General features: G+C 40.1%; 55 protein-coding genes (2 of these 55 only partly in view). 18 read left to right on the forward strand and 37 right to left on the reverse strand.

Annotation, left to right across the window (positions count from 1 at the left end; translation table 11 throughout):
- A protein-coding gene (locus tag HL290_RS09625) for an aldose epimerase family protein (protein WP_198496311.1) crosses the window boundary here: on the forward strand, nt 1-846 show its 3' portion. Its footprint begins 300 nt before the window's first position; only the last 846 of its 1,146 coding nucleotides appear in the window; its start codon lies beyond the left edge, outside the window; the stop codon is at nt 844-846.
- Between the two features lie 152 nt (nt 847-998).
- Here HL290_RS09625 and HL290_RS09630 read toward each other — a convergent pair whose 3' ends face one another.
- Together HL290_RS09630 and HL290_RS09635 are read right to left on the reverse strand one after the other, a co-directional pair.
- The gene (locus HL290_RS09630; protein WP_198496312.1) at nt 999-2,222 is read right to left on the reverse strand and encodes a hypothetical protein; all 1,224 of its coding nucleotides are present in this window, start codon (nt 2,220-2,222) and stop codon (nt 999-1,001) included.
- A gap of 279 nt (nt 2,223-2,501) precedes the next feature.
- Complete coding sequence (locus HL290_RS09635) at nt 2,502-3,722, reverse strand: MFS transporter (RefSeq protein WP_198496313.1); 1,221 nt, start codon at nt 3,720-3,722, stop codon at nt 2,502-2,504.
- Between the two features lie 105 nt (nt 3,723-3,827).
- Between HL290_RS09635 and HL290_RS09640 the strand changes: the two genes are divergently transcribed.
- A complete protein-coding gene (locus HL290_RS09640; protein ID WP_005042304.1) occupies nt 3,828-4,616 on the forward strand; it encodes an AraC family transcriptional regulator in 789 nt (262 codons plus the stop codon).
- On the opposite strand, the gene HL290_RS09645 is transcribed toward HL290_RS09640, so the two are convergent.
- Both HL290_RS09645 and def read right to left on the reverse strand, forming a co-directional pair.
- On the reverse strand, nt 4,583-5,905 hold the full coding sequence (locus tag HL290_RS09645) for a glutaminase (protein WP_004641747.1): 1,323 nt from the start codon (nt 5,903-5,905) through the stop codon (nt 4,583-4,585). The genes HL290_RS09640 and HL290_RS09645 overlap by 34 nt on opposite strands.
- A 177-nt stretch (nt 5,906-6,082) precedes the next feature.
- Nucleotides 6,083-6,565: a peptide deformylase gene (def, locus tag HL290_RS09650; protein ID WP_003653096.1), complete on the reverse strand. Its 483-nt coding sequence runs from the start codon at nt 6,563-6,565 to the stop codon at nt 6,083-6,085.
- Nucleotides 6,566-6,803: 238 nt separating this feature from the next.
- Between def and HL290_RS09655 the strand changes: the two genes are divergently transcribed.
- On the forward strand, nt 6,804-8,102 hold the full coding sequence (locus HL290_RS09655) for an MFS transporter (protein WP_198496314.1): 1,299 nt from the start codon (nt 6,804-6,806) through the stop codon (nt 8,100-8,102).
- Between the two features lie 57 nt (nt 8,103-8,159).
- Here HL290_RS09655 and HL290_RS09660 read toward each other — a convergent pair whose 3' ends face one another.
- From HL290_RS09660 to HL290_RS09725, 14 genes are all read right to left on the reverse strand, one after another.
- On the reverse strand, nt 8,160-9,356 hold the full coding sequence (locus tag HL290_RS09660) for a hypothetical protein (protein ID WP_198496315.1): 1,197 nt from the start codon (nt 9,354-9,356) through the stop codon (nt 8,160-8,162).
- Between the two features lie 155 nt (nt 9,357-9,511).
- Nucleotides 9,512-11,152: a thiamine pyrophosphate-binding protein gene (locus tag HL290_RS09665; protein WP_198496316.1), complete on the reverse strand. Its 1,641-nt coding sequence runs from the start codon at nt 11,150-11,152 to the stop codon at nt 9,512-9,514.
- Between the two features lie 39 nt (nt 11,153-11,191).
- Nucleotides 11,192-12,658 (reverse strand): aldehyde dehydrogenase, encoded by a 1,467-nt coding sequence (locus HL290_RS09670; RefSeq protein WP_198496317.1) that lies wholly within the window; start codon nt 12,656-12,658, stop codon nt 11,192-11,194.
- 13 nt (nt 12,659-12,671) lie between these two features.
- A complete protein-coding gene (locus HL290_RS09675) occupies nt 12,672-13,463 on the reverse strand; it encodes an aspartate dehydrogenase (protein WP_003653106.1) in 792 nt (263 codons plus the stop codon).
- A gap of 15 nt (nt 13,464-13,478) precedes the next feature.
- Complete coding sequence (locus HL290_RS09680; RefSeq protein WP_198496318.1) at nt 13,479-14,273, reverse strand: SDR family oxidoreductase; 795 nt, start codon at nt 14,271-14,273, stop codon at nt 13,479-13,481.
- A 15-nt stretch (nt 14,274-14,288) separates the two neighbouring features.
- A complete protein-coding gene (locus HL290_RS09685; RefSeq protein WP_198496319.1) occupies nt 14,289-15,113 on the reverse strand; it encodes an alpha/beta fold hydrolase in 825 nt (274 codons plus the stop codon).
- A gap of 36 nt (nt 15,114-15,149) precedes the next feature.
- Complete coding sequence (locus tag HL290_RS09690) at nt 15,150-15,671, reverse strand: cupin domain-containing protein (protein ID WP_017391724.1); 522 nt, start codon at nt 15,669-15,671, stop codon at nt 15,150-15,152.
- Nucleotides 15,672-15,694: 23 nt separating this feature from the next.
- Nucleotides 15,695-16,918 carry an MFS transporter gene (locus HL290_RS09695; RefSeq protein WP_005042319.1) on the reverse strand — a complete coding sequence of 408 codons (1,224 nt, stop codon included), beginning with the start codon at nt 16,916-16,918 and terminating at the stop codon, nt 15,695-15,697.
- A 42-nt stretch (nt 16,919-16,960) separates the two neighbouring features.
- Nucleotides 16,961-18,172 (reverse strand): NAD(P)/FAD-dependent oxidoreductase, encoded by a 1,212-nt coding sequence (locus tag HL290_RS09700; RefSeq protein WP_045434647.1) that lies wholly within the window; start codon nt 18,170-18,172, stop codon nt 16,961-16,963.
- A 28-nt stretch (nt 18,173-18,200) separates the two neighbouring features.
- The gene (locus tag HL290_RS09705) at nt 18,201-19,130 is read right to left on the reverse strand and encodes a VOC family protein (RefSeq protein WP_198496320.1); all 930 of its coding nucleotides are present in this window, start codon (nt 19,128-19,130) and stop codon (nt 18,201-18,203) included.
- A gap of 11 nt (nt 19,131-19,141) precedes the next feature.
- On the reverse strand, nt 19,142-19,906 hold the full coding sequence (locus tag HL290_RS09710) for an SDR family oxidoreductase (RefSeq protein WP_198496321.1): 765 nt from the start codon (nt 19,904-19,906) through the stop codon (nt 19,142-19,144).
- A complete protein-coding gene (locus tag HL290_RS09715) occupies nt 19,899-20,966 on the reverse strand; it encodes an aromatic ring-hydroxylating oxygenase subunit alpha (RefSeq protein ID WP_004641722.1) in 1,068 nt (355 codons plus the stop codon). The genes HL290_RS09710 and HL290_RS09715 overlap by 8 nt, the downstream gene beginning before the upstream one ends.
- 16 nt (nt 20,967-20,982) lie before the next feature.
- Nucleotides 20,983-21,282, reverse strand: coding sequence for a recombinase-like helix-turn-helix domain-containing protein (locus HL290_RS09720; RefSeq protein WP_003653124.1), 300 nt, complete (start codon nt 21,280-21,282; stop codon nt 20,983-20,985).
- Between the two features lie 27 nt (nt 21,283-21,309).
- Complete coding sequence (locus tag HL290_RS09725; protein ID WP_003653126.1) at nt 21,310-21,615, reverse strand: non-heme iron oxygenase ferredoxin subunit; 306 nt, start codon at nt 21,613-21,615, stop codon at nt 21,310-21,312.
- Nucleotides 21,616-21,888: 273 nt separating this feature from the next.
- On the opposite strand from HL290_RS09725, the gene HL290_RS09730 reads away from it, so the two are divergent.
- Nucleotides 21,889-22,701: an IclR family transcriptional regulator gene (locus tag HL290_RS09730; protein ID WP_003653128.1), complete on the forward strand. Its 813-nt coding sequence runs from the start codon at nt 21,889-21,891 to the stop codon at nt 22,699-22,701.
- A gap of 47 nt (nt 22,702-22,748) precedes the next feature.
- Here the strand turns inward: HL290_RS09730 and HL290_RS09735 are convergent, their stop codons facing one another.
- Together HL290_RS09735 and pnuC are read right to left on the reverse strand one after the other, a co-directional pair.
- Nucleotides 22,749-23,048, reverse strand: a complete 300-nt coding sequence (locus HL290_RS09735) for a hypothetical protein (RefSeq protein WP_198496322.1) — start codon at nt 23,046-23,048, stop codon at nt 22,749-22,751.
- A gap of 14 nt (nt 23,049-23,062) precedes the next feature.
- Nucleotides 23,063-23,644, reverse strand: coding sequence for a nicotinamide riboside transporter PnuC (gene pnuC / locus HL290_RS09740; RefSeq protein WP_198496323.1), 582 nt, complete (start codon nt 23,642-23,644; stop codon nt 23,063-23,065).
- Nucleotides 23,645-24,046: 402 nt separating this feature from the next.
- Between pnuC and HL290_RS09745 the strand changes: the two genes are divergently transcribed.
- The 4 genes from HL290_RS09745 (at nt 24,047) to HL290_RS09760 (ending at nt 27,477) form a co-directional block, all read left to right on the forward strand.
- Nucleotides 24,047-24,991: a DMT family transporter gene (locus tag HL290_RS09745; protein WP_198496324.1), complete on the forward strand. Its 945-nt coding sequence runs from the start codon at nt 24,047-24,049 to the stop codon at nt 24,989-24,991.
- Between the two features lie 194 nt (nt 24,992-25,185).
- Nucleotides 25,186-25,974, forward strand: a complete 789-nt coding sequence (locus HL290_RS09750) for a crotonase/enoyl-CoA hydratase family protein (RefSeq protein ID WP_198496325.1) — start codon at nt 25,186-25,188, stop codon at nt 25,972-25,974.
- A 35-nt stretch (nt 25,975-26,009) separates the two neighbouring features.
- A complete protein-coding gene (locus HL290_RS09755; RefSeq protein WP_198496326.1) occupies nt 26,010-26,894 on the forward strand; it encodes an alpha/beta fold hydrolase in 885 nt (294 codons plus the stop codon).
- Nucleotides 26,895-26,916: 22 nt separating this feature from the next.
- A complete protein-coding gene (locus tag HL290_RS09760) occupies nt 26,917-27,477 on the forward strand; it encodes a TetR/AcrR family transcriptional regulator (RefSeq protein ID WP_198496327.1) in 561 nt (186 codons plus the stop codon).
- Between the two features lie 44 nt (nt 27,478-27,521).
- Here HL290_RS09760 and pgaD read toward each other — a convergent pair whose 3' ends face one another.
- The 5 genes from pgaD to HL290_RS09785 all read right to left on the reverse strand — a co-directional run bounded on the left by pgaD (nt 27,522) and on the right by HL290_RS09785 (nt 32,493).
- A complete protein-coding gene (gene pgaD / locus HL290_RS09765; protein WP_005042345.1) occupies nt 27,522-27,941 on the reverse strand; it encodes a poly-beta-1,6-N-acetyl-D-glucosamine biosynthesis protein PgaD in 420 nt (139 codons plus the stop codon).
- Nucleotides 27,942-28,028: 87 nt separating this feature from the next.
- On the reverse strand, nt 28,029-29,285 hold the full coding sequence (gene pgaC, locus HL290_RS09770) for a poly-beta-1,6-N-acetyl-D-glucosamine synthase (protein ID WP_151743984.1): 1,257 nt from the start codon (nt 29,283-29,285) through the stop codon (nt 28,029-28,031).
- 13 nt (nt 29,286-29,298) lie between these two features.
- On the reverse strand, nt 29,299-31,293 hold the full coding sequence (gene pgaB / locus HL290_RS09775; protein ID WP_198496328.1) for a poly-beta-1,6-N-acetyl-D-glucosamine N-deacetylase PgaB: 1,995 nt from the start codon (nt 31,291-31,293) through the stop codon (nt 29,299-29,301).
- 244 nt (nt 31,294-31,537) lie between these two features.
- A complete protein-coding gene (locus tag HL290_RS09780) occupies nt 31,538-31,876 on the reverse strand; it encodes an FKBP-type peptidyl-prolyl cis-trans isomerase (RefSeq protein ID WP_002117532.1) in 339 nt (112 codons plus the stop codon).
- Nucleotides 31,877-31,962: 86 nt separating this feature from the next.
- On the reverse strand, nt 31,963-32,493 hold the full coding sequence (locus HL290_RS09785; RefSeq protein ID WP_198496329.1) for a YaeQ family protein: 531 nt from the start codon (nt 32,491-32,493) through the stop codon (nt 31,963-31,965).
- Between the two features lie 187 nt (nt 32,494-32,680).
- Between HL290_RS09785 and dctA the strand changes: the two genes are divergently transcribed.
- Nucleotides 32,681-33,943, forward strand: coding sequence for a C4-dicarboxylate transporter DctA (dctA, locus tag HL290_RS09790; RefSeq protein ID WP_151743986.1), 1,263 nt, complete (start codon nt 32,681-32,683; stop codon nt 33,941-33,943).
- 43 nt (nt 33,944-33,986) lie between these two features.
- On the opposite strand, the gene HL290_RS09795 is transcribed toward dctA, so the two are convergent.
- Nucleotides 33,987-34,985: a CobW family GTP-binding protein gene (locus HL290_RS09795; RefSeq protein ID WP_198496330.1), complete on the reverse strand. Its 999-nt coding sequence runs from the start codon at nt 34,983-34,985 to the stop codon at nt 33,987-33,989.
- Nucleotides 34,986-35,480: 495 nt separating this feature from the next.
- Here HL290_RS09795 and HL290_RS09800 point away from each other — a divergent pair, with 495 nt between their 5' ends.
- A complete protein-coding gene (locus HL290_RS09800) occupies nt 35,481-35,681 on the forward strand; it encodes a hypothetical protein (protein WP_016138977.1) in 201 nt (66 codons plus the stop codon).
- Nucleotides 35,682-35,795: 114 nt separating this feature from the next.
- On the opposite strand, the gene HL290_RS09805 is transcribed toward HL290_RS09800, so the two are convergent.
- The 4 genes from HL290_RS09805 to HL290_RS09820 all read right to left on the reverse strand — a co-directional run bounded on the left by HL290_RS09805 (nt 35,796) and on the right by HL290_RS09820 (nt 41,000).
- On the reverse strand, nt 35,796-36,311 hold the full coding sequence (locus tag HL290_RS09805; RefSeq protein WP_003653152.1) for an acyl-CoA thioesterase: 516 nt from the start codon (nt 36,309-36,311) through the stop codon (nt 35,796-35,798).
- A gap of 252 nt (nt 36,312-36,563) precedes the next feature.
- A complete protein-coding gene (locus tag HL290_RS09810; RefSeq protein ID WP_003653161.1) occupies nt 36,564-37,178 on the reverse strand; it encodes a MarC family protein in 615 nt (204 codons plus the stop codon).
- An 11-nt stretch (nt 37,179-37,189) separates the two neighbouring features.
- Nucleotides 37,190-39,256 carry a choline transporter gene (locus HL290_RS09815; RefSeq protein ID WP_092707651.1) on the reverse strand — a complete coding sequence of 689 codons (2,067 nt, stop codon included), beginning with the start codon at nt 39,254-39,256 and terminating at the stop codon, nt 37,190-37,192.
- Between the two features lie 121 nt (nt 39,257-39,377).
- Nucleotides 39,378-41,000: a BCCT family transporter gene (locus HL290_RS09820; RefSeq protein ID WP_198496331.1), complete on the reverse strand. Its 1,623-nt coding sequence runs from the start codon at nt 40,998-41,000 to the stop codon at nt 39,378-39,380.
- Nucleotides 41,001-41,265: 265 nt separating this feature from the next.
- Between HL290_RS09820 and betI the strand changes: the two genes are divergently transcribed.
- From betI to HL290_RS09855, 7 genes are all read left to right on the forward strand, one after another.
- Nucleotides 41,266-41,889 carry a transcriptional regulator BetI gene (gene betI / locus HL290_RS09825; protein WP_003653164.1) on the forward strand — a complete coding sequence of 208 codons (624 nt, stop codon included), beginning with the start codon at nt 41,266-41,268 and terminating at the stop codon, nt 41,887-41,889.
- Entirely contained in the window at nt 41,882-43,354 is a 1,473-nt protein-coding gene (gene betB, locus HL290_RS09830; protein WP_198496332.1) for a betaine-aldehyde dehydrogenase, read from the forward strand. Before betI ends, betB begins: the two co-directional genes overlap by 8 nt.
- 94 nt (nt 43,355-43,448) lie before the next feature.
- The gene (gene betA / locus HL290_RS09835) at nt 43,449-45,107 is read left to right on the forward strand and encodes a choline dehydrogenase (protein ID WP_198496333.1); all 1,659 of its coding nucleotides are present in this window, start codon (nt 43,449-43,451) and stop codon (nt 45,105-45,107) included.
- A gap of 507 nt (nt 45,108-45,614) precedes the next feature.
- Entirely contained in the window at nt 45,615-47,255 is a 1,641-nt protein-coding gene (gene mqo / locus HL290_RS09840; protein ID WP_004641704.1) for a malate dehydrogenase (quinone), read from the forward strand.
- 91 nt (nt 47,256-47,346) lie between these two features.
- On the forward strand, nt 47,347-47,817 hold the full coding sequence (locus HL290_RS09845) for a hypothetical protein (RefSeq protein WP_198496334.1): 471 nt from the start codon (nt 47,347-47,349) through the stop codon (nt 47,815-47,817).
- 216 nt (nt 47,818-48,033) lie between these two features.
- Nucleotides 48,034-48,912: a homocysteine S-methyltransferase family protein gene (locus HL290_RS09850; protein ID WP_198078942.1), complete on the forward strand. Its 879-nt coding sequence runs from the start codon at nt 48,034-48,036 to the stop codon at nt 48,910-48,912.
- A 5-nt stretch (nt 48,913-48,917) separates the two neighbouring features.
- The gene (locus HL290_RS09855) at nt 48,918-50,252 is read left to right on the forward strand and encodes a basic amino acid/polyamine antiporter (RefSeq protein ID WP_045434690.1); all 1,335 of its coding nucleotides are present in this window, start codon (nt 48,918-48,920) and stop codon (nt 50,250-50,252) included.
- A 54-nt stretch (nt 50,253-50,306) separates the two neighbouring features.
- Here the strand turns inward: HL290_RS09855 and HL290_RS09860 are convergent, their stop codons facing one another.
- Together HL290_RS09860 and HL290_RS09865 are read right to left on the reverse strand one after the other, a co-directional pair.
- The gene (locus HL290_RS09860; protein WP_198496335.1) at nt 50,307-52,220 is read right to left on the reverse strand and encodes an esterase/lipase family protein; all 1,914 of its coding nucleotides are present in this window, start codon (nt 52,218-52,220) and stop codon (nt 50,307-50,309) included.
- A 149-nt stretch (nt 52,221-52,369) separates the two neighbouring features.
- The gene (locus HL290_RS09865) at nt 52,370-53,077 is read right to left on the reverse strand and encodes a YoaK family protein (protein WP_198496336.1); all 708 of its coding nucleotides are present in this window, start codon (nt 53,075-53,077) and stop codon (nt 52,370-52,372) included.
- Nucleotides 53,078-53,398: 321 nt separating this feature from the next.
- Here HL290_RS09865 and HL290_RS09870 point away from each other — a divergent pair, with 321 nt between their 5' ends.
- Nucleotides 53,399-53,674: a hypothetical protein gene (locus tag HL290_RS09870; protein WP_198496337.1), complete on the forward strand. Its 276-nt coding sequence runs from the start codon at nt 53,399-53,401 to the stop codon at nt 53,672-53,674.
- A 4-nt stretch (nt 53,675-53,678) separates the two neighbouring features.
- Here the strand turns inward: HL290_RS09870 and HL290_RS09875 are convergent, their stop codons facing one another.
- The 5 genes from HL290_RS09875 to HL290_RS09895 form a co-directional block, all read right to left on the reverse strand.
- Nucleotides 53,679-54,119 carry a YbaN family protein gene (locus HL290_RS09875; RefSeq protein ID WP_198496338.1) on the reverse strand — a complete coding sequence of 147 codons (441 nt, stop codon included), beginning with the start codon at nt 54,117-54,119 and terminating at the stop codon, nt 53,679-53,681.
- A gap of 28 nt (nt 54,120-54,147) precedes the next feature.
- A complete protein-coding gene (locus HL290_RS09880) occupies nt 54,148-54,747 on the reverse strand; it encodes a biliverdin-producing heme oxygenase (RefSeq protein ID WP_198496339.1) in 600 nt (199 codons plus the stop codon).
- 32 nt (nt 54,748-54,779) lie between these two features.
- Nucleotides 54,780-55,703: an energy transducer TonB gene (locus HL290_RS09885; RefSeq protein ID WP_198496340.1), complete on the reverse strand. Its 924-nt coding sequence runs from the start codon at nt 55,701-55,703 to the stop codon at nt 54,780-54,782.
- 10 nt (nt 55,704-55,713) lie between these two features.
- Nucleotides 55,714-57,180, reverse strand: a complete 1,467-nt coding sequence (locus tag HL290_RS09890; protein ID WP_198496415.1) for a porin family protein — start codon at nt 57,178-57,180, stop codon at nt 55,714-55,716.
- A 103-nt stretch (nt 57,181-57,283) separates the two neighbouring features.
- Nucleotides 57,284-57,671, reverse strand: partial view of a Slam-dependent surface lipoprotein gene (locus tag HL290_RS09895; RefSeq protein ID WP_198496341.1) — the final stretch only. It continues 404 nt past the right edge of the window; only the last 388 of its 792 coding nucleotides appear in the window; the start codon falls outside the window, past its right edge; it ends in the stop codon at nt 57,284-57,286.

Genomic DNA, 57,671 nt, shown 5'->3' on the forward strand with positions numbered 1-57,671 from the left:
CGTTATGCGAACCGGATTGGTAATGCTAAATTTAGCTTAGATGGAAAAACTTATAATCTTGAAAAAAATAATGGACCGAATTCATTACATAGCGGTAATCCTGGTTTTGATAAACGTATTTGGCAAGTTAAGCCCCTCGTTTCCAAAGGTGAAACCGTCAAAGCTTCTCTTAAGTTAACCAGTCCAAATGGTGATCAAGGTTTTCCCGGGAAATTAGATGTGGAGGTGATATACAGTCTTTCAGACCAAAATGAATTCCAGATTAAATATAAGGCCAAAACTGATCAACCGACAGTCGTCAATCTCACCAATCACAGTTATTTCAACTTGTCAGGAGCTGGGAACAATCCGTATGGCGTACTCGATCATGTGGTACAGCTCAATGCAGACCGTATATTGGTAACCGATCAAAATTCGTTACCAACAGGTGAAATTGCTTCAGTTGCAGGTACACCTTTTGATTTTCGGACTCCTAAAGCAATTGTAAAAGATATTCGAGCGAATCATCAGCAATTGGCGTATGGATATGGCTATGACCAAACTTGGGTGATTAACCAAAAGTCTCAAGGGAAATTAAATCTTGCGGCTAATGTTGTTGATCCAAAATCTAAACGGACTATGCAGGTCCTAACCACTGAACCAAGCGTTCAAATGTATACGGCGAATCATTTATTAGGAAATGTTGCTGGTGCAAACGGCGTACTTTATCGACAAGCAGATGCTCTAGCATTAGAGACACAGCATTTTCCAGACAGCCCCAATCAACCGACTTTCCCTTCTACACGTTTGAACCCAAATCAAACGTATAACAGTGTCACCGTATTTAAATTTGGTATTCAAAAATAGTCTTTTGAATTGGAACTATATTTATCTAAAAAAGACTCTCAGTTTAATATGACTGAGAGTCTTTTCATTTATTTAACTTTTGTGTTCGTAAAATGCCGAATATTAACCGTCACCTCACTCCTATCTAAATAGTCCAAGGTGAAATGAATCACTTAATGAATATTTGTTCGAATTGAACCAGTCACACTCACATCACCCAGCTTTGTACCCTTCAGTTGGATATAAGAACCATCTTTAGAGATCAATACATTTTTACAATCACTTAAAGTACAAGAATAGCCATTTATCTGAATATTCACAGGATTTTGACCTTGAACAGTGATATAACCATGCCCAGTAGTAGATGTAATAAAGTAAGTTATTTCTTTATTAGAGAGTTCATAAGCATAAACCTCGTTTGTATCAATTTTTCCTACATTTGAGATATCAATTTTGGCGTAACTATTGATTAAAGTAATATTTCCTGAGGCTATTTTAGAGTTAGATCCAGTTTTTGAATTAAAGTAAACGTTATTAAATTCTACATTTACTCGATCGTTATCTAGTTTTTTTAATGTTCCCATAGCCGCCGCACTAGAGAGAATCTCTTCTCCTGTATAATAAGTGTTAACCAGCCCTGATGATTTACCTGTAAGCAAATATAAGCTCTCACCATTCGTAAATTGAACAACAAGCTGAGTATCCCTCATATAGGCTCGAAGAATATCCATTTTCTTACCATTAACAGTAATTTCACCATTATGGGTCTTTTCAAAATCTGTAAATTCTAAAGGTTTACTACTAATACTCCCTTTTACCGTACCATTCAATGTAACTAAATACGTTACCTTTTCATTATTCGAGTAATATGAATCTTCAAATTTTTTATTATTAAATAATAGTGTTGAATCACCAGTACGATCATCATAAATCACACTAATTCCTTCACAACCTTCAGGAGTCCATTTATCATCCCTACAAGTTAAGGAAGATTTCTCCGTATCAATTCTTGCACTTACCACCTTACCAGAAAGCTTATCATATTCAACCCTAACAAATTGATTTCTATCTAATTTATAATAAAATGAAAGCCCTGAATTCCCATAAGTTCTTACACTATAACTAGGTTCAATCACACTTTTACTAGATCCATTACTTGGAACAAGCTGGGTTGATATGCCATTATTTTTTTCATTAATTATAGTGAGATTTTGCTCAAAAGTTGTAGTGTAATTAATCAATGGAGTGGATGATAAAGTCGGGATTTCATTAGGATTTGACTTTGAAGATGTAGAAGAACCGTCCGTAGAACTTCCTCCACCACCCCCACCACATGCAACTAAAGTTAATGTAGAAACGAGAAAAACACTTAATGATAATTGCTTAATAGCGAACACTTCATACCACCCATAATAAATTTTATTTTATATAATAAATTCAATAAATTCAATAAATTAAGAAATTATTACTATTTCTACAATATTATCAATTTATGTCTTGATATATTGCCTTGCGATTTTAAACAATTTTTTTCATAGGACAAGATAGCCTATTGAATTAACTTTATTATTTTTAATTAAAATAAATTTATCACCCTAATATATAGTTCTCTTTTCTAATAAAAAATCCCCCAACCTTTTTAAGACTGGAGGATTTAAAACAACGGAGTGATGGTTTTATTTAACCTTTGTATTTGGTAAAAATGCGGTTGCGAAACCTAATAATGGTAACAATGAACACAATCCAAATACCCATTCAATGCCGTTAACATCAGCCAAATGCCCTAGCCCTGCTGCGGCAATACCACTTACCCCAAACATAAGACCAAACATTAAACCAGCAATCATCCCCACACGGCCCGGAACAGCTTCTTGTGCATAAACCACCATTGCAGCAAAAGCAGACGACAACACCAAACCAGTAATAATTGATAAGACTGTTGTCCAAAACAAGTTTGCATACGGCATCATTAATGCAAATGGAGCCATACCCACAAATGAAACCCAGATAACAGCTTTACGACCAATCTTGTCACCAATTGGGCCACCTGCAAATGTACCTAAAGCAACAGCTGCCAAAAACGCAAACAAATGCAACTGGGCGGTCTGGATGCTGATATGGAACTTTTGAATTAAGTAAAAAGTGAAGTAGTTGCTAATGCTGGCAATGTAGGTAAATTTAGCGAACATCAACACACTAATGGTGCTCAAGGCAATAATGAGCTTACGACCATGTAATTTACTCTGTGATTGGTTTACACGTGTAGCTACCTGATTTTTTGCATGACCAATCGTCCAACGGCTTACACCAAATAAAACCCAAATAGCTAAAAGTGCAAATATAACTAAACCTGCAACTGCATGCTGTCCAAACGGTACGATAAGTAAAGCTGCTAACAATGGGCCAATGGCAGTACCTGTATTTCCACCCACCTGAAAAGTCGATTGAGCCGTACCAAAACGTCCACCCGATGCCATTCGCGCCACCCGCGAAGCTTCTGGATGAAAGGTTGCAGACCCAACCCCAATAAGGGCAGATGCACACAACAACACAGCAAAACTTGGTGAAAATGCCAACAAAATAATGCCGCAGAATGTGACGACCATTCCGAGTGGGAGAAGATACGGTTTTGGATGTTTATCGGTATAAAGTCCAATCCAAGGCTGTAGCAGTGAACCTGTAATTTGGTATACAAATGAAATCAGGCCAACTTGAGCAAAACTCAGCGAAAAGTTTGCTTTGAGCATTGGATAAATAGCTGGTAGCACTGCTTGAATCAAATCATTCAGTAAATGTGCAACCGCCACAGCACCTACAATTTTAATAATCATTCCTTGAGGCTGATCATTTGCAACGGTATTGGCAATACCATCTTTCAATTGTATTGAAGACGTCATACCTGAAAAACTCCAATATTTTAAGTAAGGTGCTTATTGTAAATTGTCGCTTATAAAGTTATCTTCCAATAATCATCGTATAAGTGACAATTTTTAGGATAGATTATGTCCGATTCTCTTATTCAGTCTGATTTGTCTGAACTTGTGATTGGGCTATCTTCCGAGCATGCCTACCGAGAAATCACGCCGACTCATACGCATACTCGCGCTCAGTTTTTATATGCGTCTACAGGAAACATTCAGGTGTTTACACCGAATAATGTCTGGATTGTGCCGCCCATGTGTGCGTTATGGATTCCTGCCCATGTCGAGCACAGTGTAATTTCACTGAGTCACGTTAAGTTAAATACGGCGTTAGTTGAAGTAAATGCAGCTGCTTTAATGGGGCAACATTGCTTTATTATTCGGGTGAGCAACCTGTTGCATGAGCTTTTGATTCGTTTGAATGAAATTGAACAAGAGGAGACTCCAAATATTGTCACCTCTCAAGAGCTTTCTCGTTCTTTACAAATTTTGATTTTTGAAGAAATTCATCGAGCCAATTTGCTGCCTATCCAGATTCCTTGGCCAAAAGACAAACGATTATTAAAAATTTGCCAAGCGTTATTACACGCGCCTAATCACTCAAAAGATTTAACAGATTGGGCTGATGATATTGGTGCGAGTTCGAGAACCTTAATGCGTATGTTCCAAAAAGAAACTGGACTGTCTTATCGGGCATGGGTACAGCAAATGCATATCGCACTTGCCTTGAGTAAAATCGCGAATGGTGAATCGATTGCTCAAATTTCTGAATCACTGGGATATAATAATCCCAGTGCATTCAGTGCGATGTTTAAACGACATCTCGGAAAAACACCTCAGCAATTTAGAAGTGCCGCGATGTCGTTATAAGTCTTTTTTTTTGCAGGTAGGTCATGCTTTTCGAGCAAATCATCGAAATCATGATAGACATGGAGTTCTCGATCTTTACCGGTTCTCGCATGATCTAAACGCTGTTCTGGATCAACCAAAACGAGTGTATGACCATCATCAATCAGACGATCTACACCTTCTAAGAACATACGTTTACCCACATCATGGATAAGCGAAATCTGGGTCAAATCAATCACGATTGTGCTTTGATCAGTTGTCTCGTCTTGTAAAATACGCAACAACATTTCAGCTTCGGTAAATTTCAATACACCTCGAAGCACATACACACTTAATGACGCATCTTTTCCTGTACGGTAATGGCTTTGTACAATGGTTTGTGCAGAAGGTGTACCTTCCATGAGATGTAATCCCATGTCACGAGATAATCGTTCTAAAATATCGATACCTCGAATACTATGACCATGCTCATCTAGTCGAGGTGAAAAAGCAGCAATACTGACCTGACCCGGCAACACCCCCAAAATACCGCCAGCTACACCACTTTTAGCAGGAATACCTACAGTTGAAAGCCAGTCACCCGCGGCATCATACATACCACAGCTCATCATGACACTGAGTACTTGTCTCACTACAGATCGGTTCAATAAGCGTTTTCCGGTTTTAGGGTCGACCCCACCATTGGCAAGTACACTGCCCATACGTACCAGATCTTTAACTGTAACCATGATTGCACATTGACGAATGTAACCATTCACAATATCGACTGGATCAGTTTCTAAAATTCCGACAGTTCGCAACATATAACCGATCGAAAGATTACGATAGGCTGTTTTGACTTCCGAATCGTAAACAGACTCATCAAAACTTAATTCGCGACCAGCAAGCTCGCTCATAAAACGGCGTAGAATTTCTGCACTATGTAGACCATGTTTGACCTGAATCAATGAATGTACAGTAATTGCGCCAGAGTTGATCATTGGGTTTTTCGGACGGCCATCTTTACCCAATGAAATTTCATTGAAAGCTTCCCCTGAAGGCTCCACCCCTACTTTAGCGAGTACCGCATCAATGCCAAGCTGTTGTAAAACATAAGCATATACAAACGGTTTAGAAATTGACTGTATGGTGAATTCAGTATCATCATCGCCGATCGAATAAATTTCACCATCTACCGTAGACATTGCCAAAGCCAATCGGTCTGGATTTGCATTTGCCAACTCTGGAATATAGTCAGCTAGATGCCCGCTATTATCTACCTCACAGGCTTCTATCACATTTGCCAAATAATCTGGGAGAGGGGTTTTCATGGTCCGTAACCTTAAATGAGGAGATTTGCGCTTTAGAGCAATTTTTCAGCACAACCTGCTGATAATATTAAAATTATACTTTTTGAATGAATTAAAAATCACGCTATAAGTATTGTAATTCCGTTGACTTCTTTATTTCAAGCTCATTATACGTTTTTCAAAACTTTAAACAGAAGATTAGATTATTCTTTCTACAAATAACACTCCATTTAAATGATCGACTTCATGTTGAACAATACGAGCAGGAAAACCGTGAAAAATCGTTTCAACGAATTCACCCTGAAGTGTTGAATATTTAACCTTTACCATTTCTGCGCGTTCAACTTGTCCACGTTCATCTGGCACGCTTAAGCAACCTTCTTCACCTAAGAGAGTTTCACTCGAAAACTCTAAAATTTCAGGATTCACCATCACCACCGCATCCATTTCAGGTGCATCGGGATAGCGCGGGTTTGGTCGAGAAGCCACAATAATGACTCGTTTAGAGATATAGACTTGAGGTGCAGCAATTCCTACACCATTACGTTCAAGCATAGTGGCATGCATGGCGGCTGCAAGCCCATAAAGCCAATCACTGTTCAGCTCACTAGATGAGACAGGTGCAGCAATCAGTTTTAAAATGTCTTCACCGCGCTTAGCTACAGGTAAAACTACACTCATCCCTTGAATCTCTCATTAAACTAGCTATGACAAGTTTTATTGTGTCGCTGAACGGCTCAAAAGAAAAGCCATTCCTACATCTGTTTTTGTTTAATCTAAAGCGTTTTTAGTTTTAAACCGTTTTGTCTTTTCTTGGTTAACCCAATCTACACTCATCTATAGCACAAATTTCCTCCATTTACTTTTAATTCACTTTTCCATTAATATCCAAGCTTCGATTACAACAATTAAGTAAAAAATGGATCAAGAATTAACGTTGCAGGATGCGAACTATCTGAATAAAGAAGATAAACGAACCCTCGCCCTTTCTTCACTCGGTGGCGCTTTAGAGTTTTACGATTTTGTGATTTATGTGTTCTACGCCAAAATCATTTCCGACCTCTTTTTCCCAAGTACGCTTAGTCCTTTCTGGGCCATGCTCAATACTTACGGTATTTTTGCAGCAGGTTACTTTTTTAGGCCTTTAGGCGGGGTTGTAATGGCCCATTTTGGCGATCTAGTCGGGCGTAAAAAACTATTTTCGCTTTCTATTTTACTGATGGCTCTGCCTACTCTGTTTATCGGGATATTGCCCACTTTTGAAAATATTGGTTATTTGGCACCGCTACTTTTATTGCTCATGCGTGTGGTGCAAGGTATTGCTATTGGAGGTGAAATTCCTGCCGCGTGGACATTTGTGTCGGAACACGTTCCCGAAAGAAAAATTGGAATGGCAAATGGTTTATTAACTGCCGGACTGTCTTTAGGAATTTTACTAGGCGCGCTGATGTCTTTATGGATTTCACTGAATTTTAGTGAAGGACAAATCCATGACTGGGCATGGCGTATTCCTTTCATTGCAGGTGGTATTTTTGGTCTAGTCGCACTTTATTTACGGACCTATTTAAAAGAAACACCTGTGTTTAAGGCAATGCAGGCACGTAAAGAAATTTCAAAAGAAATGCCGGTTAAACAAGTGTTAAAAACACATAAAACAGCCGTTGTTATTGGAATGTTATTTACATGGTTTTTGACAGGCTGTGTGGTGGTGGTGATTTTAGCCATGCCAAATTTATTGATTGGTTCATTTGGTTTTGAGCGTGCACAGACTTTTGAAATGCAAAGCGCAGCCATTGTCATGCAAATGGTTGGCTGTATTTTGGCAGGCTATTTTGCTGACCGTTTTGGCTGTGGCAAAGTGATGATGGTTGGTGCACTTGCCGTGGCACTTACAGCAGCAGTTTTTTATAACAGTTTAGGTCACACCGCACATTCAACCATTTTTGGCTTATATATGTTGCTAGGTCTTTGCTCAGGTACTGTTGGTATGGTGTCGAGCAGCATGGTTAAAATGTTCCCTGCACCCGTTCGCTTCTCGGGCATTTCATTTTCTTATAATTTATCTTATGCAATTGTTGGTGGTATGACACTGCCTTTAGTCCATTGGCTTAGTCAATATAGTGATATCGGTGCGATGTATTATATTTTTGCGCTCACTATTTTGGCCTTTGTGACTGCTTTTGTATTTTGGAATAAGTTTGAGAAATCTAGATATTAAAAATATTAACTCATTAAAAAACCACGCCAGTTGCGTGGTTTTTTAATGCTGTTCACTTTAGAAAGTAAAACCGATATTAAAGTTAATACGGTATAACCATTTGTCGCTGTTTGGCGAACTAGCCGAGGTATAACCCGTTGAGTTGGTCGCCCCACCAATAATATTTGAGTTTTTGCCCCACGTGTAATCTGCCCAAACCATAAATGGTGAAGCTATAAACATCATGCCTGTAGTGTTCATTTGCGAATCTGACCAATCATCACGTTTTTTATCGAGATAGCTATAGTCATTATAAAACTTAATGGCTTTTAGCTTGCCCATATTCGTGACAGGCAAAGTATAGGCAAGGTTTAAACTGGCAATCGTTCCTTCCGAAGCGATGAAATAGGCAGGTGTAAAACCGTTATTGCCCATTAAAGTCATATCACTATTTACACCATCCGGATTTTTAGCGTCGTATTGATAGTGAATGACTGAACTTTGTAAGTTAAAGCGCTTGTAGTTGTTGTCGGTATGCAAACCAACCGCATAATACTTGCCATCTTTATCGGTGACTTTATTATGTAACTGGGCAATCGCACCAGACACACCAACCTCTTGTTTACCAAAATCAGTTTCTAACTTACGCACAATGCGGGTATTAAACTGATGGCGCTTTTCATTCTGGTAGGCTTTTTGAGATGGAAATGCATTTTCTTCCAGGTCATCATAAGTTGCACTTTCAGGCGAATAGCGCAAGTTGGTCTCTAGCATTTGCGGGTAATAACCGAGCTTTACATCCCAATCTTTGTCGTGATAATTCCAGTTAAGTCCCGGTGCAATATTGTTGCCATAACCTAAAAAGAACGGAATGTGATAGGTCCAGCCATTTTGCGGATATGGATAAATCGTAAATGGCTTATAGACCAAACCTGCTTCAATACTGTTATTGGCATCTAAGTTATAACCGACATATGCTTTTTCAATGGAGGTTTTCTGTTGGTCTTGGAACAGATAGCTCGCATTGATATATGCATCATCAAACTTACCTTTTAGGTCTACCCTGAAAATATCAAAATAAAGCTTACCAAAACCACGGTTTGGCCCTTCCCAATCTTCATAGCGCTGATTTAACCGAACCACCCCACCTAACTTTAAAGAGTCAGTTCCATCATCACTTTTCCATTCAAGTAATGAGTCTTTTGCAAACGCACTTGCACTCATCCCCATAGCGAGTGGTGCAATGAATGCCATGATCAATGAAGTCTTTTTCATCTCTACATCCTTGATTGAGTTCCAGCATCCTGCTGGAACTTTATTTGTTTTACCTGTAAAACTTCGTTTTTATTGTTTTTTAGATAAAAAAATATATCTAAAAAAAGGATGGCTTAGCAGCTCCCATCGCATATGTACTAAACCATCCAAACTGGTTAATACAGTTTCTTTTGCGGTGGACCCGCAAAGTTTAATGGTCCAATCGAGTTCATATCGAGCTCAATTACCGTTGGTCCTTCAAATGCAACCGCCTCTTGAATGACAGTTTTAAACTCATCTGCACTACCGACTTTCCAGCTCTTCACACCCATTGATTCGCCAAGAAGTTTGTAGTCTGGTGTATGCAATTCATTGAAATACTGACGACCACCAAAGTAGTTATTTTGAATGCCACGCATTACGCCATAACCACCGTCATTCATAATCATTAAGACCATGTTGGTGTTTTCTTGCACCATGGTCGCAATTTCGCCAATGCCAAGCATTAAGCCACCATCGCCTACCAAACCAATCACTTTTTTGTCAGGGTTAGCAACCGAAGCACCGATTGCAGTTGCAAGACCTAAACCAATTGCACCCGCGAGTGAGTGAATGTTTTGGTTTGGTGCTTGTACAGGGAATAAACGGCTACCCCATGTGCTACCTGACATGGTGATGTCACGTACAAAAATGCCGTCTTGAGGTAAAGCTGCACGCAAGTGATCACAAATTAAAGCGTATTGGTCGATTTGCTTACGCAGTGCATCAATTGCAGCTTGTTTTGCAGCAACTACAGCCGCATCGTAATCGGCATCAACTTTTGAAGTACCTTGAAGCTGTTCCAACACACGTGTTAAGACATCTTTGGCATCACCACAAATGAAGTTGCGAATTTTGTAATTACGTTGCTGAGCCATTGGGTTAGCATCAACCTGAATAATATTTTCAGGAAATTCAACCGAATAAGTTTTGGTTTCATTACTACGTAAACGAGAACCCAATACAACCATTAAGTCAGCATCTTTTAATAACTGCTCAACCGCTGCCGAGTTGTGGAATGCACCCAAACTACGTGGATGATCGTCTGCCAATACGCCACGACCATGCGTAGATGACACAACAGGAATACCTAAATCTGCAATTGCTTTAACTTCAGCAACACTATTTAAAGTCCCACCGCCAATCCAAAAAATCGGACGTTTTGCTTTTTTGATTTCACTCACAAGAAGATCAATTTCAGCTTGATCTGCTTGTGGCAATTGCAATGCTTTGACTGGCCCAAGGTTAAGTGGCAAATCAATTTCTGCCGCTTGTACATCAATTGGCAACTCAACACTTACCGGCCCCATTGGAACAGTTGTTGCCACACGGATGGCTTCACGAATTACGCCCACTGCATTGTCTGGACTTGTAATACGAAATGCTGCTTTGCTTGATGCGCGTAAAAACGTAAGTTGGTCTTTGGTTTCGTGAATGAAACTTGCATCACGGTCAAGATATTCACGCTCAACCTGACCTGTTAAATGCAATACAGGGCTACCCGCATTCATCGCTTCAATCAGTGAACCTACCGCATTGCCAGCCCCAGCACCAGTACTGGTCAGTGCTACACCTAAGCCTTTAAAGCGTGAATGTGCATCTGCCATGGTTACCGCACCAGCTTCACCACGAGCAGCAACAAAACGCATTTTTTCACGGCGCCCTACTGCGTCGGCAATAGGTAAATTGTGGATGGAAATAACACCATAAATACTATCAACTTGGTGCGCTTCTAAAACTCTTGCGATTGCTTCGCCTACATTTACACGTTCAGTCATGTCTATTCCTCAAAATTTGTTTTTCAATCCTTGAATCTATTAATCGCACCAAGGGTTAGGCTGTTCATTCAGCCCCATATAAATACTCTTTTGCTGCATATACGATAAAATGCCCAAACGGCCTTTTTCGCGCCCGATACCACTGTCTTTAAAGCCACCAAACGGCGCACTAATCGAGAACTTTTTGTAGGTATTAATCCACACGGTTCCCACTTCTAACACACGTGCAATACGCCAAGCTTTACGGTAACTTTCAGTCCAGATGCCAGCTGCAAGACCAAAACAACTGTCATTGGCTTGAGCAATCAAATCTTGTTCGTTGTCATATTTCATGACGACTAAAACAGGACCAAAAATTTCTTCCTGACAGGTTTGGGCGCTATTACTTAAACCTGTAATAATAGTGGGTAAGTAATAACTGCCTTTGGCATAGTCACCAGTTGTCAATGCTTCGCCACCAACCAAAACTTGACCACCTTCGCTTTTAGCAAGCTGCACATAGCGATCAACCGACTGCAAATGTTTGTCATTTACGAGTGGCCCTAAATGCACACCAGCCTGTTCAGGATGGCCCACGCGTAAGCCTTTGGTAATATCAACCAGACGCGTTAAAAACTGATCGTAAAGACTGCTATGAATAAACAAGCGAGAACCTGCGATACACGCTTGGCCTGCCGAACTAAAAATACCGTACGCTACGCCTTTAGCAGCAAGTTCTACATCAGCATCTGGCAGAACGATTGTTGGTGACTTACCACCTAGCTCAAGCGAAGTGGTAATGAGTTTTTCCGCTGCAATATGAGCTAAATGACGACCCGTGGTTGTTCCTCCTGTAAAAGAGATTTTACGAACCAACGGGTGCTGAGCAATTGCATCACCAATAACCGAACCACGACCAACTAACACACTGAGTAAGCCTTTTGGTAAACCTGCCTCTTCAAAAATTTTGGCAAGTTCTAAAGCAATCAGCGACGTTGCTTCTGCTGGTTTTAACACCACTGCATTTCCTGCTGCTAAAGCTGGGGCAAGCTTTTGAACTTCACTCGCAATTGGAGAGTTCCAAGGTGTAATTGCTGCCACAACGCCTACAGGTTCATGCACGCTCATGGTCATAAAGTCTGGAGCACGTTGAGTGGTTAGCTCATCATTCAGCGTTTCACAAGCCGCTGCAACATAACGTGCAGTCGCCGCAGCACTCATCACCAAACCACGTGTTTCGGTTAAAGGCTTACCATTATCGCGTGTTTGTAGTTTTGCCAATTCATCGACACGCGCTTCAATAATGTCTGCAACTTTGTAGAGAATACGTGCACGCTCATGCGGCAAACTGTTTCTCCAGCTTGGTTGACGCCAAGCCTGATCAGCCTTTTCAATCGCTTCATTCACATCTTCAAGCGTTGCAGTCGAAATTTCTGCATTGACAGACTGATCTGCCGGAAAAAGGCTTTGGATGACCGCACCGCGGCCCAAACGCCATTCACCTGCAATATAAATTTCCTTTGCCATGATCAAATCCTTCTTAAATCTGTATTGCTTCTACACTGTTGCGACAAGCACGAATCACGCTAAGCGCAGCCAAAGTTGATGTTTTCGGGTTACTTGCTAACGGCACGCCAACCAGTTCAATGGTCATTTGCCCAAAGCCACCTTCTGCCACAATGGTGTGTTTGTTTTTGTTGATTGTTGGATCAACGGTTAACTCGACCATGGTTTCATCCATTCCAAGCCCAGCAAGTGCAATCGTTGCAGCGACGTTGGCATTTGCTGGAAATTTCATGGCAGCTTCGCGAGCAGTTCCGGTAAAAAAGACCGTAGCTTCAGTCACATGGTCTAAATCGACCAATTGTTCTGCATAACTACCCTTCCAGCTTTTTGGGCTTTTACAGCCTTTATAAGTGACTTTTTGCAAGCCACCTTCTTTGGCTGCTGAAATACCGTCAATGCCAGCAATGGCACCTGCGAGTAAATGCAGATGGGCATTATTTTCTTCAGCTGTTTGTTTGAGCTGAATCAGAAAATCACTATCAGCTAAAGTTCCAACCGAAATCAGGCCTATGGTCCAACCTTTAGCCAGAACCTTTTGAGCATGCTCTTTCACTGCTGCTTGACCTGCCACCTCAATGACATAGTCTGGCGCGCCATCACATTGCTCAATATCTGAAATCACCTGAATCTCTGAAGACACTTGTGATTGAACTTTTTCAACGCTACGAGACGGCACGACAATCCATTTCAGTTGCAAATCTTGAGGCAAGTGAGCATGCACTTCTGCTGCCATTGCGCCAAAACCAATCATCATCAACTTTTTCATGACAGCACCTGATATTTATAAATGTTTATTAAAACCACCTGAGACATCGAGTGCCGCACCTGTGGTGTACGATGCCAATGGAGATGCCAAGAAAACTAAAGCACGGGCTGGTTCTTCAGGACGGCCTAAACGCTGCATTGGAATACCGCGGTTTTTAGCAATATTGCCTGTCCATTCTTCCCATGACTGGTTTAAGTCTGAGCGAGTTTCATAACGGCGCTTCCACTGCGCGGATTCGACCATTCCCAGTAAAATCGAGTTCACACGAACACCATACTGAGTAAACTCGTGAGCCAAAGAATGTGTCAGATTCAACAACGCAGCTCGTGCTGATGAAGTGGCAATCATGTGTGGCTCTGGTTGCAATGCCAGTAACGAGTTCACATTGGTAATCGATGCATTTACAGAGTGTTTTAAATCTTCAAGAAAAGCCCGAACCGGATGTAAAACACTGAAATACTTCAGCTCAATTTCTTTCATCCAGTCTTCATCTTGCGTATTTTCAAAGTTTGAAACGCGGCCTTGTCCAGCATTGTTAATGAGCATATCAACATTGCCCAAATTGAGTTTTACGTCTTTGGCAAATTGTTGAACTTCTTCTTTTTTCAACACATTACATGCTTTGGTAAAAATATTGGCATGTGGATATTTCTCTAAAATATAGAGTTTTGAAGCATTCAAGCGCTCTTCATCGCGACCACACCAAGCTACTTTTGCACCCTCTGCAACCAGTATTTCAACAGCAGCCAGCCCAATCCCAGAGGAGCCACCCGTAACAACTGCAACTTTTCCTTCAACTTGGAAGCTCATAATCCTTAATCTCTCTTACGATTGTTCCTGAATCGTCAACATAATTTGGTTAAATGCTTGCGGTTGGTCGACATAACTTAGATGTCCTGCATCTTGGATGATGTAGTGCTGTTCCAACTGCAATTCCTGAGCAAGCTCTTGTATACTTAACGCAGGAGTGATTTGATCTTGCTGCCCTGCAATCACTGTGCATGGGACTTGTAAATCTGTTAAATAATTACGTATTTCGTCATAGGCAAGTAAGTACGATGCATGTGTGAATCCCTGTAGGGTCAACTGTTGCATCACCTCTGAAACTAAAGCTAAGGCTTGTGGTTCTTGTTTATAAATCAAATGAGGCCCACGGCTTTCAGCCATTCCTTTAGCGCCTAACTCTTTCAACATTTTTGGTCTTTTTTCAAAAACCTGAATTTGTGTTTGTTCATCGTGGCGTTGGTAGCCTTGAGCCAAATTGGCGATCACCAAATGCTCTACTCGTTCTGGATAAAGTGCAGCAAATGCACTCGCTTGTAAGGCACCTAATGAGTGGCCAACAACAATTGCTTTTTCAATTTTTAAAACTTCAAACAGCGCTGCCAAACGCTTTGCATAATCTGTAGCATTCGGCTGATCAGTTAAAAGTTCATCTGACAAGCCATAGCCCGGTGCGTCCCAGGCAATGACATGAAAATGATGAGACAGCACTTCAAGTTGGTTCACCCAAGAAGCAGAACCTGAACTAATGCCATGTAACAGCACGAGGTATTCGCCCTGACCGGCTTCTCGATATGCTTGTTGCTGGCCTTGAACAGTCACCGTTTTAACCGGAAATTCTGCTAACTTTTCAATGAGTGTCATCATTTTTATTCCTTTCCCTTAACTCACATCATCAAACACTTAACGTTTGATTTGAGACAATGGATGCTCTGGTGGATAGTTTGGAATCGTCGGTTTGCCTGTTCCCAACATCACACACATCAAGGCATCTTCTTGACCTGGGTTAAATAGACCACGGTAGATTCCTGGTGGAATTGAAATCAGGTCACGCTCTTTTAAACGGGTCTCGAATTTCTCGCCGTTGTGTTCAATGAACAAATCAATTTCGCCGCGAAGCATAAAGAAAACTTCTTCAACATCGTGGTGAATGTGCAAAGGACCTTCACACTGTGGTGGCAACACCATGGTCGAAAACGTAAAGTTTTCTGCTGGTACAGTGTTACCGTCATTTGCAACACCTGTTGCACCTGTACCCATATAACGCATTTGAGCACGGCGATATTTCGGGTCGTAATCGGCTTGGAACTTCAAAGCATCAAAGTCATATTTACGTGTCTCAAAGCGAGCAATACGTGTGTTTAACCAATCTTCTAAAGAAGAATTTTCTGGTTGTGCCCACGATTCGAATTGTTGTGTAGTCATTTTTTAAACTCCTATACAGTGAATTAATATCGTTTTAAAAGAGGAACCAAGAAAAATGACCCGATGACAGCGACAGCAGCCAAGAAGGTAATTCCCAAATTAAAACTATGTGTTTGCATCACGATGTAACCGATAAGTACAGGTGCAATTGCACTTGCAAAATTACCCAAACCGTTAAATATTCCGCCCGCAGTCGCCCCTACATTTGAGGTCGTTACTTTTGCAAGCAGAGCAAATACAGCAGCTACTCCAAAACCCCAAGCCATCGCACTTAAAGACATCGCTGCAATAATCAATAATGGCTCGGTCATGATGACCATCACATACATGAAAATGCCTGCGAGTAATAAGCCGCTAAATACTTGAATTGCACGGCGACCCAACTTGTCAGATAAAAACGCACCGATGATTTCGCCAATTAACATGGCAATGAATGGAAAGCTTGAATACATTCCAAATTCTTTGAGGTTGAAGCCTTTGTCTTGCATTAAGTAAGAAGGAACCCAGCTGTTTAAGCCCCACAAATAAGTCATCAATGCAATGTTGAAGAGACATACCAGCCAGAATGCTCTATTGCTCAAAAGTATTTTGGTATTAGCAATATGGCCTTTGAAATTGGTACGTTTGCTCTCGCCTTCAATTTCGACGGTTTTCTTAAGTTGCAAATTACGCAAACCGAAAACAATACTGAAAATAGCGATTAGCGTTAACCCAGCCATCACAAAAAAAGTGGTATGCCAGTCATGGTGTGCTAAAACATTTGCCGTGATTGGGAACCCAAGGAATGCACCAATTGGTGTTCCAAGTAAGAACATGGTTGAAGCACGTGCTTGCTGACGGTCTGTATATGTCTGTTTTACAATGGTATAAGCCAAGGCAAACAACGGACCTTCGGCCAAACCTAACAGCACGCGTAAAATCAACATGCCTGAATAACTAGTGGTGAACCCCATGCAAAACATGAGTAGGCCCCATGAAGTTACACTCCAAAACAGCATTTTCTTTGGGTTAAAAATGTCACCCAAAAAGCTTAGAAAAACTGATGAAAAACCATAAGCAAGTAAGAAACTTGTCATGAGCCATCCCAGCTTGGCCTTATCTTCAGCAATTCCCATTGCACTTTGGAAATGAGGATCTGAAAATAAAACCGCAATACTAATCTTGTCGAAAAATGCCAGTACCACACACACCATAAGGACAAAAGCAGGTACCCAATGCTTTAATCCACTTTTTTCTTCATTACTCATGTGTCATTCCTTCGATTTGGTAATGAGAACCAGATTTAATGTTTACGGTTTTAACTTCATGACATTAAATTCAGAATCTTCTAACAGTTTTGGGTCTAAAACAGTGTTGGCTTGCATCCAACGTTTTGCCAGTTTGACCAGTTTAGAATCATTAATGGCAATCATGTTGAGCAAACGATTTTCATGGTCCAGATATAAATAACTCACCTGATCTTCACCGCCTTGGCGAATCACTAACTCTTTCGTTTTTTCAGGTTGATACGTACCTAATATCTGGATATTAAAGTGGTATTGATCAGACCAGAGCCAAGGAATATCGGTATATTCAGTTTCAATACCCAGCATCGACTTCGCTGCGGCAATTGCCTGATTTTGTGCATTTGCCCAAGACTGAATGCAATAGCCCAAACCCGGATGAATCGCGACATCGCCTGCGGCATAAATGTGTTGATCTGAAGTTTGTCCAAAGCAGTTCACCACAATGCCATCTTTCACATCGAGGCCAGCGTGTACACCTAACTCTTTGGCAATCTCGGCACCCGCGCCCACCACAACACAGTCAAATAACTGACTATTTTGAGGATGGTTTACCACTTCAACTTTCTGATGAGGTGCTTCAACCAGATGAAGGCTCTTGCTGTCTAAATGAATTTTTGTGCCTTGGGTTTCATGCATATTTTTTAAAAATGCAGAGACTTCAGGACTCACACTTCTTGCACATAAACGATCGCCATATTCAAAAATATGAACGTCTTTACCTTGCTTACGCGCAGTTGCCGCAATTTCAAGACCAATCCAACCACCGCCAATCACAGCGACATTCTTTGCATGCTTTAAAATTTCAGCCAAACGTTCACAGTCATGCACATTACGTAAGGTCACAACATTTGGAATGAACTGCCATGTATTGACTGGTACACGTGCACGGCTTCCTGTTGCAATCAGTAATTTGTCATAGGGCAAAACCTGACCACTTTCTAAATGAACCTGTTTTTGTTCACGATCGACTTTTGTTGCAATTTCCGGTTTGTGCCATTGAACGTTGAACTCTTGAACCTGCTCATTAGAAAACAGATTCAAACTTTCATAAGTCGCCTCTTTTGAAAGTACTTGCTTAGACAGTGGCGGACGCTCATAAAACACTTGATCTTCATTTGAAACCACATGAATTTCGCCCACATAACCATTTTGACGTAAGGTACTTACTGCCCAACCCGCTGCCTGTCCGGCACCTACAATTACGATCTTTTCCATAGCCATCTTCCTTGTAAAGCAATACCTGTTAAACAGGCTTCACCTGACGGCGGGTTGTGTCATCAAGACCACCCTCAATCGCCCACTCGGTGAAAAGCTCTAGACGATGTTCTTCTACACGTGGCTGCCATTCTTCTGTCAAATAATCATCGTTGGTGTAATATTCAAATGCACCGCCTAATGGTGAGTTGACGTACCAAAAATAAGCTGAAGAAATTGGGTGACGTCCCGGTCCAATAAAGGTTGACCATTCCGAACGATTCATATTTAAACCGCCCCCAATCACCTCATGGATATCACGTACGACAAACGCAACGTGATTTAAGCCAGCAGGTTTATTTGGAACACTGAGCAAGAATAAATCATGGTGATAACCTTTACCTCGACAACGTAAGAATGCACCGCGATTTTTATAAGCATCCGATAAATGAAAGCCTACTTTTTCAATATAGAAATTTTCAGTTGTTGCCAAATCTGGTGTAAAGAACACCACGTGTCCAATCGCAACAGGTTGACCTTTTTCATAGACAGGACTTGCCGCATTCACACGTTGAATATTGCCGTATTGGTTAATGCCTTCCGTTTTAAGTTCTTGAACATCTTTAACAAAACTTTGTTCAAAACGAATAGTCATACCATTTGGGTCAAGGCACTGAACTGTATTTTCAGAACGCTTAAAACCATTTACATCAGCTAGGCGGCCTGCCAAGTCTTCAAGGTCTTGAGCATGATCAACACCCCAAGTGACTTCACGTAAAGTTGAACCTTGTTCAATCGCAGGTGGCAAACGGTCATCATCACAATTAAATAGATAAATCTTGCTACCATTTTGAGTCTGATATAAATCAGTGCCTTCAATATCAGAAGCACTTTGGTTTAAACCAAAATCTGCTAAAAACTTGTTTGAAGCGGCTCTATCTTCAACTCCAAACTTTAAAATCTCGATCCCTGTAATCATTTGACTACTCCTTAGTTAAAGACAAAACCGCCATTGACCGGAATATTTTGACCTGTCACAAAAGAGGACAAATCCGACAGTAGATACAATGCTGTTCCATTTAAATCTTGTGGAAGTTGCTGACGCTGAATCGCTCTTCCGTTGACATATAAATCGTGACGTTCCTGCGGTACATATTCAGTTGCTTCAACCAAAGTCAGACCTGGAGACAATGTGTTGACGCAGATATTGAACGGCCCCAACTCTCTTGCCATTGAACGTGTCATGGCAAAAATTGCACCTTTACTTGCCACATAAGCCATCAGGTTCGGTGCACCCCATAAAGCAGTATCTGATGCAACATTAATAATTTTGCCAGCAGCCGACTGCTTTAGGTGTGGAACGCATGCCTTACTGATTAGCCATGTGCCTTTTACATTAATATTCATGACCCGATCCCAAAGTTCAGGATCATAATCAATCATATTTTTTCCACCTACATTGGTTGCAAGCGCTGCACAGTTCACAAGGCCATCTAACCCTTTTAACAGCTCAACACTTTTTGCTACCGCATTTTCAATCGAGGTCGCATCGGCAAGGTCAACGGTGACCGCATGAACATGAAATCCTTGTTTCTGTAACTCTTGTGCTTCTTGCTGAACTAGCTCAGACAAAATATCTGCCATTACAACCTCAGCACCAGCTTCAGCAATCGCTTGAGCGAAATCTCGCCCTAAACCACGTGCAGCACCAGTCACTAAAACTTTTTTGCCTTGCAGCAACGCTACATTAGCCATGAGCTTCTTCCTGCATCTCAATACGGTTTGATGCATTTAGTGCAGCAATTTTCTTTAATTGCTTCTCAGCTTCTTTCTTCATTAAACGGCGTAAACGTGCAAGACCCACATCGTGTTGATAGAGGAACTCTTTTTCACGCGCATTTGGTGCAAGGTTTTCTAAAATAATGCGGTCTTGCTCCAACACATCCCAATGCAACTGTTCTAAGTGATTGCGATATAAGAAACGCCATACATTGCGTTGCCAGCCACTTACTTTACGGCAGCGCCAGAAAAATACGCGGGTATTGTTGGCATCAATTGGCGTTGCATAACCCACGATCCAGAACTCGCCACCCGGACCAAATTGTTTACGGTACGGAATTGAAAGACGTAACCAACTTGCACCTGTAGAGCCGTATTCAACCCAGTCGAAGTTCACACCCGTTTGGCCTTCTTTTTCAAAAACAAAACCATTATCAGTCGTACGGTGCTTCATCTCTGCGGTACGTTCACCATCTGCCATCGAATGTGATGTCGCGTGTAAATATGTACCGTGCATTGGGTCCATCACGTTATCAATCGCATATTGATGGTTTACTTTCCAGTCGGCTTGGCAAAGGAATGCACTCCACTCTTCGCTTGCAAGTTGTTCTGGGAACTCAAGCGGTTTTGGCTGTTCATTTGCGTCGATACCAAACCAAATAAAAATTGCACCATGCTGTTCACTCACTGGATAGCTTTTTAAGCATTTGGTTCCTGTCATTGGACATTCGTGAACGGCTGGTACATCTGCAACCACACCATCAGCACGAACTTCAACACCGTGATACCAACAAGCAACTCGATCACCTAAGTTCCAGCCTAACGAAAGACGAGCACCACGGTGCGGACAGCGGTCTTCAAGTGCATGTACCTGACCTTCGGCATCACGCCAAACCACAATGTTTTCACCCAAACGGGTAATTCCGACCGGATTGGCAGCCACTTCCCAACTTGCTAAAACTGGATGCCATTGATCACGTAAACCGAGTTCTAAATATTCTTCAGCGCTTTGTGAAGCTGATACGATTGCGTTCATTTTATTCTTCCTTGAATTAATAACCTAAACGTTGCATTTCTTCTGTAAAGCTCGCAGAAGTCCATTCATCACCAGATTCACAGCGGAAACCCTGCTGATTAAGTGCAGAAACAACGTCATCTAATGCTGTTGCGCCCGCAGAAAATGCCTGAATCAAGTTCTTTACAAAGTCTTGTTCGTAGACAGTTGGTTCTTTATAACGTGTTTGCCAAACCAACAATTCAGATTGACCAGGAATTTGAATATTGTTGATACCTGCATCGGTTGCCGGCGTTGCATGAATCCAGCTAGCCAACTTTTCATTAAATGTCTTCATTGTTCTGCTTCCTTGTACCTGTGAGGACTAGAGTTGAATTTGAATATCTTGTCCTTCAACACGAACTGGGTACGTACATAGGTTTCTACATCCCGGTCCACTTTTTAGCTCACCTGTCTGAATGTCAAAAATTGCTTCGTGCAATGGACATTCGACAGTTTGATCTTCGATAAATCCTTCAGTTAATAAGGCATATGCATGAGGGCAAACATTTTCAATCGCAAAGTAATTTTCATCGACGAAAAATACGCCAATTTTCTTCCCTTCAATTTCGATGGCTTTCGGCTCATCTTCGCTAACGTCACCCTGCTGACAAATTGAGATCCAACTCATACCTTGCGCCCTCATTTTGTTTTATATACAAAACATAATTTGATTTTCAAAACATGAGCTAAGCATAATACCCTTGATCATTTTTTGTCAAAGTAAAAATAAATAGATAATTCATTGGTTTAATAAATTTTAAATATTTTGTTACGTTTCAAACAAGAAACAAAGTTTTAAATATAAAAATTGTTTTATGCATTTTTAACAATTACAATAGTTCTAAAATAAAGCAGCATGCCCCAAATTGAACCTTGTTTTATTTATAGGAAAACGACACGAATGAGCCTAACTATTGAAGAAGATTCGCAAGAATCAGAAACAACAAAAAATGATGATCGATATTTAGTACCCGGCCTTGTACGGGGTTTAGCCATCTTGCAAGCATTTAACCAACAAGCACAAGAAATGACGATTACAGAAATCGCTGAAATTTTAGAAGTGAACCGTTCTAGTGCATTTCGTCTAATCTATACACTCGAATCTTGTGGCTATTTAAGAAAAGCTTCTCAAAAAACTTATGCACTTGATTCAAAAGTCATGGAATTAGGTTTTAACAGTTTATCTAAACTTTCATTGCTCGATTTATCGACGCCTTTAATGAAAGAATTACGTGATCAAACCAAACTTGCCGTGCACCTTTCTATTTTAGAAGGCACACATATTGTCTTTGTAAATAATATTCAGTCGATGGGAACCTTCACGAGCAACATTAGCTTAGGTACTCGCTGGCCTGCCCATGCAACCGTAATTGGTCAAATGCTATTGTCTGATTTACCTGAAACTGAAGTACGTCAGCGTTACCGTAACTTTGATGATTGGGATAGTTTTTCTGAACTGACTCCAACCAATTTAAAAACCTTATTGCAAAGATTAGTTTATGTAAAAACACAAAAAACGATGGTGAGCTGGGGTCATTATAATCATGATATGGCAGCCTGCGCGGCACCTATCTTTAAACAGTCAAATGGTAAAATGGTCGCTGTTATTTCAGTGAGTTGCCCAATTACAACCTATGATGAAAGAACGTTTAAAGAAGATATCGCAAGCCTAGTCGTTGAAACAGCAAACAAAATTTCAAAATTTATTTATTAAAAAAAGCGACGTTAAGTCGCTTTTTTTTTGAAATTTTATTTCACAAATTAAAAATTACGCTTAAATACGTTCCCATTCATATCTTGAAAAATAACTGTCAAATGGTTTTCTTTAATATCAAACTTTAAATACTGCTGTTTAAATTGTACAACGGCATAAAACTCTTCAGCACCGTCATCTAACCCTGTAGCAGACACCTGAGTGCCTTGTGGAAAGTCCTTGAGCCATTCAGCATTATAGAAATCTGACACTGAATTAAATTCACAATATTTTGCAGGCTCTGCCATTATTTTTGCGGCAATTTGATCAAACTGTTGCTGTTTATAACCATCTAAGCTCAACAACATGACCATTCTCCAAACTAAACCGGCTCAGAAGATAAATTCTGTTTCTTTTTAACCTTTTCCCATTGATACCAACCATAAGCTGCCATTAAAACAAAGGCTGCATATAAAGCGGCTGTTAAAAATAAATCTTTATAGATAAACATACCCACGTAAATAATATCGACAAAAACCCAAAGTACCCATGTTGCAATATGCTTGCGACTGGTCCAATAGGTTGCGAGTAAACTAAACGCTGCAAGTTGCGAATCGAGCATTGGCACAGCCGCATCGGTAAAGTTTTTAAGAATCAAACCAAAGAGCAAGCCACCTACCGCCGCAATAATCATTTGAATAATTGCTTTTTGAACTGCAATCGGCTCAATACGAATGTCATGATCTTGCTGCTTTCCCTTAAACCAGTAGTAAAAACCATAAAAATTTACGACCATAAAAAAGAACTGCAAAATCGTTTCACCATAAAGCTTAAATTCGTAGAACAAATAAGCATATAAAACAAAGGCAAAGAAATTAAACAGCCAACACCACATGTTCCTAATAACAGTTAATCCAACTCCAATTAGGCTAATCAAGACTGCAAAAATTTCTAAAGGTGACATAAGAACAGCTTCTTATAGAGATCAATTCGACGAGGTATTATGAGAAAAATATCAAGTTAAGCAAACTGCTAATTTGAAATCAAAAAATCTCTGGTCCATGCTTGAATATAATTTGTACTTTTCTATTTCTGTGTTATAAAAATATCACCTGTATTTTAATATACTTATCATGTTTTTATCTAAAGCCCATCTATGTCTGGCTCACCAATTATATGCCTTAGAGGTCAATGTCTCTATGGCCAATTGGCGACGTCCATATTTTGGACAATTTGGCGCTTTGGATGAGAAAATCAAGATATTCCATTTGTAATATATCCCCTGATTTTCATAACAAGCCGCCATAAAACGCGGCTTTTTTTATGCCCTTTTAAAACACAAAAATCAAACTTTCTGGAGCTTTATATGAAGCCATTATTTGAACAACAGAGTATACCCACCCCGCAGATTCAGCCGGTTGTAGCACCCTCTTTAACTCCAACTCGCCTTGCTACAGCCGGCCAATTTATTGCTGTCGTCATTATTTGGTCGCTTACCCCACTCGCGGCCGTCTGGACAGTACAAGAAATTCACTGGGCATGGGGGTTATTTTTTCGATTCAGTTTGGCGATTCCAATTGCCTTACTCTGTCTACGATTTTTTCGTTTAAAACTCATCTTTAGTAAAAAAGCTGTTTTAAGTTATTGTGCCGGAGCCATTGGCTTATTTGGTTCTATGGCCTTTTGCTATATGGGTGCAGATAAAGTCCCCTCTGCCATTATTTCAATTATTTACGGTACTTCTCCGTTAGTGTCCGGACTCATCAGCTCTTTTTTATTAGGACGTGAACGTTTTTCGGCATGGCAGTGGCTTGGGCTGGGTATCGCTCTTGTTGGGATGAGCTTTACTTTAGGACTGTCTTCATCAGGTTTTCAGCTCAACCGTATTGGTATTATGCTAGAGCTGATCGCTATGCTGTTTTATGTATTGTCGACTTTTGCCGTAAAATCTGTCGGAGCACATATTCCGCCAATTACACAAATGACAGGTGCTACTCTTGTTTCATGGGTCGGTTATATATGCCTGTTGCCTTTCTTTTGGTCACATCTTCCAACTGAATTTCCGAGCCTTAAAATTTCAATAGCAGTGCTCTACAGTGCAGTCTTTTCATCTGTGCTTGCCATGATTTTCTATTATCAACTCATCAAAGTCCTACAACCGACCACTGTGTTACTCATTACCATTATTACCCCAGTTTTAGCTACATTTTGGGGGACATGGTTCAACCATGAACAGCTCAGCTCACATCTTATTTTAGGTTTAACCCTGTTATGCTTAGGATTACTGATGTATTCACGTCGTCCAACATAATGTTTTATAACCTGATTGAGGCCACTCATCAGGTTATTCTGCCCCTTATATTTATATTGATCTTAAGAATAAAAGTTTAGTTTTATTTTAATCCCCCTTCTATTTTTGTTTACGAAGTAATCAACAAATTATATTTGACACTTTTTAAACGATCGTTTAAAAACTTATTAAAGACAAATAAAGGACATCACGACATGTCGAATCAAGAAGGAAAAGTTAGCCGTGAAACTCGCGGACATATTTGTTTAATTGGACTAGATCGGGCAGCAAAACGTAATGCCTTTGATAGCCACCTGATTAAAGATTTATCACTAGCGCTCACCGAATATGAAAATAATGATGATCTGCGCTGTGCGGTTATCTTTGCTCATGGCGACCATTTTACGGCTGGTTTAGATCTCGTAGAGTTACAACCTAAGCTTGCTACAGGTGTTTTTGATTTTAGTGATGAAGAAGTAAACCCTTGGGGCACTGTGGGTCGAAAACTGAGTAAACCCTTGATTGTTGCGGTACAAGGCTATTGTTATACCGCTGGTATTGAACTCTTTCTAAATGCAGACATTGCTTTAGCAAGTGAAAACACTCAGTTTGCGCAAATGGAAGTTCAGCGCGGAATCTTGCCTTTTGGTGGGGCAACAGCACGCTTTACTCAAGCCGCGGGTTGGGCCAAGGCCATGCGCTATTTACTGACAGGTGACCATTTTGATGCAAAAGCCGCCTTGGATATGAACCTGATTACAGAAATTTGCCCTGATGGTACGGAGCTCAACCGTGCAATAGAACTCGCTGAACATATCGCTCAAGCTGCACCACTTGCTGTAAAAGCAACCCTTGCCTCTGCACGTGAAGCCATCAATGAAGGTTATCAAGCTGCATTTAGCCAGTTACAAAATCATCTTCATCCCTTATTAAAAACTGAAGATGTACAAGAAGGAGTTTTTGCCATGTTGCAAAAAAGACCTCCTGTTTTTAAAGGTAAATAAGGCTTCATCAAGCAAGAAAAATAAAGAGAAAAGCAATGCAATTAGCAACTCAAACGAACGAACAGCTTAGCCAAAATGTACAATTTTCAGCTTTAGATGGCTATCAACTGGGTGGCACTCGCTACTTTACGACGACAGCAGCTAAAGCCAATATTGTCGTTGCTGGAGCTACTGGCGTACCACATGAATTTTACCGTCGCTTTGCTGAATATATGACGCAATATGGTTATCAAGTATTCACCTTCGATTATCGAGGTGTGGGGAAATCGAGTCCAAAATCTTTAAAAGGATTTGATATGTCTTATTTAGACTGGGGACAATATGACTTAGCAGGTGCCATTGAATATTTATCACAAGAACCCCTACCCCTTTTAATGGTGGGTCACTCTTACGGCGGTCACGCATTAGGGCTATTACCTAATCATGAAAAATTATTGGCCTGCTACACGTTTGGCACTGGGGCTGGCTGGCACGGCTATATGCCGCTTAAAGAACGTTTTAAAGTTCAAGTGGTCTGGAATATTGTGTTTCCTCCAATCGTCGCTGTGACAGGTTATTTACCTTGGAGCAAATTTAATATGGGTTCTGACTTGCCATTAAATGTTTATAAACAATGGCGAAAGTGGTGTAAAAATCCTAAGTATTTTTTTGCTGACCCAGAACAGCAACATTTAATTGAACAATATGCTTCTGTCAAAACACCAATTTATGCAGTATCGGCACTTGATGATGATTGGGCTTTACCCACTTCTTGTCGCGCATTTATGCAATATTATCGACAAGCTCCGGTCACATACATCAGCCTTCAACCTCAAGATGTTTCTATGAAAGCAATTGGGCACATGGGCTACTTTAAAAAAGGTGCTGAACACATCTGGAGTAAAATCCGCACTACTTTTGATGATTTGGTAAAAGCCTGATTTATGTTTTGGATAATTTAAGATGAGACCGCAAAAACTTGCGAAAGAAGAATTGCTCAAGCACTGTGCTTTGCAGTTTAAAACCTATGGTTACGCAGGCACCAGTATGGACATGCTGGCAAAGGCTTGCGGCCTAACCAAAGCTTCTTTTTATTATTATTATCCAAACAAAGAAGCACTATTGCTTGAAGTGCTCAATAGCACTCATCAGTATTTGATTCATTCTTTATTTGGAAATACGGTAAAGTCCGAACTCTCAGCCATTGAACGGTTTGAACAAATGCATGAGCGTGCTATTCATTTTTTTACACAAGGAGTGAATGGTTGCTTAATAGGTATTATTTCTATGGAAGCAGCATATGGCTCACCTGAAATTTTAGCCAAAATACGCAGCATTTTTGAGGACTGGCAACGTGCGATCCAATCTATTTTTGCGAAGAGCCTTGCTCAAGATCAAGCAGAGATTTTAGCAAAACAAAGTATTGCTGATTATGAAGGTGCGATCTTGATGTACCGTGTCACCCATGATGAGTTTTATATTAATCAAGTCAAACAACGTATTCTTGGATTTCTCAGTTCATAAAAAATAAAGCCCACTTGAAGTGGGCTTTATTTTTTTAATCAGGCTTATTCAACTCTAACGATTTTACCTAGTTCATCGTGGTGAACGACTGTAATTTTTTGGCTACGTCCCTGCTCAATTTCATGTTCAGGTAAATCAAAATAGCGTGCATAATCATCAGTCTGTTTCATTTTAAGCGCACTACCACCGACACGACGCTCCGGTAGCACATGGCTCCACAACAATAAACAAATTGCGCAAGCAATTAATGCTGTAAGGCCATGTTCAATTCCTAAACCAAAGGCACTAAATAAACGATGTACCAAATGAGTTTTTTGTAGTTCAACCAATAGCCATACAAACACGAACGGACGCCACAACAACAACCAAACCGCCCACATCATGGCTGTGCTTGTTGTAGAAGCATAGCGTTTATGCCATGGTAATTGACGGCGTAAATCAATAATCAACGAATCTGTCTTCATTTCTCTCTTTACCTAACGGAGTGCTGTGGTTTTCCCCAGACATCAATACAGCACGATCTTTAAAATCTCATGACTCTTGCATTTCATCTAACGAATGCCCCGATCCGGGCTCACCCAACGTGCTCGTTTCTCATCTCCACGTCGTAAGACTTTTGGAAATGCCACAATGGTTGCCGAAATCGTAATTAACCAAAAGACTAGCGGGTACCAAATCATCCAGAAATAATTTTTTCCTAGGTTTGGTTCATAACGACTATCCATCCATTTGCTTAAAGCAAACTGAATTAGACAGGTTGCCCCCAATAAAATACCGCTACCATACGGTAAAAATGGAGAGCTCACAACGGCTAGTGCTGGTACTGGTAAAATAAAATGTGCCAACCACAATAAAGCCATCGCTAGCATTAAATATGACCAGACTAATGTTAAGCAAAGCTCAAACATTAAAGGCCATAAAAAATTCAATTTTGGCTTGGTGAACACATCAATATTTTTAATTAATACTTGTGCGCCACCCATTGCCCAGCGTAAACGTTGTTTCCACAACCCATTTAAGGTTTCAGGCATTAAAATCCAAACCAAGGCATTTGGTTCAAACTCAATATCCCAACCTGCACGCTGTAATTTCCAAGTAATATCGATATCTTCAGTCAACATATTTGGTGACCAATAGTCGACTTGGTGAACGGCGCTTTTACGAAAAGCCGTAATTACACCTGATACAGTAAACAAGCGACCAAAGGTACGTTGTGCACGTTTAATCATGCCCACAATCGAAGAAAACTCACCGACCTGAATACGCCCTAATAAAGTTGAGCGAGTACGGATACGTGGGTTTCCAGTAACCGCAGCAACAGTTGGATTTTCAAGAAAATGACGAATCATCCACTTTGCTGCATGTGGATCAAGTAACGCATCACCATCAATACCAATTAAAAACTCGGCATCGGTCATTAAGCTTCCGGCTTGCAATCCCATGGCTTTACCTTGGTTTTGAGCCAAATGAACAACACGAAGTTTTTCATGTTGTTCTGCTAAACGGTCGAGTACTTCGCCGGTATTATCTGAGCTGCCATCATTAATCGCGATGACTTCAAAGTGAGGATAATCTAGTTTTAAAGCATGACTAATGGTTTCTTCTGCATTATCCCCTTCATTAAAACAAGGAACTAATACAGCGACTTTTGGATAACTTTCTAATGGAGCTGGTCGATCGTAAGGCGGAGCCTGACGTTCTCTCCAATAGAAAATGATCGCACCCATCATCCATAAATACGACATGAATAATGGGTAATAAAAAACGAATTTTAAGGCATGCGACCATATTGCAGCAAAGATTGTCATGTTTCAGCCCCGACTACGGCACAAGACGAGATGATTTTTCAGCAAATGCTTTATGCATTACGTCAACATCCGGATGATCTTTAATTGGGTCATCAGGGTAATATCCCACATGCATTACACCTTGCTGATAAAGAGAATGAATTGTTGCTGCCATTTCAGTTGAAGGTACCTTTTCATTTTTACGCCAGTCGGTTGCCTGTAATTCAAAAACGGTTTTCTTGAGGCCATTCGGGTATTGTTTCACGCGATCAATCATGTCTTTATAGAACTGATCTGAATTATCGACCTGCTCCATATAAGGCATTGCCATAATAGCTGTAAAATCATAACGCTTTAATGACTCTTCAAGAGATTGAGAGTACCAATTTTCCGCATATGGTTTTAAAGCAACTTGAGCATATAAATTGCGTGCAGTCACCAAGAACGGTTCATATTGTCGCACGTCATCAACGAGTTGCATCGCAAAATCATCTAGATATTTTGTCTTATATGCAGTCCACTTTTGCAAGTCTTGATCGTTTTCACGGATTTTTGCTAAATCTGTTGGTAAGCCTTGTTTCGCATAGGCTTTTAAAGCATCAGGGCTTGCATCTTCATAATCAGATAATGTCACGTCATCATGGAACAAGAGGCCATTAAATGGCGTTGATTTTGCCAAATCCTGATAAATTTCACGAATCGTTTGACGTGCATCGGCTGAGAATGGACTTAAACGGATATACCCCATATTAAGGTGTTCACCTGCTTTTTCCTGCTGAGTCACCACCAAGTCCTTAGAAACAGGATCAGTTTTTGGTAGTTCCCACGCCAATAACGGCATCCATGCATAAATACGGCTTACAGATGTGCGCGTTTGAATTTGCCATGCAACACGGTTAAACAAGTCTGCACGCATTGGAATATGACGGTTTGGGAAATAAACCATATCAGCAGAACCATTCGCATCTGGATCTGAAAATGCCTGTAAATAAACTGTATTTACACCCATGCCATTAATTCGATCTAACAAGTGTCCTAAATTACGTTCTTGCTGTTTCGGGTCTGGGTCATAAATATAGTCCAGATCAATATGCATGATTTTTTGCGGACGATTATTATCCGTTAAATTTAATTCACGGTTTTTAATTTCTTGAGCCAAATCATCAGTTGTCATTCCGCCTTCTACCAAAATACGGCTCATATTTTGTAGAGATTGTTTTGCATGGTCTGCCCCATCATCAAGCGTAATGGTCACTGGCATGCCTAATTTTTTTGCAATTTGAACAGTCTGCATATTATAGCGACCATATGGCCACACCATAATACGTGGTGAACGTAAGCCATGCGCTTTTAATAAGTCATTATTCTTTTTCAGGTCGTTATAGATTCGTGCCTGATATTGTGCATCGTTCTCATATGTTTGTGTTTTAACATCATAAAAACGTGTGGTCGCAGCAGGTTCAGAGTTGCCTTGTGGGTTTCCTGTAATACCACGATGCAAATGATAGCTATGATTCGCGATTTCGACTAAACCGCTGTCTTGCATCTCTTTGAGTTCATTCCAGCTCAAGATCTTATCGCGAGAGATTTCTTCGCCAGAGAAGTCAACTTTTTGACCAGCTTTTGGTTCTAACCATGAACCGACTACAGCCAAAACAACCGGAATCTTTTTTGCTTTAATAACAGGATATGCATTTTGATAAAAAGACTGATAACCATCATCTACGGTCAATAATACTGGCTTAGTCGGCAGTTGATATTTACCTTGATGCGCACGAATTAATTGATCAACGGTAATAAAATGGAAACCATTCTTTTGCAACCATTCAACATGCTGAGTAAATTGTTGAGTAGTGACCGCATACTCAGGAATCATTGCATTTTTTGTATCAGTAATTTCATGATAGCCAATGACCGTAAGTGTTGAAGCATCAATTTTTTGTGGTTTAGCCAATGCCATACCAGACATGCCGGTAAGGGCCAATCCAAGCGTAAGATTCAACAAAGGAGATGCAAAGCGGATAATCATGAAATAGCGTCTCAATAACAATATAGATTATTTATGTGAAAGTTGATGTTAAGACGCAAACTTTCTGAAATTTGGTCTTAATATCACACTGCCCACAAATGAACAGTTTTTCAGTCAGCATTTATAATCAAATAATCTGAAAATAAGCTTAAATATTCAAAAAGCTAAAATATAAATTATGAATGTATTTATATTTAAAGCTCATATAAACAAGAAAGCCCCCTAAAGGGCTTTAAGTTTTTCACTAGTCACGAGTTTTGACATCAAACAATTCAATTTCAAAAATTAAATTAGAATTAGCTGGAATAATCTTACCCATTTTACGCTCACCGTAAGCTAAATGAGCAGGCACGATTAATTTACGTTTACCACCAACTTTCATTCCCATAATGCCTTGGTCCCAACCTTTAATGACACGGCCTGTTCCAATCACGCATTCAAAATAATTACCGCGGTCGATTGAAGAGTCAAATTTTGTACCGTCTTCTAACCAACCTGTATAGTGAGTCGTAATCAAAGCGCCTTTAACCGCTTCTTTACCTTCACCTACTTTTAAATCGATAATTTCTAATTCATTTGACATGGTTTACCCTTTAAACAGAATCTTTAAATAGCAACTGGTACTTAGTGTACCAATTGAATCTGTAGAATTTGTTGCGCTTTTCTATTTTACTGTAACTGCATCCACACAACATTTGCCTGACCCTTTTCACCTAAAAGAGTCCACTCTGTATCCATCACATTTAACTGTAGCTGCATGGTACGTTCACACAGTTGTTCTAGCTCAGCTGTGCTTGCAGGTGCGATTTGCCAAACCTGAACGTTACTTAACGTTTTAATTTTACTATTTCTCTTCCACCATTCTTCGACTTGTGTGCCATACACAACAATCGCAACTTTTTTACAGCGTGCACTCGCTTTTTTAACTTTATCTTCCGAAGGTAAGCCCACTTCAATCCATGTTTCCAACTGACCTGTTAAATCTTTTTGCCATAACGCTGGCTCGTCAGTTTCAAAAAGGTCTTTAGTAAACTCAAGCTCATCACTTGCAAAACGGGCAAAGGCCATCAAACGAACCATTAAACGTTCTAAAGTTTCCGAAGGATGTAAGGCAAGCGTCAGTTGGTAATCACCATAAATATGGTCATCCATATTGGCAATATTCAAGTCTGCCTTATAAATTGTTGCTTTAAGCGCCATGATTAATATGTTCCAAAATTTGGCGCTAAGGATACTCGATTTTAGCTAAAAATTATAAAAAAACTGAGTAATGCAAAACATCGCGATGGTGAAATTTGCATATTATTCCAAAACGCTCCACTTATTCTAGAGTTGGCTGGCTTTTTGCTTAAAAGAGATATTCTCCTCTTCCTAAAATTGATGACTTATGTGGCAAAAGCTCAAGCGTAGTTTATTTTTACAGGTTCTTTGTGCTCTCTTCCTTGGTGTTGCAGTTGGAGCTGGTTTTCATGATTTCTCCTTATCTTTAAAGCCATTGGGCGATGGTTTTATTTCTTTAATTAAGATGCTGATTGCACCAATTGTGTTTTGTGTCGTTGTACTCGGTATTTATGGTGCAAACGACATCAAAAAAATGGGCAAAGTCGGTGCAAAAACTATTCTCTATTTTGAAGTGGTCACCAGTATTGCTTTAGTTTTAGGCATTATTGTGGCCTATGTATTTAAACCGGGCGTCGGTATGAATATCGATATCAGCCATTTAGATGCAAAAGATTTAAGTACCTATACCGAACGTGCCCATGAAATGCACACAGGTTCTGAATTTCTACTCAATATTATTCCAAAAACATTCACTGCCGCTTTTGCAAACGGCGATATTTTACAAGTTTTACTCATCGCTATTTTATTTGGTGTATCACTACTTTTAATTCCTAAACATTTGGCAGAGCTGGTACGTCAGGCCCTTGAAGCTTTTTCTGAAGTCTTCTTTAAAATTATGGGGCTGATTATTCGTTTAGCTCCAATTGGTGTTTTTGGTTCAGTGGCCTATACCACTGCCAAGTTTGGTTTAGACTCACTCTTACAATTGGGCTATTTGGTTTTACTGTTTTATGCAACCTGCATTTTATTTGTAGTTGTTGTTTTAGGTTCAATTTTAAAACTTGCCGGTCTCAACATCTTCAAATTTGTAGCTTATTTTAAAGATGAGTTAGCGATTGTTTTAGGTACAGCATCTTCTGACTCTGTTTTACCCCAAATTATGAAAAAACTCAGAAATCTGGGAATTAAGGATTCAACTGTAGGACTCGTCATCCCTACTGGTTATTCTTTTAACTTAGATGGGTTTTCAATTTACTTAACTTTAGGGGTAATTTTTATTGCACAAGCCTGCAATATCGATTTATCTACGCACGACTTGTTGGCTATCTTGCTGGTTTCACTCATCACATCTAAAGGCGCACACGGTATTCCCGGCTCAGCTTTAGTTATTCTTGCAGCCACGCTTTCAGTGATTCCAAGCCTTCCTGCGATTGGCTTAGTACTTCTACTTTCAGTCGATTGGTTCATTGGCATTATTCGCGCCTGCACCAACTTGATTGGTAACTGCGTTGCGGCCGTAGTGATTGCGCATTGGGAAAAAGATATTGACCATGCTCAAGCTAAAGCCGTGCTAAATACCAAACCTTAAATCCGTTCTAGAGAACATTGAATCATCTTTTTCTCAATGTTCTCTAGTCTTCAATTCGGCAATTCAACAAATCTGTTTCAAATGCCAACCAATCGTGATTATGTTGGCTAATGATTTCAATTCGGTTATCAATTCCCTCTTCGCCAGACTTATAATTAAATTGCTGTGGATTAAAGTTAAAAGTTTTCCAACCTTGATCTGTATTAAAAATTCCCTTAATTCGAAGCCAGTCTTTTTGTGCACATAACACATCAAGCAAAGCATAAAACTCAAACTTCCAGCGTTTAGGTAATTTCCAACCTGCAACAATATAACCTTGTGCCGACTCGACATAATGATAAGGTAACTGCTGAATTTCCTTCTTGACCTCAGTTTCACTCATTTGTTTTTGAAGCTTAAGTAAAGGTTGAATAGAGCGCTCGGTTAAACGAGCAGCCACATCAATTTTATTCAACGCTAACTGACCATGTTCAGTTTTAATCCACTCTTGTTGATAAGGCTGATATTCTTCTTTTAATAACTCAAGTGCCTGATCATCTTCAAAAGTCATCACATCAGTATGTGACACCACCACAATTTGGGCAGCTTTTAACTGATCTTCATAAAGGTTTTGCTTTACCCAATTGGTATCGTGCAAACGGCTACCATCTACAACTGTGACTAATGCTCGCATGGCTAAACTACTTTGCCAATGCGGTTCAGTCAGTTGATCAAATAACTGCGAAGGATGCCCAAGACCAGTCGGTTCAATAAATAGTCGGTCTGGCTTTTGTTCACTCAATAGACGAGCTAAAGCAATATGCATAGGCAATTGACTGCTACAACATAAGCAACCACCTAATAATTCTTTGACTGCATATCCTTCATCTTGAGGTAAGAGTTGTTGATCTACTCCAATCTGCCCAAACTCATTCATTAATACAGCCCAGACCTCATCTTTAGGCTTCTGACTTAATAAATGCTGCAATAACGTGGTTTTTCCCGCCCCTAAAAAACCGGAAATAATATGGGTAGGAACAGTTTTTTGGGCAATAAATTTCACAAGTCACTCAAATTGGAACGGTCTAAAACATTTTAGGTATATCACTCTTTTTTGTCATGTAAATGATTTTTAAACTTGGCCAATGATTTTTTAATTTTTACTTAACAAACCAATAACGAGACTTACATCTCATTTAAAATCTAAATTAACTTTTAATAATTACAACTCAAACGGAATATTCTATTTATATGCATTCACAATTCATGCCAGAGTGTTAGGTTTACGTAACACAATTGGTTTTTTTTCATTCAAGAAGAAATATTTTTACACATTTTAAGGTGTAATTAAGCCCTTTAATTTTACAGATTCCGCACATAAATGGCCCGTATATTTCATATTGTTAAGATAGGCGTAATAGATTGTTAAGTTAATTGATGTAATCCAAACCTCGGCTTAGCATGTGTCCTAGCTTAGTCATTCAGCCATACACGTTTCATGTAGGTATGAACGATTAGGTTTGATTTACTTTTTTAATGAATTTAAGGATGCCATAAAATGAAATTAGCTAAGACTCTACTTGCAACAACTTTAGCTTTAACTGCTGCTTCAACTTTCGCTGCTTCTAAACATGAACAAGCACACAGCACTGCTGGTGAAGAGAAAGTTGTTGTTTCAACTCAAGAACAAGCAAACACAGCAAATGCTGCATCTGATGCTGTAGGTTCTGCTTCTGAAGCTGCTCCTGCAACTCGTTAATTCTCTCAGCACTCTCCTCCAAGCTCAGAGATAATTTTGCTGAAATGAAAAATGGATGCTGAATTTCAGTAAAGAAGAAAAGGATCGAACCATGCTGCGGTTCGATCCTTTTTTTTAAGAAGATTTTTTATACATACTACAAGATGGGTTGTGATTTTCTTGTAGACGTAAAACCTTACGGTGCTCGGCTGCTTCAAAGCGGCAACGTTTCCACTCAGTATTTAGATTTAATTGAGGCACTTCACATGGCTTGCTCTGTTCATCAACAGCAACCATGGTGAAATAACAGCTATTGGTATGGCGCACTGTACGCTTCTGGATATTTTGGGCTTCAACACGTATTCCCACTTCCATTGAAGTACGGCCTACATGGTTAACACTTGCCAAGAAGGTTACCAGCTCACCAACATAAATAGGTTCTTTAAAATTCACCTTATCTACAGATAACGTCACCACGTAGCCACCCGAATAACGACTTGCACAAGCGTAAGCGACTTGGTCTAGTAGTTTTAGAATCGTACCACCATGAACATTACCTGAAAAATTTGCCATATCAGGCGTCATCAAAACTGACATCGTCAATTCAGACTGATCATCAGTTGCTGTGGTTATTTCATCTAATGTAGGCATAGCTCAACTCTGTGTCTTAAAACAAGCTCAGTCAACATTATGGTTGATAATTCACAAAAAAAACATGATTAAATCCACAACATGGCATTGTATTTTTTAATATCTCTGATTGTTTTTTAGAATCTAATTTTTTAAAGCATTATTTTTAAAGTTATTTTTTATAGCTGCATCATTTATTTTAAAGTTTGATAGAACATGCTATGCCATTTTATTCCACGCTTAATGGCATAGCAGGGTCTTACAGATCACTCTCTATACTTTAGTAATAACGCCTGTCACACCATTAATAATCATATCAATGGCGATCGTTCCGATTAATAAAGCAGATAAACGTCCCACAATGTCGAAATAACGGTCGATATGCTTGGCATGTTTATAGCGTAAATGATCATGTGAAAATTTCATCAAAATCAAAATACTACAGGTTAGAAACAAGGTGAAGGCAATCACTAGGGCTGCCTCACCAATTGACATTTCAATACCTGTAACCACAGCGGCACTAATAGTTCCTGGGCCGATCATAAACGGCATTGCAATGGTGCCAGCCAGATGTTCTGGCGCTCCTCGCATTTCACCAATCGTATCGGCACCCTGAAAAACATAGCGATAGCCAATGACCAAAAAGATAAGGCCTCCAAAAATCTGGAAGGCTTCAAAACGTACATTCAGATATTTACTAAAAATTGTTTCGCCGCCCCATGCAAATAGCATGAACACAACAAAAGCAATCAAGCTTCCCTGAATCAGTGCTTTATTAAACACCTTTGTTTCTGAATGGCGGATTAGGCCAATCATATAAATGCTCATTAAAAATGGATTGAGCAAAGAGAAAAATAAAGCAAAAGAATGTAGATAAGGAGAAGCCATGCATTGTCCTCTTAAGCTTGTGGATCTGGGAACAAAGGTCGGTTCCCTGGGCTAATACGATTAATATGTAAGAACGTCATATGTCTTTCATATTTATCTAAAATGTCATTAATAACCTGTTCCTTACCGTAACCAACGAGGTCGTTATCTTGAGAACCATCATAAAGATAGGTTTCAAGTCGGTAATAGAACTGTTTACCCCGTTTCACACGTTGACTGAAATTCGGCGCGCTATAGCGTACGGGCCAGATCTGGTAAACGAAGTTTTGTTCTTCTTCCAAATGAATTGTGAAGTCGAGATGGTAAAGCGTGTCTTCATCTTCGAGTAGCGTTTGCTGCACATCCACATTCATTCCCTGCTTAATAAGTTCATCAGCAACGGCCTGAACAGCCGGTCGGCAAACTGTATCTAGCATGCGCAGAGTTTCAGTGGTTCCCGGATGATGCATCACTCGAGTTAAACGCTGTTTCCAATTCAAAATATCAACGTTACCCACTACTGGAGCTGCATTCATGCTGCGGCTGGCCTGCCTGTAATCTTCAAGCCTTAAAGACTTATAAAGTCCTGCCATAACAAGGAACATCACAAAACTAAAGGGCAATCCCATAATGATGGTTGCGTTTTGCAAAGCTGTAATCCCGTTGGTCATCAGCATTGCCAGTGTGAGCAAACCAATCGCAATTGCCCAGAACACACTCAACCAACGCGGAGCATCATTATCAATATGCGTTAACTTGGTGGTGAAGTTCCCTAGAACCAGCGCTCCCGAATCGGCAGATGTCACATAGAACAAAAGCCCTGTTACGGTGGCAATTGAAGCAATAAACGTAAAGCCCGGATATTGTGCTAACAAATCATAAAAACCATGAGCCGGATTCGCCAACACAGTAGCAGCTAAGGTTTGGTTCCCTTCAAAAATAACGCTGTGCAACGCACTATTACCAAAAATAGAGAGCCACGTGATCGTAAATAAAAGTGGGATAATTAAAGTACCAGACACGAACTCACGAATGGTACGCCCTCTTGAGATACGCGCCAGAAAAAGTCCTACAAATGGAGACCACGCAATCCACCATGCCCAAAAGAACAAGGTCCAGCTACTCATCCACTCTTTAGGCTGTTCAAATGCAAAACTTTGTAAAGCCAAAGACGGGAAACGACTTAAGTAATCACCAACATTTTGAACAAGGGCATTGAGTAAAAACTCAGTATTTCCCAAGAACAAGATAAACAGTAAAAGGCCAATCGAAACATAAATATTGATTTCAGATAAAATCCGCAGGCCTTTATTAACGCCTGATGTCACCGAAATAATACTGATCCCAACTGCGATGGCAATCAGGGCAAACTGCATCCAGATATTCTCTGGCAGCCCCAATAACACATGTAGTCCATAATTTAGCTGTACCACCCCAATCCCGCAGGTCGTTGCAATACCAAAAATTGTCCCGATAACGGCAGCTGTATCAACACTATGCCCAATTACACCATTAATTCTTTGGCCAAAAATTGGGTAGAGTGCAGAGCGAATGGTAAGCGGCAGATTATAACGATAGCTAAAATATCCCAATGACATGCCAATCAAGGCATACATACACCAACCAGTTAAACCATAGTGGAACAATGTCCAGACCATACTTTGACGTGCTGCTTCATAAGTCTGAGCTGCACCTACTGGCGGTTGCATATAATGAGATAAAGGCTCAGCGACCGAGAAGAACATTAAATCGATACCGATACCAGCCGAAAACAGCATGGCAGACCAACTCAGTAAACTGAACTCAGGTTTTGAATGCTTAGGTCCTAGCTTAATACTGCCATATCTTGAACAGGCAATAAAAATCACAAACGCCATGTAAAGTGTTGCGGCAAGCAAGTAATACCAACCAAAGGTTGAGGTTACCCACTGAAGTACGGTGTTCATGATTCGGTTTGAAAAATCGTTGAACAAAAACGTGACGAGAGAAAAAATTAAAATAAGTACAGCTGAAAAATAAAAAACCACACGGTTGAGCGGGTCTTTTTTAGATTTAGATAATGTTAAATCATCAACTGCTCTTGGATTATCTGTTGCCATACAATCCTCAAGGAATAAAATAAAAACAAAATATTTAATTTCGTCTTTTCACTCTTATTTAAAACAATGAAAAGACGACTTTAAACGCAAAAAAATAATATATAGATGTGATCGGTTGAGGTTATAAAACCTCAGTCACTTTATTCTGGTCACCATTCGATGGGACCGAAATGTCTTTTGAAACAGCTAACTGCTTTTTCACTAATTGAGGGTCAAAATCATCTTGCTTTAACGCTTTGGCCAAACCAAACATATAAAGCAAAATAATGACTGAAAATGGTAAACCACATAACACCACAGCACTTTGCATGGAGTTAAAACTACCGGCTAGTAACAAGCCAATACTTACAATGGTAATTACCACAGACCAAAAGACGCGTAACCAGATCGGTGAATCACTATCATTGGTGCCCCCTTTTGAGGACAAATTAGCGATCATTAGTGTACCAGAGCCAACTGGTGTCAAAAATAAAACGAAACAAATTACAACAACAATGCCAGCAACATAAGGATTAAATGGCAGATATTCGAGTAGCTTAAATAAAGATAATGCAGGATCAGTTAAGACCATATCACCCAAAACTTTCTGTTTTTGATTCAAGATAAAGTAAATTGCCGTATTTCCAAAAACCGAGATCCAAGCCAGCGTAAAGCCTAATGGAATCAGGCATACACCCAGAATAACTTCCCGAATCGTACGTCCTTTTGAAATACGGGCAATAAACATGCCTACAAAAGGTGCCCAAGCAATCCACCATGCCCAATAAAATACTGTCCACGAACCTAACCAGCCACTTGCCTTCTGGTTGTATAAATACATATCAAAGCTTTTACCAATAAAATTGCTTAGATAATCACCCGTATTTTGCACAAGACCATTTAATAAATGATTTGTAGGGCCCGTTAAAAATACGAATAAAAGTAAGGCATACAGCAGACGTAAATTAATACGAGATAACCATGCCAGACCTTTTTCAATACCAACCACTGTCGTAATCGTGGCAACAAACATCATGACCAAAACGGCAGTAATTAAGGTCACAGAGTTATCAGGAATTTGAGGAAGTAAATAGCAAATGCCAGATACGAGTACCAAAGCACCAATTCCTAAATTGGTGACCAAGGAAATAACCGTTGCTAAAATTCCAAAACCATCAACAAAATCTCCCACCAAGCCATGAACACGCTCTCCAAAAATTGGATAAAGCGCTGAACGTAATGCTAAGGGCAGGTCTTGTCTAAAAGCGAAGTAACCTAGAGTGACTCCAAGCAATGCATAGAGTACCCAGCCATGAATACCCCAATGCAAAAAGCTATAGGTCATGGCATTTCGGGCAGCTTGAATGGTTCCGGCCTCACCTTCTGGTGGCCTCAAGAAGTGATCAACAGGTTCGGCAACGCCATAATAAAGTAGCGCAATACCAATACCTGCCGAGAACAACATTGAAGTCCATGCCAAATAAGTAAACTCAGGTTTGTCGTCGTCTTTTCCTAAAGGAATCTGCCCTACTTTTGAAAAAGCGAGCCAAGCCACAAAACCTAGACAGAGCACAATCACCAACATGTAATACCACCCGAAAAAGTGATTTACTTGCTCTTGTATATAGGTCAACCAAAACTGACTTTTTTCTGGAAACAGCACAAAAAGTAGGCCAAAAATGCCAATACTGATGGCCGAACTCCAAAATACAAAACGATTTAACCGAATATGGTCTGAAGAATATTTATCACTTTTCAACACCATCTTATTGCTCCTTGCAATCGGTGTATTTTCTCAAAATAACGTGATAAGTAATGTACTTATGCGCATCATCCTATCCTTAAGAATCTTTGATTTGACCTCTTTATTCCTAGAGGTAATCTTCAAAAATTCATTGATTTTTACATATCATACTTGTTATTGATTGAACGTTCAATCAATAACAAGTATGATAAAAAAAGTGCTATGATGCTCTGCAAGTTAACATGCTGAATTTAAAGCACCACTAAAAGTGCTGATGTGGAAAAACATGACGAAACGCAGAGTAAAACCAGAGCACGTGCGACGTGAAGAAATTATGAATGCCGCACTCGACGTAATTTATGAAGTGGGGTTATCCAATACCACCATTGCACAAATTGCAAAAAAAGCCGAGTTGTCGACCGGCATTGTCAGCCATTATTTTGGCGACAAACAAGGGTTGATCAATACCTGTATGCAAGAAATGCTGAATGTTCTGCGTCATAAAACTGAACAGTACAGAGCAGAAGCAGATTCGCATCCAGAGAGCCAGATTAAGGCGATTATCGACTCTAACTTTGACATTAGTCAGGTAAATGAAAAAGCAATGCGGGTCTGGTTAGACTTTTGGTCAGCGAGTATGCATGTACCAGACTTAAGCCGTTTGCAAAAGATTAATGATCAACGCCTGTACTCTAACTTGAAGTTTTATTTCCTCAAGTTAATGAATGAACAACAGGCCAGTGTTGCCGCTCGCGGTTTGGCAGCATTGATTGATGGATTATGGTTACGAGGCAGTTTAAGCCGTCATAACGAATTTGACAGCAACCTTGCTCGTTCCATTGCTTACGATTATGTACAAACGCAAGTTCAATTTGCGAACAAGCCTTTGCAGGAGAGACAAAATGAGTGATGCACAAGTTCATCAACTGTATATCCATGGACGCTACGTTAACGCAACCAGTGGAAAAACATTTAATAGTATTAACCCTGCCAACGGCGAGACGATCGCAACTCTTCAGCAAGCATCTGAGCAAGATATTGAAGCTGCTGTACAAAGTGCCCAACAAGGACAAAAAATCTGGGCTGCCATGACTGCCATGGAGCGTTCACGTATTTTACGTCGCGCAGTCGACATTTTACGTGACCGTAATGATGAACTTGCCCGTCTTGAAACACTAGACACTGGTAAAGCCTACAGTGAAACATCTACAGTCGACATTGTGACTGGTGCAGATGTACTCGAATACTATGCAGGACTTGCAACTGCCATTCAGGGTGAACAAGTTCCGCTTCGCGAATCAAGTTTCTTTTATACACGCCGTGAACCTTTAGGCGTGGTTGCAGGTATTGGTGCCTGGAATTATCCAATTCAAATCGCTTTATGGAAATCTGCCCCTGCCCTTGCTGCCGGCAATGCCATGATTTTCAAACCTAGTGAAACCACCCCTCTTACTGCATTCAAACTTGCAGAAATCTATACAGAAGCTGGCTTACCAGACGGCGTATTCAACGTAGTTCAAGGGCCAGGCCGTGAAATTGGTCAGTGGTTAACTGAACATCCAGTAATTGAGAAAATCTCATTTACAGGTGGTGTTGAAACTGGCAAAAAAGTCATGGCAAGCGCTGCTGGTTCTACGCTAAAAGAAGTGACGATGGAACTTGGTGGTAAGTCTCCACTGATTATTTGTGAAGATGCCGACCTTAATCGCGCAGCAGATATTGCTGTCATGGCAAACTTCTTTAGTTCAGGCCAAGTTTGTACCAACGGTACGCGTGTATTTGTTCCAAAATCTCTTTTAGCCGATTTTGAAAAAGCCGTTGTAGAACGTGTAAAACGTATTCGCATTGGTGACCCAATGGCTGAAGAAACCAACTTCGGGCCACTCACCAGCTTCCCTCACATGGAAAAAGTTCTGTCTTTCATTGAGTCAGGTAAACAACAAGGCGCTAAAGTCTTAATTGGCGGTGGACGTGCAACAGAAGGTGACCTTGCTAAAGGCGCTTATGTACTACCGACGGTATTTAGCGACTGCAATGACCAGATGGCAATTGTTCAAGAAGAAATTTTTGGACCAGTCATGAGCATCTTAAGCTACGAGACTGAAGAAGAAGTGATTCGTCGTGCTAACGACACTACCTTTGGTTTAGCTGCTGGCGTTGTCACTCAAGATATTAGCCGTGCTCATCGCATTATTCACCAAATTGAAGCTGGTATTTGCTGGATTAACACTTGGGGCGAGTCGTCTGCCGAGATGCCAGTGGGTGGCTACAAACAATCTGGTGTAGGCCGAGAAAATGGCCTAACCACGCTTGGACACTATACCCGTATCAAATCTATTCAAGTTGAACTTGGCGATTATCAAAGCATTTTTTAATGCATCAATTGCCTTAAACACTTCAACCTAAACCACATATGCAGAGCAATCTTTATAGATTGCTCAGGCAAACTGTTAGTAAAAAAGGATAGTTATGAATATTAAAGAATATGATTACATTATCATTGGCGCAGGATCTGCCGGAAATGTACTTGCTGCACGTCTTACTGAAGACAAAGATACCACCGTTTTATTATTAGAAGCTGGTGGCCCAGATTATCGTTTGGATTTTCGTACCCAAATGCCGGCAGCTTTGGCCTACCCTCTTCAAGGTCGTCGCTATAACTGGGCTTATTTAACCGACCCTGAACCGCACATGAACAACCGTCGTATGGAATGCGGTCGTGGTAAAGGTTTAGGTGGCTCATCTTTAATTAATGGTATGTGCTATATCCGCGGTAATGCAATGGATTTAGAACAATGGGCAACCCATAAAGGCCTAGAAAACTGGTCTTATGCCGACTGTTTGCCATACTACAAAAAAGCCGAAACCCGTGACATTGGCGAAAACGACTACCATGGTGGCAATGGCCCTGTGTCAGTTGCTACACCAAAAAATGGCAACAATGTATTGTTCCATGCCATGGTTGAAGCTGGCATACAAGCAGGTTACCCGCGTACCGATGACTTAAATGGTTACCAGCAAGAAGGTTTTGGTCCAATGGACCGCACGGTAACGCCTAAAGGTCGCCGTTCAAGTACCGCACGTGGTTATCTGGATATGGCAAAAGGCCGTCCTAACCTCACTATTTTGACTCATGCAACGACCAATAAAATCTTGTTTAATCAAAAACAAGCCGTGGGTGTTGAGTACATTATCGGGGCTGACCAAAACAACTTACAACGTGCGCTGGTTAAACGCGAAGTCTTACTGTGTGCGGGTGCAATTGCTTCTCCACAAATTTTACAGCGCTCTGGTGTGGGTCAAAGTACCTTCTTAAAATCAATGGACATTGATGTTGTTCATGATTTGCCGGGTGTAGGTGAAAACCTGCAAGACCACTTAGAAATGTACTTACAATATAAATGTAAGCAACCTGTTTCTTTATACCCTGCCTTGAAATGGTATAACCAACCTGCCATTGGTGCCGAGTGGTTATTTAATGGTACAGGTATTGGCGCAAGTAACCAGTTTGAAGCAGGCGGATTTATCCGTAGTTCAGATGAGTTCAAATGGCCAAACATTCAGTACCATTTCTTGCCAGTTGCTATTAACTACAATGGTAGTAATGCAGTGAAAGAGCATGGTTTTCAGGCACACGTTGGTTCAATGCGTTCGCCTTCACGTGGCCGCATTAGACTTAAATCAAAAGATCCGTTTGAGCATCCAAGTATCTTGTTCAACTATATGTCTAGTGAACAAGACTGGCGTGAGTTCCGTGATGCGATTCGTATCACTCGTGAAATCATGCAGCAACCTGCTCTTGATCCATATCGTGGTGAAGAAATTAGTCCGGGCAAACATTTACAGACAGATGCAGAGCTTGACGACTTTGTTCGTAACCATGCAGAAACGGCCTATCATCCGTCTTGTAGCTGTAAGATGGGTGAAGATGAAATGGCTGTCGTGGATGGTCAAGGCCGAGTCCATGGTATGCAAAGCTTACGTGTGGTTGATGCCTCGATCATGCCGCTTATTATTACCGGTAACTTAAATGCAACCACCATTATGATTGCCGAGAAAATTGCAGACCAAATTCGTGGACGTGAAGCATTACCACGTTCAACTGCACCATTCTATGTAGCCTCATAAAATCATAAGGGTATATTTCTTATGCAGAAATATACCCTTAATTTAATATTTATAATCCAATCATTAATAAGAACGATGTATGACAGAAAATAAACTATTCAAAAAAGCTATTTTACATCAATATGGCATGAAACAAAAAATCATCTATCTTTATATACGTATATTCTTCAAATGATTCAACTTTAATCAAATAAAATTTATTAACTATTTTTCAAATAGTTAAATTAAAAAAATAATTGAAAATTATCTTATTAAAGCCTAATTTGATCAAATATAAATCATATTTATGATTTTGATGAACCCCATTTATTATAAAAATTGTCTTGTCAATGCAAAATTAGTCTAAAATATAGAGTGTTTGCGATAATCCCAAGTAATTTTATTTTTTTATAAGTTCTCTGATTTTGAGAATTTACTTCGCATTTATATCCATTTTGTCTGGATACGCTGTCTAGGTTTCCTCACACCTTAAGTGACTCAAATAACTTATTTTAAGGTCCCCCTTACATGAAAAAGTTTTTGAAATACCTTCTGGTATTAATCATTCTTATTTTAATTGCAGGTATTGTTTTCTTGTTTAGACCGACGACGTCAAAACAAGTTCAAACTGCAAAAGATGAGCCAGTTGTTGATGCTGTCCTTGTTGGCGGCGGCATCATGAGTGCCACTCTCGGTACTTATTTCACTGAGCTTGAACCAAACTGGCAAATTCGTATGTATGAACGTCTTGACCAAGTTGCTCAAGAAAGTTCAAACGGCTTTAACAATGCCGGAACAGGCCACTCTGGCTTTATGGAAATGAACTATACCGAAGAGAAAAACGGTAAGATGGAAATTGTCAAAGCTGAAAAAGTTGCTTCTCAATTTGAAGTTGCTAAACAGTTTTGGTCATATCAGGTAAAACAAGGCGTTTTAGCTGAACCTAAATCATTCATTAACCCAGTTCCGCACATTGCTTTCGTTTGGGGCGATAACGTTCAATTCTTAGAAAAACGTTATGCTGCAATGATTCAAAGCCCGTTGTTCAAAGGTATGAAATTTACTGAAGACCCAGCTGTTATTAAACAATGGGCACCTTTAGTAATGAACGATCGTGACCCTAGTCAAAAAGTTGCAGCGACCCGTATGGATGTTGGCTCTGACGTAAACTATGGTTCTATCACTAAACAATTAGTGAATCGTTTAGACCAAAACCCTAATTTCAAATTACAGACTTCAACCGAAGTGACTGGCATCAGCCAAAATGATGACAAAACTTGGACTGTGTCTTTCAAAAATTTGAAAACTGGTAAAGTAGATCACGTTAAAACGCGTTTTGTATTTATTGGTGCAGGTGGTGCAGCAGTTAAATTATTGCAACTTACTGGTTTACCAGAAGCGAAACAATATGCTGGCTTCCCTGTCGGTGGTGAGTTCTTAATTACTGACAACCCAAAAATTACTGCAGAACACACAGCAAAAGTTTATGGCCGTGCTGAATTAGGTGCGCCTCCAATGTCTGTGCCACATATTGATACGCGTTATATCGACGGTAAAAAATATGTATTGTTTGGACCATTTGCTACGTATTCAAACAAGTTCCTGAAAAACGGTTCTCAGCTTGATTTACTTGCATCAACCAACAAAAACAACGTTTTACCAATGACTACTGTTGGTTTAGAAAATCTTGATCTTGTTAAATACTTGGTTAGCCAAGTGATGATGTCAGATGAAGACCGTCTAAATGAACTTCGTAAATACTACCCAGATGCGAAAGCTGAAGACTGGCGTTTAAGCCAAGGTGGTCAACGTGTTCAGATCATCAAAAAAGAACCGGGTAAACCAGCTACACTTCAATTCGGTACAGAAATCTTTGCGTCTAAAGATGGTGCTGTAACTGCATTGTTAGGTGCGTCTCCGGGTGCTTCGACTTCTCCATACATCATGCTTAACTTGCTTGAAAAAGCTTTCCCTGAGCAAACTGAAGGTAAATGGAATCAGAAGCTTCATGAAATTGTTGTTTCTTATAAACAAGACCTAAGCAAAGATCCTGTATTACTCGACAAAGTTCGTCAGTACACAAGTTCTACACTTGGCTTGAACTATACATCTCCGTTTAAAGCTGCAAACGATGAAACTGCTGCTGCTCCTGTTGCAAAAGCAAACTAAGTTTGATGATGTATAAGTAAAATTCCAAAAGGATGAATTTCGATTCGTCCTTTTGTTTTTTAAGACCTCAGTTGAGATATTTAGATTAACTATGACGCCTTTAAACTCACCATCCCGCCTCTTTTCATTTTGTTTTAAGCTCGTGCTTGTTGTACTACTGGCTTATCTATTGGTAAGCGGTTTTTATATGTGGATGATTGGCGGTACAGCGATTTATGTAAGTTCAGCTGTGTTACTCATCATCACTGCTTATGCATTTAAGCTCGGCAAATATCAAAAACTATTTTCAGTTTTAAATCTGCTAATCAGTGCTATCTCAGTCTACTTCAGTACCACTCATTTATTTTTCTCTCCTATTCAATTCTTTATATTTTTACCTGCCCTGTTTTTTTTGTCATTGGCGTTCACTCACTTAAAAAAAATTCGAAGCCTATATAAAGTTTTAATATTAATCAGCTTATTGATTTGGTCTGGCATACATTTCAGTCAACTTGAGCAACTTAAGGCCTATTATAAAACTCAGCACACTGGAGAAAGTTGGCAACAATATGGCGCACTTTAAGCTTGTTTTTTAGTCTATAGCTGTATATAAATAAGTCTTCTTTTTCACATGAAGTTCATCAGTAAAACTGAACATCATATACAGAATTCCTTTTAAGAAAAAATATTCATAACAATCTAATTTATTTAGAAATATATCGAGCATATTAGCGATTGAATACGCCCCCTCTACGCGCTAGATTACTTAAATATTTTTTCTCCCTTTATGTTGTAATTTATGAAAATTTTAGATGGCGGTTTAGGCCGTGAATTGGCCCGTCGTGGCGCTCCATTTCGTCAACCAGAGTGGTCTGCGCTTGCACTCATTGAAGCGCCTGAAACAGTAAAAGAAGTACATCTCGATTTTATTAACGCTGGTTCAGAAGTCATCACCACCAATAACTATGCTGTTGTTCCTTTTCACATTGGGCAAGAACGCTTTGAAACTGACGGCATTCGTTTAATTAAAGTTGCGATCGAACAAGCAAAAAATGCAGTTAAAGAAAGCGGCAAAAATGTCAAAATTGCAGGCTGCTTACCGCCTTTATTTGGTTCTTACCGTGCAGACTTGTTTCAGGCTGAGCAGGCTAAAGACCTTGCTGAACCCATCATTAATACATTGGCACCAGAGGTGGATTTCTGGTTAGCAGAAACTCAATCGTGCTTAAAAGAAGTCGAAACAGTGCATGCCTTATTACCAAAAGATGGTAAGGACTATTGGGTATCGTTTACCCTGCAAGACGAAATTAAACAAGAACAAGCCTTACTCCGCTCAGGCGAAAACATGCAACAAGTGGCTGATTTTATAAAACAGTCAAATGCCAACGCGGTTTTGTTTAACTGCTGCCAGCCTGAAGTAATCTTGCAAGCCATTAATGAAATTAAAGGACTTATTCCAGAGTCTGTACAAATTGGTGCCTATGCCAATGCTTTCCCGCCTCAAGATAGCAGCGCAACTGCCAACGATGGACTTGATGAAGTTCGTAAAGACTTAGATGCTCCTGCTTATCTTGGTTTTGCCAAGCAGTGGCAGCAAGCAGGCGCAAGTTTAGTAGGCGGTTGCTGTGGTATTGGTCCAGAACACATTGCTGAACTCTCTCAATTTTTTAAAGAATAAATACCATGTCTGCTGCCAAAATTGGATTGTTGTCTCTTACAGCGCTGGTCTTTAGTTCTATGGTGGGGTCAGGCGTATTTAGCCTCCCCCAAAATATGGCTCAAGTCGCTAACGGCTCTGCCCTTCTTGTTGCATGGCTCATTACCGGAGTCGGCATTATTTTCTTGGCACTCACGTTATTACATTTAACGCGTCAACGACCCGATCTAGACGGTGGTATTTATAACTATGCACGTGAAGGTTTTGGTGACCTGATTGGGTTTTGCTCCGCTTGGGGCTATTGGTTATGTACCACCATTGGTATTGTCGGTTATGTGGTGATTGCCTTTTCGGGCGTTGGCATGTTTACCGACAGCAAAGACCATATTATTTTTGGTGAGGGTAATACGCTCTATTCACTGATTGGCTCAAGCATTTTTGTATGGCTTGTACACTGGTTGGTGAGTCGAGGCATTAAAGAAGCGGCAATTGTGAATTTACTGGCGACCATTGCCAAAATCATTCCAATGGTGGTTTTCATCTTCTTTACCTTCATTGCCTTTAAGTTTGATTTATTCAAGCTCAACTTAAATGACTTCTCTTTAAAAGTTCCACTTTGGCAGCAAGTGAAAGACCTGATGCTAATTACCCTTTGGGTATTTACCGGTATTGAAGGTGCTGTGGTTTTATCATCGCGTGCAAAAAACCGTTATGACATTGGTAAAGCCACCATTTTGGGTGTGTTACTGGCATTAACTTTTTATGTGATGGTCACAGTTTTGGCTTATGGCGTAGTAAGTCGTGAAGCACTTGCAGGCATGCATAACCCCTCAATGGCAACCATTTTGCAGCAGCTCATCGGTTTGCCGGGCACTATTGTTATTACCATCGGCCTTATTATTTCAGTTTCTTCATCTTATTTAAGCTGGACTTTATTCGCCACTGAAATTCCATATTTGGCTGCAAAAAATGGTGCATTCCCGAAATTATTTTTAAAGAATAATCAGAATAATGTGCCGATTTCATCGCTTTGGCTTACCACTCTGGTCGTGCAAGGCGCATTGATTGCCGTGTATTTTTTCAATAAAAACTACACCCAGCTTTTATTAATTTCATCAGTGATGATTTTGCTGCCTTATTTTCTGGTGTCTGCTTTTTATCTTAAAGAATCAATTCGCCACAAACGTACCCCACATATTGCCATTGCAAGCGTCGCTTCAATCTATGCGCTTTGGTTACTCTATGCAGCAGGATTAGATTTATTGCTCCTGTCTGTGGTCTTGTATTTAGTCGGCTTGGTTATTTTTTCAATCAGCTACTTTGAGCACAAAAAATCGCTCAAACAAAATCAGCTAAATTAATTATTTCAACCACTGCTGACCCATTTCAGCAGTGGTTGTCTAAAAACAAAAATTCTATTTTGAAGGCTGTGACTGCTTAAGATGCAACCGTAAAATACGGCGTAATTCTAAAATCGCTTCTGGGCTGGTTTGAATAGAATGCCCACCTTTAATAATCAGTTCCGACTGTTCACCACCTAAATGTGAACTTTGATACGGCACAATTCCATCGCTGCTTTTTAACTTATCTGCCGTACCATCAATATTGCCCATAATCGAGTGATAGACCACTTGTGGCGATGGCTGAATGGCTTGCGTAAGCTGCATAAAGTTGGAAGAACGACTTAAATTACTCGCTCCATTTTCAATTAAACCTTTTCTGAGCTTTGTATTTTTCTCATCTCTCATTTCGACTGCAATAAAAAAGTCAGCAGGTAAACGAATAACACGGCGGGCAATTTGGGTAAACCATCGGTCAGCGTAGTCTGTACCATGATGCGGTGCAGAAACAAAAACAACCCGCTTAAAATAAGGCAAAGCTTTGAACTGAAAACGCTCTTTAATCACTGGATTTTCTTTTAAACGATTTAACTGCGCTTCATTCATTTTTTGCATGGCTTGCTCTGAAACATCAGCATCGCTTACTAATAAACGGCTAATGACTCCACCCATACTATGCCCGACCAGCACTGCATCGTGTGCAGCATAGCTGTCTTTAGCAATGTTTTGAAAAGCTTGATTTAGCAATGAATAAATCTGAAAACGACTTTCAAAAATCGGCATATTGGTAGAATAAAACACCTGCCAAACTTGATAATTATTCCTTAATTCGGCATCGCCCATAATGTCATTGGTTAGGCTCACCCAAGCCTCTGGGCTACTCGCCAAGCCATGAACAAACACAATGATTTTCTTATTCGGGTTAAAGGGTTCCAGCATATATAAATGCGGCATGATTAAATTGGATTCTTTATTAATCAAAGACCAATAGCCTGCTGCACCTAAATTATATTTCGATAGCCAAAGTCCATAAGGCGCCGAATAGTTTGCAGTGAGCGGATAGTCCACACCTTCAACTTTTACACGGCTTTGTCGATATGGATCGAACATCGCAATTTCTAACTCTGCTCCAGCAATCACCTGATCGGCTGTGGCCTTTTGTTTAGGGTAAGCAATGGCTGTAACGGGAAAGAAGCGTGGTAAATGAATATTAGGATTGGTTTGATGAGCATAAAAAGCATCGGGGTCTAAAATGAAGCCGTGATTTACATCATTTTCTTTACGCCCGACAATAAATTCTGCCCCTAAGCCATCCTTCCGGTTAACGGTATTAAAACCAGAAAAGTTCATGTTATAGCTGGAGCGAAAGGTATCGACCTCAATCTTTTGTACATCTACGGCATGGTCAAAATTGACATGATATTGATGCCCATCTGCTTTCAGCAGAGGTGGAAAACGATGCGTATTTAAATGATTAAAATACGTGGTCATTAACTTCGACAAAGCGACGTTATAAAAAATACGTACCTGATTTTGGCGATGGTCAAATACCCGATCAAACGGAGACTCTTCAGAGTCAAATAAATAAACGTAACTATAGCGCAAGCTTTTATCGAACAAAGCTAACTCTTGCTCAATGCAACTATTACTTTTATTGATGGCATTACACTGGCTGCTACGCCCAACATCTAAAGCTTTTGCTAAATAAATTTCGCTCAGCGCAGCATAACGTTCTTCTCGGCTGCTATTTTCAGACAAGCTCTGAATTTTATTTAAACAATCATCAAAATTTTGCAGACAAGATTTTTCGTCTTTTTTAACCAAATACAGTAAGTTTTGGGTTTGGTGACTTAAAGTGCCGTCGGTCAGAATACTTTCATTCTTACTTTTTAAGGCATTGCTTAAATTGCTTTCTTTTAAATTAATGACCTGACAGCCACTGAGCAAAGCCATTATTGTTATCACTGAATAATGGTAAGACTTTGTCATTCTGCATTCCTTAATCGAATGTATTCCCCATCAGATCATTATGCCTGTAAAGCGATGAACGAACAATTTTAGCTCAGCTTCCGTTTTCCTTTATTGCAAAAAAAAGCCTGAACTCACTGTAATCCAGGCTCAATGGCTATGTATTTCAATCAAGCTTGGTTGAACTTTTGCTGTGAAGCTAAATAAGAAAAATAAAAAATCGGTAAAATAAACGGCGCCACACTCCAGAAGTCAAAATAGACATAAAGTATCGCTCCCAAGAAAGCACCAATCACAAACCCAATCACAATACTGGCACTTTTTAGAAAACTTGCCCGATTGGCTGCATTATTGTTTTTAAGCAAGTTAGCAATATCAATACCAAGCTGCGTGGTGTTACCTGTCATCATGGTGCTTGGGCTAATATTTTTAATGAGGGTTTTGCTTGAAGTATTACGAATAGCTAAAGCAATTAAACCCAGCCCACCTGTCACTGCAACTGTTAATGAATCCGGATTTTTAAATGGCTCAAAGTAAAGTCCTGCAACCATGAAGGCACATAGAAAGATAGCTTCAAATAAGAATAAATAAGACAGCGTTTTGTGCTTCATCTGACTACGGTCAATTAAAAGTTTTGTAATGACCACAGTCAAAATAAATAGCGGAATAGCGGCGAGCTTAATCCATATTCCCGCGCCTCCTTTAACCCATGCCGCCCCTGCCAACACTAAGTTTCCAGTAACATGAGCGGTAAAAAAGCCAAACAACGCAATAAAGCCAATGGTATCAATCGCCCCACCAACCATAGTTAGTAAAACAGGATCTCGACATATTGCCCATGTACTTTCTGTTTCTTTTTTAATTGGGGTGTCTGTCATATAAAATATCCTGTTAAATTAAAGTTTTAAAGCAATTAAGTTGTATCTAAATGATTTAAAAATGAATAATGCTTAAACGTTTATGAAAGCAAAAAAAGATGTAAAAAAATAGGGTGTGTAATGTCGTAACACTGTCTTTAAAATAGCAACAATCAAAATTGTCTATTTTAAGGACAATAAAACAGTGATCATCTTCAAATCAATTTGACCTCTAAAACAGTTCTAACTATGATGAAGCCGCAAGTTGATATCAACTGATTTTGAACCTGAAAAAGTTATGCCAAAATATGGATAATGAAAAAAACAATCACGAGTAGATATATGTCATTTTATAATTATTCATTTTTTCTAGGCGGATTATTATTTGCATCTATTGCCTTTGCAGGTCAGAAAAATAATGCTCAACGTGATTTCTATTTAAAATGTATGGCAGCAGGTCATAGCCGTGCAAGTTGTACATGTATTTATCATCGTTTAGAACGTCAATATTCCCCTAAACTGATGCTTAAACTTGGAAGCTTAAGTTTACAAAGCCCCGAAGTACCACGTGATTTTGTGAAAACAATGAAACGTACTATGCAACAGTGTCAATCTTAAATCTTCAATTTTTTAACCACATCCAAATTAATACCCCAGCCATACATAAAATTGCCGGATAGACAAACCACGGATGTGGAATGGTCCAAATCATAAGCCCCGCAGCCAGACTCATACTAACTGTCGAGATGTATTTTGCCTTTTTAGGAATAAGCCGATGTTCTTGCCACTCGCAAATGAGTGGACCAATATAACGATGATTTCGAAACCATTGATGAAGTTTTTCAGAGCCTCGAGCAGCAAAGAAAACAGCCAAAATTATAAAATCAACGGTGGGTAAACCCGGAATAAAAATACCCAATATGCCAAGCGCAATACACGACCAAGCCAAACCAATAAACACCCAACGCGCCCAAATAGAACGAGCAAGCTTACTGACTGGTTGAGCAGGTGCTAACGACTGCTCATGTTTTACGATTACATTTACTTGATTGAGTTTGTCCATATCGGGTATTCCCTTTATCCACTTTTTATTATTTCAATGTATCGAGCTGATCAAGCGCCTGACCAAAATATCCAAATGCATCTAAAGCACCTTGTACGACACGATCTTGCTGGATGTGATCAAAACCTGTTTCGTCGAGTGCTTGCACAAAACGTTTCCAGACTTTAGCGCGCCCTTCGGGATAAGCAGCCAAATTACGCGCAGCAAACGTTTCAGAAAACCCTAAATGTTTTTGGGCCTCTTTAAATAAAAATGCAGCCCCTAATGTTGAACCTTCAGACACGTAAATCCAGCCTAAAGCTTCGGGTAGCTGTACGTTTTCACTGTGTAATTGCTGTCCGTTAGGTTGAATACCTAAATCATTTAAATCAGCAAGTGCTTGTTTTGAGCGGCCGCGAATATCGAGGTCTGGAATCAGTCCTGCCACCCCCTCTTTTTCAAAAAGATGTTCAATTTCACGCTGAAAATAATATTGAGACAACGTAAATTGCGCATATTTTTCTTTACTTGAAAATACCTTTGCTTGTGACATTAATTGATGCATACGTTCATGTTCAGCAGCGGTTTCTTGTTTCAAACGTAAAGACAAGCTGTTGCTAATGATTTGTTCTGTAGATGTGTTCATCATCTTTCTCCTGCAAAACGGATATAGCTCATCGGTTAACGGCCCCGATTGAGTTTGAGTTGGACTGGAAAATCCACAACAATGGTCACGGCGCGACCATTAATTTTGTGGGGTTTAAATCTGGATTTACGTGTAGCTTGCATGACCCGTTCATCAAGGCTTTGAATGCCCGAACTTTGACGTAATTGAATGTCAATCGGCTGCCCTTTTTCATTAATGCGAATCCGAAGCTCAACCAAACGATTTTGTTGTTTTAACTCGCGATCATCGTAGTCAAGCCCACCAAAACTCAGCACATCCACACTACTCACCTGAACAACGTCATCGTGTTCAACTTGAGTGCTAGGTGCTTTGGAATATTCTTGCTGCGTTGCGGGTGTTTTGACACCGCCACTTTTGGTTTCGCTATTGCTGCTTTGTAGCAAATGCTCAGTTTGCGTTTGTTCAAGAGCGGTTGAACTCAGTTTTTTATCAGTATGGGCCGCTCGCCTTTCTGTAGGCTGCACTGGTTGGAGTGAAGTTGAATTGTTTAAAGTCGTTTTTGGTTGTACTTGCTGTTTATCACTTAAATTATTTTGCACCACCTCTTTAGAAGCAGTTTTTGACGCTAATGTTTGAACATTTTTAGGCGAGTTTTTTGATTCTTCAGGTATAGAGGATACCGAACTATTTAACGTAGATTTCGGCGCTAAACTTTTTTCGATAGGCTTACTTTCAGTCTGGTCAGGTGATGGCTTTTTAGCAGGTGCCAGCGACACAAAACTTACTTTTAAAGCATCTACTTTGGGTGATGTCGCAAAAGTATAGGGTTCAATTAAATGGCTCAGCATCCAGACAACAAACACATGCAAACCAATCACAACAGCTACGGTTAAGCACTTATAAAAGTGCTTCGGCCATTGTGTGAAACGCAATTGGACTATCGAGTCATGTGTAGGGAATAAAGATTTTGATTTCATGGCTTATTCCCTAAAAACGATGCTCAAGCTTGAGGCTAATGTTGTGTTTATCGTAGGAATACAGCCAATCGACATTACTTTTATTATGGTTGTAACGGTAGGTTAAATTAGGCGTCATGCCATAAAACTCAAAGCGCGGCATTTGCACAACAACGGTATAGTTCTGCTCAAAATCATGACGGCGTGCCAAGAAAGTTTCTGCATATTTATCAAACAGACGCCAACGGTAAGAGCTCAATAAAGTGGTGTTAAATCCTGTGCTCCAAGATTTGCTTAAGCCCAACCGCACACCTTGCTGCTGGTATGCAGCCATATATTTTTCTTGGGTCGAATGGTCGACTACATCTAAACCACCAAAAACAGTCCACTGATCTGGAAAAATCTTCCAGAAAGTGGCGAAGGCCGAATTTTCTAGGCCATCTAGAGTTTTATATTCCTGATAATTTAAATCTTTACTTTCAGCTTCAAGCTTGAAGGCTTTATCTGCAGAGATAAAATGCATCCATTCAGCACGTGCACCCCATGCATTGTAAAGGCCATCATTGCCATAACGTTTATGTTCAAAAAGCGGGCTCACCCCAATTTGATTTTTTAAGTCAAAGTAGCTATAGCCCGCATTAATATTAACGGTAGATTCATTAAATGCCGCGTGGTCGTTATAGGACTGTCCAAACGCCAGCGCACGTAAAGCCACGCCATGATGCCCCTTAATCGCATAGCGTTTTATAAGACTGGCTTCGTAATCTAAACCCGTTGCCGACTCAGCTTTAGGCGTTCCACGGGTGACTTGCTCAATTGGGATAATATTACCGTCACTATCTCTGCCATAAAGCGTCCATGTTTTGCTCTGTTCAGAAGAACTATTTAAATTACTGACATAGGTGTAACCCGCTGAAACCGAACCTTGCCAAGAGTCTCGTTTTTTTAGTGCCTGAACAAAGGTATTCACTGTGGTTAAAACCCCTGACGGGATTACAGTGGGATCACTTTGTTTGAGTTTGTCTTGAATGGAAATAAAAAGGCGTGCTGCTTCCTTATTCTTCTGTTGTTCAAACAGCACGCGCGCTAACTCAAGTTCACAAATTAAATTATGAGGTTGTTGTTTTAGGCTGCTTTGAAATTTTTGTTCAGCCAATTTCAGTTGACCCTGAGAACGTGCAACTGCCCCTTCGGCAAAGTCGGTTAAAGCCCGATCGTAGCCAACATATTTCTTATAATGTTCTAAATAAACTGTGGCTTTGAGCCACTGTTTTTGCATGACTGCCAAATATAACGCTTTGGCAAGATCATTCTGGTTTTGCTCAACACTATATTCTTGTCCATTAATTTGAAGTTTTGGTAATTGCTCGGTACTACGAATGGTTCCCTGCTCGTGAAACTGGCGCTGTTCTTGTAAAAGTGTTTGGTCCAAGCTTTGGTTGAGACGAAGCTGTGTGTCTTCGTCGGCATATAAAAATGGACAACTCAACACAGTCAGACAGCACAAAAGCGTTCGTTTCATAAAACAATAAACCTGAAGCAACCAAGCAAAAGCCAAAAAAACAAAAGGAACCTACGTATGTAGATTCCTTTTGCATTCATTAATTTTTAGCACCGCCAAATGCAGTGTTGTAAGACACGTTATCAAACTGGGCAATACCCGCTAAAGCCGAAGCATTTGCACCGAAGAATTGACCTTGAACCACACCAGAGTTGTCGATACCAGCCGTACCGTTAGCCGTTGCCAAACCTGCAAACGCAGCAGTACCCGGGTTAAATGCCACACCATCTAGGCTTAATGATGAAACAGCCGTACCTGTTCCGTTAAGCGTCCCTTCAAGTGTGCCCGCGCCATAATTTGCCGTGAACGTACCACTTAACAAATTGCTTCCAGAACCATTAATCCCTGCAACCGTATAAGTTGCAGTACCCGCAGTTGGAACAGTGGTATTGGTGTTATCACCCGCATAGTAAACGGTATGGCTCGCG

The sequence above is a fragment of the Acinetobacter sp. AC1-2 genome, assembly GCF_016124155.1.
GTDB lineage: Bacteria > Pseudomonadota > Gammaproteobacteria > Pseudomonadales > Moraxellaceae > Acinetobacter > Acinetobacter calcoaceticus.

Excerpts from the sequence above, each read along its gene's own strand:
- HL290_RS09685 (WP_198496319.1), bottom strand. The coding sequence starts at position 15,113 with ATGATGACACTCATTGAAAAGTTAGCAGAATTTCCGGTTAAAACGGTG.
- HL290_RS09750 (WP_198496325.1), top strand. The coding sequence starts at position 25,186 with ATGTCGAATCAAGAAGGAAAAGTTAGCCGTGAAACTCGCGGACATATT.
- HL290_RS09820 (WP_198496331.1), bottom strand. The coding sequence starts at position 41,000 with ATGGTGTTGAAAAGTGATAAATATTCTTCAGACCATATTCGGTTAAAT.
- pnuC (WP_198496323.1), bottom strand. The coding sequence starts at position 23,644 with ATGTCACCTTTAGAAATTTTTGCAGTCTTGATTAGCCTAATTGGAGTT.
- HL290_RS09660 (WP_198496315.1), bottom strand. The coding sequence starts at position 9,356 with ATGAAAAAGACTTCATTGATCATGGCATTCATTGCACCACTCGCTATG.
- HL290_RS09715 (WP_004641722.1), bottom strand. The coding sequence starts at position 20,966 with ATGAACGCAATCGTATCAGCTTCACAAAGCGCTGAAGAATATTTAGAA.
- HL290_RS09850 (WP_198078942.1), top strand. The coding sequence starts at position 48,034 with ATGAAAATTTTAGATGGCGGTTTAGGCCGTGAATTGGCCCGTCGTGGC.
- HL290_RS09745 (WP_198496324.1), top strand. The coding sequence starts at position 24,047 with ATGAAGCCATTATTTGAACAACAGAGTATACCCACCCCGCAGATTCAG.
- HL290_RS09670 (WP_198496317.1), bottom strand. The coding sequence starts at position 12,658 with ATGGCAAAGGAAATTTATATTGCAGGTGAATGGCGTTTGGGCCGCGGT.
- dctA (WP_151743986.1), top strand. The coding sequence starts at position 32,681 with ATGTGGCAAAAGCTCAAGCGTAGTTTATTTTTACAGGTTCTTTGTGCT.
- HL290_RS09815 (WP_092707651.1), bottom strand. The coding sequence starts at position 39,256 with ATGGCAACAGATAATCCAAGAGCAGTTGATGATTTAACATTATCTAAA.
- betA (WP_198496333.1), top strand. The coding sequence starts at position 43,449 with ATGAATATTAAAGAATATGATTACATTATCATTGGCGCAGGATCTGCC.
- HL290_RS09645 (WP_004641747.1), bottom strand. The coding sequence starts at position 5,905 with ATGAAAACCCCTCTCCCAGATTATTTGGCAAATGTGATAGAAGCCTGT.
- HL290_RS09755 (WP_198496326.1), top strand. The coding sequence starts at position 26,010 with ATGCAATTAGCAACTCAAACGAACGAACAGCTTAGCCAAAATGTACAA.
- HL290_RS09640 (WP_005042304.1), top strand. The coding sequence starts at position 3,828 with ATGTCCGATTCTCTTATTCAGTCTGATTTGTCTGAACTTGTGATTGGG.
- HL290_RS09855 (WP_045434690.1), top strand. The coding sequence starts at position 48,918 with ATGTCTGCTGCCAAAATTGGATTGTTGTCTCTTACAGCGCTGGTCTTT.
- HL290_RS09760 (WP_198496327.1), top strand. The coding sequence starts at position 26,917 with ATGAGACCGCAAAAACTTGCGAAAGAAGAATTGCTCAAGCACTGTGCT.
- pgaD (WP_005042345.1), bottom strand. The coding sequence starts at position 27,941 with ATGAAGACAGATTCGTTGATTATTGATTTACGCCGTCAATTACCATGG.
- HL290_RS09680 (WP_198496318.1), bottom strand. The coding sequence starts at position 14,273 with ATGAGCTTCCAAGTTGAAGGAAAAGTTGCAGTTGTTACGGGTGGCTCC.
- HL290_RS09870 (WP_198496337.1), top strand. The coding sequence starts at position 53,399 with ATGTCATTTTATAATTATTCATTTTTTCTAGGCGGATTATTATTTGCA.
- betB (WP_198496332.1), top strand. The coding sequence starts at position 41,882 with ATGAGTGATGCACAAGTTCATCAACTGTATATCCATGGACGCTACGTT.
- pgaB (WP_198496328.1), bottom strand. The coding sequence starts at position 31,293 with ATGATTATCCGCTTTGCATCTCCTTTGTTGAATCTTACGCTTGGATTG.
- HL290_RS09700 (WP_045434647.1), bottom strand. The coding sequence starts at position 18,172 with ATGGAAAAGATCGTAATTGTAGGTGCCGGACAGGCAGCGGGTTGGGCA.
- HL290_RS09800 (WP_016138977.1), top strand. The coding sequence starts at position 35,481 with ATGAAATTAGCTAAGACTCTACTTGCAACAACTTTAGCTTTAACTGCT.
- betI (WP_003653164.1), top strand. The coding sequence starts at position 41,266 with ATGACGAAACGCAGAGTAAAACCAGAGCACGTGCGACGTGAAGAAATT.
- HL290_RS09885 (WP_198496340.1), bottom strand. The coding sequence starts at position 55,703 with ATGAAATCAAAATCTTTATTCCCTACACATGACTCGATAGTCCAATTG.
- HL290_RS09875 (WP_198496338.1), bottom strand. The coding sequence starts at position 54,119 with ATGGACAAACTCAATCAAGTAAATGTAATCGTAAAACATGAGCAGTCG.
- HL290_RS09730 (WP_003653128.1), top strand. The coding sequence starts at position 21,889 with ATGAGCCTAACTATTGAAGAAGATTCGCAAGAATCAGAAACAACAAAA.
- HL290_RS09675 (WP_003653106.1), bottom strand. The coding sequence starts at position 13,463 with ATGAAAAAGTTGATGATGATTGGTTTTGGCGCAATGGCAGCAGAAGTG.
- HL290_RS09860 (WP_198496335.1), bottom strand. The coding sequence starts at position 52,220 with ATGACAAAGTCTTACCATTATTCAGTGATAACAATAATGGCTTTGCTC.
- HL290_RS09665 (WP_198496316.1), bottom strand. The coding sequence starts at position 11,152 with ATGACTGAACGTGTAAATGTAGGCGAAGCAATCGCAAGAGTTTTAGAA.
- HL290_RS09780 (WP_002117532.1), bottom strand. The coding sequence starts at position 31,876 with ATGTCAAATGAATTAGAAATTATCGATTTAAAAGTAGGTGAAGGTAAA.
- HL290_RS09635 (WP_198496313.1), bottom strand. The coding sequence starts at position 3,722 with ATGACGTCTTCAATACAATTGAAAGATGGTATTGCCAATACCGTTGCA.
- HL290_RS09710 (WP_198496321.1), bottom strand. The coding sequence starts at position 19,906 with ATGGCTAATGTAGCGTTGCTGCAAGGCAAAAAAGTTTTAGTGACTGGT.
- def (WP_003653096.1), bottom strand. The coding sequence starts at position 6,565 with ATGAGTGTAGTTTTACCTGTAGCTAAGCGCGGTGAAGACATTTTAAAA.
- HL290_RS09690 (WP_017391724.1), bottom strand. The coding sequence starts at position 15,671 with ATGACTACACAACAATTCGAATCGTGGGCACAACCAGAAAATTCTTCT.
- HL290_RS09705 (WP_198496320.1), bottom strand. The coding sequence starts at position 19,130 with ATGATTACAGGGATCGAGATTTTAAAGTTTGGAGTTGAAGATAGAGCC.
- HL290_RS09865 (WP_198496336.1), bottom strand. The coding sequence starts at position 53,077 with ATGACAGACACCCCAATTAAAAAAGAAACAGAAAGTACATGGGCAATA.
- HL290_RS09720 (WP_003653124.1), bottom strand. The coding sequence starts at position 21,282 with ATGAAGACATTTAATGAAAAGTTGGCTAGCTGGATTCATGCAACGCCG.
- HL290_RS09725 (WP_003653126.1), bottom strand. The coding sequence starts at position 21,615 with ATGAGTTGGATCTCAATTTGTCAGCAGGGTGACGTTAGCGAAGATGAG.
- HL290_RS09880 (WP_198496339.1), bottom strand. The coding sequence starts at position 54,747 with ATGATGAACACATCTACAGAACAAATCATTAGCAACAGCTTGTCTTTA.
- HL290_RS09735 (WP_198496322.1), bottom strand. The coding sequence starts at position 23,048 with ATGTTGTTGAGCTTAGATGGTTATAAACAGCAACAGTTTGATCAAATT.
- mqo (WP_004641704.1), top strand. The coding sequence starts at position 45,615 with ATGAAAAAGTTTTTGAAATACCTTCTGGTATTAATCATTCTTATTTTA.
- HL290_RS09805 (WP_003653152.1), bottom strand. The coding sequence starts at position 36,311 with ATGCCTACATTAGATGAAATAACCACAGCAACTGATGATCAGTCTGAA.
- HL290_RS09785 (WP_198496329.1), bottom strand. The coding sequence starts at position 32,493 with ATGGCGCTTAAAGCAACAATTTATAAGGCAGACTTGAATATTGCCAAT.
- HL290_RS09845 (WP_198496334.1), top strand. The coding sequence starts at position 47,347 with ATGACGCCTTTAAACTCACCATCCCGCCTCTTTTCATTTTGTTTTAAG.
- HL290_RS09655 (WP_198496314.1), top strand. The coding sequence starts at position 6,804 with ATGGATCAAGAATTAACGTTGCAGGATGCGAACTATCTGAATAAAGAA.
- pgaC (WP_151743984.1), bottom strand. The coding sequence starts at position 29,285 with ATGACAATCTTTGCTGCAATATGGTCGCATGCCTTAAAATTCGTTTTT.
- HL290_RS09810 (WP_003653161.1), bottom strand. The coding sequence starts at position 37,178 with ATGGCTTCTCCTTATCTACATTCTTTTGCTTTATTTTTCTCTTTGCTC.
- HL290_RS09695 (WP_005042319.1), bottom strand. The coding sequence starts at position 16,918 with ATGAGTAATGAAGAAAAAAGTGGATTAAAGCATTGGGTACCTGCTTTT.